A 57,671-nucleotide genomic window follows, 5' to 3' on the forward strand; every position below is an offset into this window, starting at 1 on the left:
GGTCGCGGACAGTGTGCCGCTCAGTTCGACCGTCAGCGTGTCATTACCGCTCACGCCGTCCAGCGTGCCGCTGACGGTGGTGAGGGCGCCGGTCTTCAAGCTGTCATCGCCCGTGCCGCCGGTCACGTTCTGCGCACTCGCGCCAAGCGTGAAGGTGTTGCTGCCGTTGGCCAGCACGTAGTTCTCCACTTCCGCCGCGCCGCTCGCAACGCCGGCCGCGTCGAGCGTCACGGTATTGCTGCCGAGCGCGCTGCCGACCAGGGCATTGTTGGCGATGCTGGTGGTGAGGTTGACGTTGTTGGCGAGATTGAGCGCGTCGATGTTGGTGAGCGTGGCCGTGACGGTCGCGTTCTGTTCGACGGTCAACGTGTCGTTGCCGGAGACGCCGTCCAGCGTGCCGCTGACGGTGCTCTGTGCGCCGCTCTTCAAGCTGTCGTCGCCCGTGCCACCGCTGACGTTCTGCGCGCTCGCGCCGAGCGTGAAGGTGTTGGCGCCGTTGGCGAGCACGTAGCTTTCGACTTCCGCCGCGCCACTCGCGACGCCGGCCGCGTCGAGCGTGACGGTATTGCTGCCGAGCGCAGTCGCAATCAGTGCATTGTTGGCGATGCTGGTGGTGAGGTTGACGTTGTTGGCGAGATTGACCGCGTCGATGTTGCCGAGGCTTGCCGACAGGGTCGCGCTCTGCTCCATGGTCAGCGTGTCGTTGCCGCTGCCGCCGTCCAAGGTGCCACTGACGGTGGTGAGCGCGCCGCTCGTCAAGGCGTCGTCGCCGCTGCCGCCGCTGACATTCTGCGCACTTGCGCCGAGGGTGAAGCTGTTGCTGCCGTTGGCCAGCACGTAGTTCTCGACCTCCGCCGCGCCGCTGGCGGTGCCGGCCGCCGACAGGGTCACGGTGTTGGTGCCGAGCGCCGCGGCCAGCAGCGCATTGTTGACGAGGCTGGTGGTGATGCTGACGTTGTTGGCGAGATCGATGGCCTCGACCGAGTTCAAGGTCGCCGCCGCGATGTTGGCGCCGGTGGTGTCGACCACCAGCTTGTCGTTGCCGACGCCCAGCGACAGGGTGCCGCTGACGGTCGCCAGCGCGCCGCTGTGCACGACATCGTCACCGCTGCCGCCCGTGACGTTCTGCGCCGCCGCGCCGAGCGTGAAACTGTTGGCGCCGTCGGCCAACACGTAGTTCTCGACCGCCGCCGCGCCGCTGGCCGTGCCCGCCTCCGCGAGCGTGACGGTGTTGGTGCCGGTGGCGGTGTTCAACAAGGCATTGTTGGCGATGCTGGTGGTGAGGTTGACGTTGTTGCCGAGATTGACCGCGTCGATGTTCGACAGCGTGGCGCTCAGGGTGGCGCTGGCGTCGACGTTGACGACGTCGTTGCCGCTGGCGCCGTTCAACACGCCCGACACGGTGACTTGCGCGCCGGTATTGAAGGCGTCGTCACCGCTGCCGCCGGTGACATTCTGTGCCGCTGCGCCCAGCGTGAAGGTGTTGCCGCCATCGGCGAGCTGGTAATTCTCGACCTCGGCCTGGCCGGTGGCGCTGCCGGCATCGCTCAAGGTCACGGTATTGGTACCGAGCGCGCCGGTGACGAGCGCGTTCTCGGCGATGGTCATGGTGGCGTCGACATTGTTGCCGAGCGTGACAGCTTCGACCGAAGTCAGGCCGAGGCCGCTGATGTCGGTGTCAGTGGTATCCACCACCAGCGTGTCGGCGCCGCCGCCGAGCGACAGGAGGCTGGTCAGCGAAGCGAGCGTGCCGGTATGCACGACGTCGTCGCCGCTGCCGCCGTCCACGGCCTGCGCGGCCGCGCCCAGGGTGAAGCTGTTGGCGCCATTGGCCAGCACGTATTTCTCGACGCTGGCCGCGCCGCTGGCGGTGCCGGCGTCGGACAGGGTCACGGTGTTGTCGCCCAGCGCGGCGTCGAGCAGCGCGTTTTGCGCCAGCGTGATGGTGGCGTCGACGTCGTTGGCCAAGGCCAGGTGTTCGACCGCGGTCAGGGTGGCGGCGCTCAGATCGGTGAGATCGGTGTCCAGCACCACGCTGTCATCACCGCCGTCGAGCGTGTAGGTACCGGTCAAGGCGGTGAATGCGCCGCTGTGCACCACGTCGTCGCCGCTACCACCGATCACCGACTGGCTGTCGCTGCCGAGCGTGAAGGTATTGCCGCCGTCGGCGAGGCGATAGGCCTCGATCTCGGCCGCGCCGGTCAGGGTGCCGGCGTCGAGCAGGGTCACGAAGTTGCTGCCCGCCGCGCTGCCGATCAGGGCGTTGTCGGCGATGATGGTGGTGAGGTCGACGTTGCTGGCGATGGCAATAGTGTCGATGTCGGTCAGCGTGGCGCTCAACTGCATGCTGCTCTGGATGTTGAGCACGTCGTTACCGCCGCCGCCAACCAGCGTGCCGGTGAGACTGGTGAGTGCATCGCTGTTGAACACGTCATCGCCGCTGCCGCCGCTGACGTTCTGCGCGCTCGCGCCGAGCGTGAAGTCGTTGCCGCCATCGGCAAGCTGATAGCTTTCGATGTCGACATTGCCGGTCACGGTGCCGGCATTGGTCAAGGTCACGCTGTTGACGCCCACCGCACTGGTGATGAGATTGTCGGTGTCGATGTCGGTGGTGACATCGACGCCGCTGGCCAGATGCACGGCATCGATGTTGAAGAGCGTGGCGGCGACCGTCGCGTCGCTTTCAATCAGCAGCACGTCATCGCCGCCGACACCCTCCAGGACACCTGTGACGCTGGCGAGCGTGCCGCTCTTGATGGAATCGTCGCCGCTGCCGCCGATCACGCTCTGCGCCGCCGCGCCCAGGGTAAAGGTGTTGGCGCCATCGGCGAGCCGGTAGATCTCGACCTCCGCCGCGCCGCTGGCGGTGCCCGCCGCGACCAATGTGACGGTGTTGACACCGGCGGCGCCGGCCACCAGCGCGTTCTGCGCGATGCTCATGCTGGCGTTGACGTCGGTGGCGAGCACCACGGATTCGACGGCGCTCAAGGTCATGGCGCTGATGTCGGTGGCGGTGATGTCGATGACCAGCGCGTCGCTACCGCCGCCCAGTGCGAGCGTGCCGGTGAGATTCGACAGGCCGTTGGTATGCACGGTGTCATTGCCGGTGCCGCCGGTGACGTTCTGCGCGCCCGCGCCGAGCGTGAAATCGTTGACGCCGTTGGCGAGACGGTAGCTCTCGACCTCGGCCGCGCCCTGCGCGGTGCCGGCCGCGGCGAGCGTCACGGTGTTGGTGCCGGCGGCGCTGTCGAGCAGCGCGTTCTGCGCGATCGACAGCGTGGCGTCGACGTTATTGGAAATCACCAGGTGTTCAACGCCGCTCAAGGTGGCGCCGGCAAGATGGGTATTGGTGGTGGTGACCACCACGCTGTCATCGCCCGCGCCCAGCGCGATGGCGGCCGTGACGGTGGTCAGGGCGCCGGTATTGACGGTGTCGTCGCCGCTGCCGGTGGTGACGGCGCGGGTCTGCGCGCCCAAGGTCACGGTGAGCGCGCCGTCGGCGCTCGCGCCGTCGAGATTTTCGAGATTCTTGTAGGTGCTGGCGCTGCTGACCTGGTCGGCGCCCGCCGCCACCGCGAAATTGATGGTCAGCGCGCCGGCGCCGGCGCCCACCTCGAGTTCGTCGATGCCGGCCCCGGCATCGACCGTGTCGGTGCCCGCGCCATACACGATGGTATCGGCGCCGGCACCGGTGGTGACGCGATCGTTGCCCGCGCCGGCATCGACGCGCACACCGCCGGTGGCGGTGGTGGCGGTGATGATGTCGGCGCCGCTGCCGCCGCTGATGCGCGTGGTGGTGGTGGCGCCGGTCACGGTCACGGCGCCGGTCGCGGCGCTGGCATCGAGGTTCTCGAACGCCTTGTAAAGGCCGGTCTCCGCCGACACGTTGTCGGCGGCGCTGGCGAAGTTGAAGGTCTTGGCGGTGCTGCCGGTGTACTGCAGGGTGTCGACGCCGGTGCCGCCATCGACCAGCGTGCCGGTGGCGCTCAGGGCGCGATACAGGAAGGTATCGCTGCTGCCTAGCAGCAGCACCTGGTCGCCGGCGGTCAGCGCGCCGTTGACGGTGTCGGCACCGTTGCCGGCATTGATGACGTCCTTGCCGGAACCAAGCGTGAAGGTGTCGGCGAAAGCCGAGCCGGTGACGGTGTTGATGCCGTTGCCGGCATTGACGGTCACACCCTGGGCGGCGGCGGCGACGTTGATGACGTCCGCGCCGGCGCCGGTGGTGACACGCGTGGTGCCGGCCACGCCGGTCACGGTCAATGCACCTGTCGCGGCGCTGCCATTGATGTTCTCGAAATTGGTGTACTTGCCGGCCAGTGCGCCGTTGTCGTCGCTGGCGGCGAAGTTGAAGGTCTGCGCGGCCGAGCCACGCACCACCAGGGTGTCGGAGCCCGCGCCGCCGTCGACCGTGACGGCGATGGCGGTGGTCGGCAGGTTGATGGTGTCGTCGCCGCCATCGAGCAGCACGCGGTCGCCCACGGTCAGGTTGCCGACGATGGTGTCGTTGCCACCGCCACCGCGGATATTGTCGGTGCCCGTGCTCAAGGTGATGGAGTCGTTGCCGGCGCCGCCGGTGATGGTGTTGTTGCCGGCGCCGGCCTTGATGCTGACGGCGCCGGTGGCGGCGGCGACATTGATGACGTCATTGCCGGCGCCGGTCGTCACCGCGGTGGTGGCGGCGACGCCGGTGAAAGTGAGCGCGCCGGTGGCGGTGCTGGCCGACAGGTTCTCGAAGCCGGTGAAATGGCTGTTGGTGGCAAGGTTGATGGTCGCCGCGCCGCCGGTGTGGAGCAGCGTATCGACATCCGCGCCGCCGCTCACCACGCCGCTCGCGCTGCTGGCGAAGGTCGCGGTGTCGTTGCCGATGCCGAGATCTATAGTGTCGCCGGCGCCGATGGCGCCGTTGACGCGGTCATTGCCCGCGCCGGTGCTGACACTGTCGGCGCCCGCGCCCAGGGTCACGGTGTCGAGACCGCTGCCGGTCGCGATCACGCTGCCGGCGGCATTGGCGGTGACGGTCAGGTTCTTGTCCCAGGCGCCCGCGTCGAGGTTCTCGAAATTCTGCCACGACGCCCCGGCCGGCGCGCCGGCACTGACCTGGTTGGCGTTGGCGGCGGCAAGGTTGATGGTCATGGCCGTGCTGGCGGCCGGTGCCGACAGCAGATCGGTGTCGAGCTTCAGCGTATCGCTGCCGCCGCCGGCGTTGACGCTCGCGACCACGTCGCGAAAGGCGACGGTGTCGGCGCCGCTGCCGGTGACTATCGAGGTGCTGGCCGCGGCCAGCGTGACGTCGAGATTGCCGCTGGCGGTGGCGGCGTCGAGGTTTTCGAAAGCACTGTAGGTGACGTCCGGCGAACCGCTGGTGACCTGCTGGCCGGCCTGCGAGAAATCGATGGTGAGGGCGTCGCCGCCGGTGACCCGGAGGGTGTCCGCGCCGGTGCCGGCGTCGACCGAGGCACTGCCGGCCAGGGTCTTGAACAGGAAGATTTCGCTGCTGCCGTCGCCGAGCGCCAGGGCATCGCCGTCCTGGAGTTGGTAGCTGAAGGTCTTGCTGCCCTCGAGCGTGCCTTCCGCGTTCTGCACCTGCACCTGCATGTCGAAGGTGCCGGCAAAGCCCGGGGCCGGCACGAAACCCAGGTGCGCCAGGGTCGGCGTCAGGCTCGCTTCGTCGCCCACCAGGCGATACTGGCCGCCGCCGAGATCCTCCAGCGGCAGGTTGTCGGTGGTGGCGGGCACGAATTCGAGCGTGCCGGCGGTCGGCGCGATGTCGAACACGATGGTGATGGTGCCAGTGCCGCCGGGCACCATGTCCGTGAGGTCCAGGAGCGCCGTGCGAAATTCTTCAGCGGCGTTCAGGTTCGAAAGTGTCGGCGTGGCCATGGCAAAACGTCTCCCATTAAATTGCGGGCAGCACAATGCCGCCGCGACTATTCCCTAGCCGGAATAGCGGCTGACATGAAGTGTGGGTTGAACAGTGCCTGGCGGCAGCCCCGAACGCGTGCGCACCCGCCTGCCCGATGAGGCACCCGGCATCGCGCGTCGCGACTCCGCCAGGCACGGGCCGGACCGCATCAACCGTGGCACAATAGCGGCAGTTGCCAGCCAGTATCGTCATGAGTCCGTCCGTGTACTCGATCAAGACTATGTGTGCGTGCGCGTTCGGCGCGGTGTGGCCATGAGCGGCGCGGCAGCGGCGGCCGCGAGCGGCCACCTGTTCGTGGTGTCGGCGCCGTCGGGCGGCGGCAAGACCTCGCTGGTGCGCGCGCTGCTGGAGCGCGCCGGCAACCTCAGGGTCTCGACCTCCCACACCACGCGCGCGCGGCGCGCCGGCGAGCGCGACGGCATCGACTACCACTTCGTCGACCAAACCGCCTTCCAGTCCATGGTCGAGGCCGGCGAGTTCCTCGAGCATGCGCGGGTGTTCGATCATTACTACGGCACCGCGCGCGCGCCGGTCGCCGAACGCCTCGGCGCCGGCGAGGACGTGATCCTGGAGATCGATTGGCAGGGGGCCCGCACCATCCGTGCCGCCATGGCCGCGACCATATCGATATTCATCCTCCCGCCGTCCATCGAAGAGCTGGAGCGGCGCCTGAACAACCGGGGAGACAAGCCTGAAAACATCGTGCGCCGCATGCGCGACGCGGTCAACGAAATGTCACATTTCGGCGAGTACGACTACCTCGTGATCAACGACGACTTCGAGCGCGCGGCCGCATCCCTGGTCTCGATCGTCAGCGCCTCGCGGCTGCGGCGCGAAGTGCAGGTGCAGCGCCATGCCGCCATGCTCGGCCGGCTCGTGGCGCCCTGAGGGTGGCTTTGTTATTATCGCCGGCCCAAGATTTTCATCCGCCCCAGGACTTGCCCCATGGCCCGCGTCACCGTCGAAGATTGCCTGTCCGCCGTCGATAACCGTTTTGACCTCGTACTGGTCGCCAGCCGCCGCGCTCGCCAGATCGCGATGGGCGCCCACCCGCTGGTCGACCCGGAGAATGACAAGCCCACGGTGGTGGCCCTGCGCGAAATCGCCGCGGGCCTCATGAACGCCGAGATCCTCGATGAAATCGACGCCAAGGAGCGTGCCGCCGAGGAATACGAGATGGCTGCCGAGTTCGCCGAACAGCAAGTTGCTGCACCCGACTCCGACAGCGATTTCTGACCCGCGCCGCCCGTCGTCCTCGACGCTCGGAACCATGGCGGGCGGCACATGAAGCACGGGCGCCCAGCCTCTGCCCGCCCGCTCGCGGCGCGGCCGGCGCCGCGCGAGGTCCGCCCATGAGCGCCCCCACCCTGCAGTTCGAAGCGCCGCCGCTGCGCATCGACGACCTGTGCCGGCGCATCCGCGCCTACCTCACGCCCGACCAGATCAAGGACGTGCGCCGCGCCTACCGCTTCGGCGCCGACGCCCACGAAGGCCAGACCCGCAAGAGCGGCGAGCCCTACATCCAGCATCCGCTGGCGGTGGCCGGCATCCTCGCCGACATGCACATGGATCACGAAACACTGATCGCGGCCATGCTGCACGACGTGATCGAGGATTCCCTGGTACCCAAGGAAGAGATCGCCGAACAGTTCGGCGGTGAAGTGGCGGACATCGTCGACGGGCTGTCCAAGCTCACCCAGATCGAATTCGAGTCCCACGCCGAGGCCCAGGCGCAGAACTTCCAGAAGATGTTGATGGCGATGGCCGACGACATCCGCGTCATCCTGGTCAAGCTCGCCGACCGCCTGCACAACATGCGCACCCTCGGCGCGCTCAGGCCCGACAAGCGTCGCCGCATCGCGCGCGAGACGCTCGACATCTACGCGCCCATCGCCCAGCGCCTCGGCATGAACGCCATACGTCTCGAACTCGAGGAACTCGGCTTCCAGGCGCTCTACCCGCAGCGCCACGACGTGCTGAAGCGCTTCATCCAGAAGATTCGTGGCAACCGTAGCGAAGTCGTCACCAAGATCAAGAACCGCATCAAGCGCCACCTGCGCCAGGAAGAACTGGTCGCGCACGTGGTGGGACGCGAGAAGCACCTGTACAGCATCTATCGCAAGATGCGTCAGAAGCACCTGCACCTGACCGAGGTGCACGACGTCTACGCGTTTCGCATCATCGTCGATTCGGTCGACACCTGTTATCGCACGCTGGGCGTGATCCACGGCCTGTACAAGCCGGTGCCGGGCACCTTCAAGGATTACATCGCGATCCCCAAGGCCAACGGCTACCAGTCCTTGCACACGGTGTTGTTCGGGCCTTTCGGCGTGCCGCTGGAAGTGCAGATCCGCACCAACGAGATGGATCACGTCGCCGAGGCCGGCATCGCCGCGCATTGGCTGTACAAGACCGGTGACAGCGCCGCCAAGAGCGCGCACAAGCGCGCCCGTGAATGGCTGCGCGGCGTCATCGAACTGCAGCGCCGCGCCGGCAATTCGCAGGAGTTCCTGGAGAACGTCAAGGTCGATCTGTTTCCCGACGAGGTCTACGTGTTCACGCCCAAGGGCGCGATCATGGAGATGCCGCGTGGCGCGACCGCCATCGACATGGCCTACGCCATTCATACCGACATCGGCAACAAGTGCGTGGGCTGTCGCATCAATCGGCGCCTGGTGCCGCTGCGCACGCGGCTCAAGACCGGCGACACGGTCGAGATCGTGACCGCGCCGGGCGCACGCCCAAATCCGGCCTGGCTCAATTTCGTAGTGACCGGCAAGGCACGTGCCAATATCCGTCACTTCCTGAAGAACCTGCACGAGGATGAGGCCAGCGTGCTCGGCAAGCGCATGTTGAACCGTGAACTCGAAAACTTCGCGAGTTCCATCGACACCCTCGACCCGGCGCGCGTGCGCGCCGCGCTGGCCAGCTTCAACCTGAAGAGCATGGAAGAACTGCTGGCCAACATCGGTCTCGGCGTGCGGCCCGCGCCGCTGGTGGCGCGCGCGCTGGTCAGCACCGTGGCCGAGGACAAGCTCGAGCGCCCGGCACGCCGCGGGGCGCCCGGCGACTCGCCGGGGCCGCTGCTCATCCACGGCACCGAGGGCATGGTGGTAAGTATTCCCAAGTGCTGTTACCCGATACCGGGCGACCCGATCATGGGCTTCATCACCGCCGGCCGCGGCATCGTCATACACCACCCATCGTGCAAGAACGTCATCGACTTCCGCAGCGCGCCGGACCGCTGGGTGGATGTCGAGTGGGCGCCGGATCTGGACCGCGAATTCAGCGTCGAAATCGTCATCGACGTGGTCAACCAGCGCGGCGTGCTGGCCACCATCGCGGCCGGCTGCGCCGATCAGAACGCCAACATCGAAGCCATCGAAATAGTCGAACGTGACGAACACTCCTCGACCATGCGGCTCACCATCGGCGTGCATCATCGCAAGCATCTCGCCGACGTGATCCGCGTGCTGCGTAACATCGACACCGTCGCGCGCGTGCATCGCAAGCGCGCCTGAAGCAGGAGTTCCTCCCATGACCAAGCAGGCCATCGTCACCAGCGATGCTCCGTCCGCCATCGGCACCTACTCGCAGGGCATCGTCAGCGGCGACAGCATCTACCTGTCGGGTCAGATCCCACTTGATCCGCACAGCGGCCAGATGATCGAGGGACCGATGCGCGCGCAGATCGAACGCGTGTTCGACAATCTCGCGGCGGTGGCCAAGGCCGCCGGCGCGACGCTCGACGATTGCGTGAAGCTCAACGTGTTCCTGACCGATCTTTCGCACTTCGCGCTGGTCAACGAAGTGATGGCCACCTACTTCACCCAGCCTTACCCGGCGCGCGCGGCGATCGGCGTGGCGGCGCTGCCGCGCGGCGCGGCGGTCGAAATGGACGCCATCCTCGCGCGCCCGCGCTGAGCATCGTGCGCCGCTGACGAGCACGCCCGGTGGCCAGCCCCCTCGCGCTGGATGAACCCGTCACGCGCTTGAACGGCGTCGGCGAGAAAGTCGCCGAGCATCTCGCCAGGCTGCGTATCGCGCGTATCGGCGACCTGCTTTTTCACCTGCCGCTGCGCTACCAGGACCGCACGCGCCTGACACCGATAGGCGCGCTGCGCCTGGGCCGTGAAGCGCAGGTCGAAGGCGTCGTCGAAGTGGCGCAGGTGGTGTTCGGCCGCCGTCGCGCGCTGGTGGTACGCATCGCCGATGGCAGTGGCGCCATCCACCTGCGCTTCTTTCATTTCAACAGCGCGCAACAGCAGCGCCTGGCAGTGGGGCGACGCGTGCGCTGCTTCGGCGAAGTGCGGCGCGGCCCGAACTCTTTCGAGATGGTGCACCCCGAATGCCTGGTGCTGGCCAACGACCAGCCGCTGGCGGTCGACGCCGAGCTGACGCCCATCTATCCGACCACCGAAGGCCTGCAGCAGAACCGCCTGCGCCATCTCACCAACCAGGCGCTGGCCCTGCTCGCGCATGCCGACGGCAACACCCATGAACTGTTGCCGCCGGAGATCCTGCGCAAGCTCGCGCTGCCGTCACTGCGCGAAGCGCTGGAGTTCGTGCACCGTCCGCCGCCGGATGCCGACGTCGACATGCTGGCCGAGTCCAGCCATCCCGCGCAGCGACGCCTGGTGTTCGAGGAACTGCTGGCCTACCAGTTGAGCTTGAAGCGACTGCGCGAACAGGCGCGCGATTTCGGCGCGCCGACGGTGCAGGCGCGGGCGCTCAAGGAACGTCTCATGGCCGGCTTCGGTTTCACCTTGACCGGCGCGCAGCAGCGCGTCATCGCCGAAGTGGAAGCCGATCTTGCGCGCGGCCTGCCGATGCTGCGCCTCCTGCAAGGCGACGTCGGCGCCGGCAAGACCGCGGTGGCGGCGGCCGTGGCGGCCGACATGCTCGAAGCCGGCTACCAGGTGGCCTTGATGGCGCCGACCGAACTGCTGGCCGAGCAACACGCGACGACCCTGCGCCGCTGGTTCGAACCCTTGGGCATCGAGTCGATGTTGCTCACCAGCCGCCTGACCAAGAGCCAGCGCAAGCCACTGTACGCGCGCCTGGAAAGCGCTGAACCGGCGCTTGCGGTCGGCACCCACGCCCTGTTCCAGCAGGATGTGCGCTATGGCCGCCTCGGCCTCATCATCGTCGACGAACAACACCGATTTGGTGTCGAGCAGCGCCTGGCCTTGCGTGACAAGGGCGCGCGCGACGGCTTTCGCCCGCACCAGTTGATCATGACCGCGACGCCGATCCCGCGCACGCTGGCCATGAGCGCCTACGCCGATCTCGATGTATCCATCCTCGATGAGCTGCCGCCGAGTCGCAAACCGGTACGCACCGTGGTGCTGGCCGAGAGCAAGCGTGCCGACATCGTCGCGCGCATCGCCGAGATGGTGCGCGAAGGACGGCAGGTGTACTGGGTGTGCCCCTTGATCGACGAATCCGATGTGCTGGAACACCAGGCCGCCACCGACACCGCGCAGCAGCTGGCGGCGGCGCTGCCGAATATCAGCGTCGGACTCGTGCACGGCCGCCTGCCGGACAAGGACAAGGATGCGCAGATGGCGGCCTTCGCGCGCGGCGAAACCGCCCTGCTGGTCGCCACCACCGTCATCGAGGTCGGCGTCGACGTGCCCAATGCCAGCCTCATGGTGATCGAGAACGCCGAGCGGCTCGGCCTTTCGCAGTTGCACCAGCTGCGCGGCCGCGTCGGCCGTGGCGCGCAGCACGCCGATTGCGTGTTGCTGTATAAACCGCCCTTGTCGCACATGGCGCGCAAACGCCTCGAGACCATGCGCGCCACCACCGATGGCTTCGTGATCGCCGATCGCGACCTCGAGCTGCGCGGTCCCGGCGAGCTGCTGGGCACACGTCAGACCGGCATCGCGCAATTTCGCATCGCCGATCTCGTGCGCGACGCGGCGCAGCTGCGCGATGTGCAGGCCACCGCCACCACCGTGCTCAACGACTACCCGCGGCTGGTCGACGCGCTGGTGCAACGCTGGCTCGCCGACAAAGTAGAATACGCCAACGTATGAGCAGCGTTCGTTCCCACGCCACCAAGCACGGCGCCGGCCCCGACTGGCGTCATCGCCTCGTGCAATACGCGCGGCTTGCGCGCCTGCATCGCCCGATAGGCATACTGTTGCTGCTGTGGCCGATGCTGTGGGCGCTGTGGATAGCGGCGGCCGGCGTGCCGCGTCTCGACGTGCTGGTGATTTTCGTGCTCGGCACGGTGGTGATGCGTTCCGCGGGCTGCGTGATCAACGACTACGCCGACCGCAATTTCGACGGCCACGTGGAACGCACGCGGGAACGGCCGCTGCCGACCGGCGCCGTCACGCCGCGCGAGGCCCTGCTGCTGTTCGCAGTGCTGTTGTGCATCGCGCTGGCGCTGGTGCTGGCGACCAATCGCGCGACGATACTGCTGTCCTTCGGCGGCGCGGCGCTCGCCATCACCTATCCTTTCGCCAAGCGCTACACCCATCTGCCGCAGGTGCATCTCGGCGCCGCGTTCGGCTGGGCCGTGCCGATGGCGTTCACCGCGCAAAGCGGCGCACTGTCGCCCCTTGCATGGCTTTTGTTCAGCACCGCGGTGTTGTGGGCGGTGATCTACGACACGCAGTACGCGATGGTCGATCGCGATGACGACCTGCGGCTCGGCATACGCTCTACCGCCATCCTGTTCGCCGACGCCGATCGCATCATCATCGGCGGTCTGCAATGCCTCATGTTGTCCAATCTCTATCTCATCGGCCGACGCGCCGAGCTCGGCTGGCCTTACGATGGCGCGCTGCTGGTCGCGGCGGCGCTGTTCGTCTATCAGCAATACCTCATTCGCGACCGCAGCCGCGCCGGCTGCTTCGCCGCCTTTCTCAACAACAACTGGGTCGGCGGCGTGGTATTCGTGGGCGTGTTGCTGTCCTATCCGCCGGCTTCGTCATGGTTCGATTGAGCTTGCGCTAATCCCGCACAACAGGTGCGTGTATGGCGCGCGGTGTTTGAATTTTCGTGCTTCGTCCGTGACAATTGCCCGGCGGGTCGAGGCGTCGACTTGCCGCGCAATAAACTCGAATACGGCATCACCACTTGGGGGGCACTCATCATGAATCCACTGGAAACCATACAGGGCACCGTCATTGCCGGCGTCGTGCTGGCCGTCATCCTGGCGTTCGCCGCCAAAGCCATCGCCGGCGCCTGAGCAAGGCCACGGCTGCTTAATCAATACGAACCCGGGAGCTCGAATCATGGCAATTATGATGATCGATCGCTGGCTGCATATCGTCGCCGGCGTGATGTGGATTGGCCTACTCTACTACTTCAATTTCGTGCAGGTGCCGGCCATGGCCGCCGCCAATGCCGACAAGGACGGTCCCGGGCCGGCCGCCATCGGCAAGTATGTCGCGCCGCGCGCGCTGTTCTGGTTCCGCTGGGCGGCGTTGGTGACCTGGCTGACGGGTGCGATCTTTCTCGCCACCGCGCCGCAGTACTCGCTGCACGGCGCTTTCTCCCTCGGCATCGGCGCGCATAATCCCAGCCTGACCGCCATCGGTTTCGGCTCCTGGCTTGGCACCATCATGCTGTTCAACGTGTGGATGCTGATCTGGCCGAACCAGAAAAAGATCCTGGGCATCGTGCAGGCCAGCGATGCCGAGAAGGCCACCGCGCGTCGCGTGGCCTTCCTCGCGTCCCGTACCAACACCATGCTGTCGATTCCGATGCTGATGTTCATGCAGGCAGGTGCGCACGGCATCCCGTTCTGAGGCGGGTTGTCATGTGATCGAAAGAGCCCGGCATTGCCGGGCTTTTTTGTGGGTGGCCAATCGGTGTGCGAATAAATTCGCACCTACCTCACCTGCTTCAGGCGCGTTGCCTTTACCCACCCAATCGCCTACTTTCGCTGCTTCATAAAGAAACAGATTGAAGAAGGAGGTCTCGATGGATATCGGCATCATCATGTTCCCGACGGATACGGCCATACAGCCCGTGCAACTGGCCAAGGCCTGCGAAGAACGCGGCTTTGAGTCCCTGTGGTTCCCCGAGCACAGCCACATTCCCACCAGCCGCGAGACACCCTGGGGCGGACGCGCCGGCGCGCCGCCGCTGCCGGAAGAATATTGGCGCACCCATGACCAGTTCGTCGCGTTTGCGGCCTGCGCGGCGGTCACCACCAAGCTGCGTCTCGGCACCGGTATCACGCTGGTCGCGCAGCGCGATCCGATCTGGCTGGCCAAGGAAGTGGCGAGTCTCGACATGATCTCCGGCGGCCGTTTCGAACTCGGCATCGGCTACGGCTGGTGCGTGGAAGAAATGCGCAATCACAAGCTCGACTTCAAGCAGCGCCGCGAGATCCTGCGCGACAACATCCTGTTGATGCGCGAGTTGTGGACCAAGGACGAAGCGAGCTACAAGGGCGGACACATCGATTTCGAGAAGAGCTGGGCCTATCCCAAGCCGACCCAGAAGCCCTACCCGCCGATCGTCATGGGCGGCGCGGCCGGCCCCAAGACCGCCGATCACATCGCCGAATTCTGCACCGGCTGGATGCCCATCGGCGGCATGTACGATTTCGACGGCGGCCTCAAGGAAGTCCATGCGGCCTGCAAGCGCCGCGGTCGCGACCCGTCCGAGATCACGCTCGGCATGTTCTTCGCGATGGCGCCGCAGGACGCCGATCCGCTGAAGGGCCTGGCCGACAAGGGCGTGACCCGTACCATCTTCCCGGTGCCGGCCGCCAAGGCCGACGTGGTGCTGCCGCTGCTCGACAAGTACGCCAAGTTCATCTGAGCCTGGCCGGGAGGCGGGCTTGCGCGGCCCGTCTCCCCACTTCCGGTCAGTTTTTCCACCGCGCGCGTTTCATCGGCTTCCTATTTAATCTACTATCCAGTTCAGTATCTCTAGGACTGGAGTCCCCCTATGCGCGCTTGCCTCGGCCCGTGGCCGGCACTCGCCTTCTGCCTCGCCCTCGGCGCCTGCAGCGCACCGCCGCCGCCCGTGAGCGGCCCGCGCCCGGTGGTGGTGGAAGCCCCGCGCCCCCTGCGCGGCCCGGCCGACGGCGACGCCTTGCCGGGCGCCATCCATGCCCGCACCGAGGCGGATCTTTCGTTCCGTGTGGCCGGCAAGGTCGCGGCGCGCAAGGTCGACATGGGCGCCCATGTCGAACGCGGCACCCTGCTGGCGGTGCTGGACCCGGTCGACGCCCGCCTCAATCTCGCCGCCGCGCGTTCGACCGTGGCCGCCGCCGAGGCCGACCTGTCGCTGGCGCGCGCCGAGGAACAGCGCTACCGCGATCTCCGTGCGCGTGCGTTCGTCGGCCAGTCCCAATTGGACCAACGCATCAACCTGACGCGCCTCGCCGAGGCCCGTCTCGACCAGGCCCAGAGCCAGTTCGATCTGGCCGCCAACCAATCGCGCTACACGCAGCTTACCGCCGACGCCGCGGGGGTCGTCACCCAGATCATGGCCGAGCCCGGCAACGTGGTCAGCGCCGGCCAGCCGGTGCTGCGTTTCGCCGCCGACGGTGAACGCGAGGTGCACGTGAACGTGCCCGAAGGCCGCATCGACGTACTGCGCGAGGCCGACAACATCGCCGTCGAAGTGCTGAGCAATCCGGGGCGCCATTACCGTGGCCGCGTGCGCGACATCGATCCCCAGGCCGACACCGCGACCCGCACCCATCTCGCGCGCGTCACCCTCATCGATGCCGATGAGCATGTGCAACTCGGCGCCACCGCCACCGTGCTGCTGAGCGCCGCGGCCGAGGCCCACAGCTTCCGCCTGCCCGCCACCGCGCTCGGCAGCATCGAGGCCAATCGTCCGGCCGTATGGCGCATACGCGATGCGGGTAAGGGCACGACCGTCGAAGCGGTACCGGTGGAAGTGCTGCGCTATCTCGACGGTGAAGTGCTGATCAGCGGCCCGCTGTCAGAGCAGGATCGCCTGGTCAGCGCCGGCGTGCACCGACTCGCCGCCGGCATGGCGGTGCAAGCCATCCCGCGCTCGGACAAGGCCGCGCTCTGACCTCTTCCGATGTCGGCTTTCAACCTGAGCGCATGGGCGCTGCGCAATCGCCCCCTGGTCACCTATTTCATGGTGCTGCTGGGCGCCATCGGCGTATGGTCGTATTTTCATCTCGGCCAATCGGAAGACCCGCCCTTCACGTTCCGCATCATGGTCGTACGCACCGCCTGGCCGGGCGCCAGCGCCGACGAAGTCGACCGACTCGTCACCGACAAGATCGAAGCCAAGCTGCAAGAGCTGTACGCGCTGGATTACCTGCGCTCCTATTCGCGACCCGGTGAATCGCAGATCTTCGTCATCTTTCGCGAGGATCTGCCGCCGGCCACCATGCCGGAAAACTATTACCAGGTACGCAAGAAGATCGGCGACATCCGCCACACCTTGCCCGCCGGCATCATCGGCCCGTCGTTCAACGACGAGTTCGCCGACACCTTCGGCAATATCTACGCGCTGATGGGCCGCGACTTCAGCTATGCGGAACTGAAGGACTACGCCGAACGCATCCGCGAACGCCTGCTGCGCATCCAGGACGTCGCCAAGGTGCAGTTCCTCGGCCTGCAGGAAGAACGCATCTTCATCGACGTCAGCAACAGCCGGCGCGCCAAGCTCGGCATTCCGCCGCGCCTGATCGCAGAGACCCTGGCCGCCCAGAACGAAGTGGTGAGCGGCGGCTCGCTCGACACCGCCACCGACAAGATTTTCGTGCGCGTCAGCGGCGCACTCAAAACCGTCGACGACGTGCGCAACCTGCCCATTCAATACGCCGGACGCACGTTCCGCATCGGCGACGTGGCCGAGGTCTATCGCGGCTACGAAGATCCGCCGGCGCCGCGCCTGCGCTTCAACGGCGAACCCGCCATCGGCATCGCGGTGTCGATGGAACAGGGCGGCGACATCATCCGTCTCGGCAAGCAACTGGATGCCGAGTTCGAAAAGCTCAATCACGACGTGCCATTGGGCATGAGTCTCGCGCGTCTTGCCGACCAGCCGCGCGCGGTCAGCGATTCGATCTCGGAATTCGTGCGGGCCCTGGCCGAGGCCGTGGTCATCGTGCTGGTGGTGTGCTTCGTATCGCTGGGGGTGAGGACCGGGCTGGTGGTGGCCTTGTCCATTCCGCTGGTCCTGGCCATGACTTTTGCCGCGATGTATTACTTCGACATCGGCCTGCACAAGACTTCGCTCGGCGCGCTGGTGATTGCGCTCGGCCTGCTGGTCGACGACGCCATCATCGCGGTTGAAATGATGGCGGTAAAACTCGAGGAAGGCTTTGACCGCGTGCAGGCCGCGAGCTTTGCCTACGCCACCACCGCTTTTCCGATGTTGTCCGGCACGCTGATCACCGCCGCCGGCTTCCTGCCGATTGCCACCGCCAAGAGCAGCACCGGCGAATACACGGTGGCGATATTCCAGGTGACCGTCATCGCGCTGCTGCTGTCGTGGGCCGCCGCGGTGCTGTTCGTGCCGTTGCTCGGCTACCTGCTGCTGCCGGAGAAAGGCCTGTCGGAAAACGGCGCGGTGCACGATGAGCACGCCGTCTACCACACGCGTTTCTACAACCGCGTGCGCGCCGTCGTACAGTTCTGCGTGCGTCACCGTTGGCTGACCATCACCGCCACCGTCGCCATTTTCGCGGCCAGCGTGGTGGTCTTCGGCAAGGTGCCGCAGCAGTTCTTTCCCGATTCGACACGGCTCGAACTGCTGGTGGATCTCAAGCTGCCGGAAGGCGCCTCGATCGCGCAGACCGACGCCGCGGCCCGGCGACTTGAAGAGGTATTGGGCAAGCTCGACGGCGTGGACAGCTACGCGGCCTACGTCGGCAGCGGCGCGCCGCGATTCATCCTGCCGCTGGACCAGCAATTGCCCGCGCAGAGCTTCAGCCAGTTCGTGTTGAACACCCATGACTTCGCCGCGCGCGAACGGGTCAGGAGCCACCTGCTCGAGATCTTCCCGACCCTGTTCCCGGATCTGCGCTGGCGAGTGAACCGTATCGAGAATGGCCCGCCGGTCGGCTACGTGCTGCAATACCGGGTGGCGGGCCCGGACCGTGCCGTGGCGCGCGTGCACGCCGACAAGGTCGCATCGCTGCTGCGCGCCAACCCCTACGCGGCCGGCGTGCACCTCGACACCGCCGAACAATCGAAGACCATACACGTCCAGATCGACCAGGACCGGGCGCGCGCGCTCGGCGTCAGCAGCGCCGACGTGGCGCGCATCCTCGACGCCTCCATCAATGGCCTGTCGCCGTCATCCTTCCGCGAGGACAACGATCTCATCGACATTGAATTGCGCGGCCCGCCGCGGGAGCGTCAGCGCCTGGAACTGATCGGGAGCCTCGCCGTGCCGACACAGGGGGGCGACAGCATTCCGCTGTCGCAGGTCGCCGACATCGACTACGGTTTCGAAGACGGCATCCTGTGGCGTCGCGACCGTATCCCGACCATCACGGTGCGCGCCGACATCTACTCCGCCATCCAGCCGCCGGAAGTGGTGGCCATGCTCGCGCCCGACATCAAGGCAATCGGCGACGCACTGCCGCGCGGCTACCGCCTCGAACTCGGCGGCACTGTCGACGAGGCCGGCAAGGGCCAGGGCAGCGTGATGGCCGGCATGCCGCTGTTCCTGCTGACGGTGCTGACGGTGCTGATGCTGCAGCTACGCAGCTTCTCACAGACCACCATGGTGGTCATGACCGCGCCGCTGGGCATCATCGGCGTGGCGCTGTTCCTGATGCTGTTCCGTCAGCCTTTTGGTTTCGTGGCCATGCTCGGCACCATCGCCCTGTTCGGCATGATCATGCGCAACAGCGTGATCCTCATCGACCAGATCCGTCAGGACCTCGAACACGGCCGCCCGCCTTTCGAAGCCGTGGTGGAAGCCACGGTACGGCGCTTCCGCCCGATCGTACTCACCGCCCTGGCGGCGGTGCTGGCCATGATCCCCTTGTCGCGCAGCGTGTTCTTCGGGCCGATGGCAGTGGCGATCATGGGCGGGTTGATCGCGGCAACGGTGATGACCTTGTTGTTCTTGCCGGCCTTGTACGCGGCGTGGTTTCGGGTGCCACGGGGGGTAGGTAGGTTAGGATTTCACGGAATCTACCCACCCAGAGAAGTTCTGCTGATACTGGGTCCAATCCGAATTTCAAAATTTACTTCGCAGCCAAAGCTCCCATTCACCTGGACACCTTGTCTTGCTCGGTCTTGCGAAAGCCGCGAAAAGCCCTGAACGTCGTCGACTTGAAATCCTCACAATCGAGTCCCCATGCATTGTCAGTTGTGTGATTCCCATCGACTGAAAACCAGGTAAACGTTGCCCAATCGTGGCGAGCATCGGGCAGATTGAATCTCCATTCGAATTCGGCTGTCCCGATTCGGCTTTCGATTCTCGAGAATCCTGAAATTCGAACACCTCGCCCCAGATCTCCTGAAGCTCCTGATTCTCGAATCCACCTTCATTTTCCTCCTGAGTACGAAGATTCGGCATCCAAATTTCTTTCGGCAGGCGAAATTCTCGGTATTCAACCGACTCGCTTGGGCCCGCATCGATTTAGCGAAATCTGGCCGAAAAAACACGAAGTCGGCGAGCGGCATCTTTCAAATCAAGGTCGACTCAAGCGCATTCAGGCGTTCGCCATAGCGTTCTGAACCGCCGCAAAACTCAGAAGAACACCAATCAAACCCATATGTTTTAAAACTCTACTCATATATTTTATGGACCGCAACATTTGCAAATTTCCCTTGCCGCCAGGTAAACTTGGAGATCGAGCCTTTCGATCATTCTCGCAGTCGACTTTCGAAACCTAATCCGTATTACATGGTCCTGATATGCGGGCGCCCGCAGGCATCGACCGGTGAGCTCCTTCGTGAACTATTGTGTCGAAAAAATCCCTTGCCTGTTCGCATCACTCAGGCATCCAGGTACTTTATTAAGTCTCCGTGTTCACGCAAACGTCGTCCTAGACTCGAAAATTTGACCGCGCGAAGTCTCTGTTACCGGTGTCTGCCACGACAACCGGCGCAGGTGGGCACCATTTCGCGTTCTGGCTTGGAAGCCTCCGCTTGTCCGGGTCTGGAAGCGGCTTGCCAGTAAGATTTTTCGTTGCGTATTCGAGAGCCACATCGATATCACATTGAGTCAATCCGTAGGGATCCGCGGAATTGACCGGGTTGCCGCCTACATAAGCGTAGGGATTCAAGCCACCCGCAAGCCCAATCGGATCACTCTCAATATACCGCCCGGACTTCGCGTCGTAATCGCGAAAGCCATTGCTCACGTACGGCGTTTCCCTCACCTGCCCCGCGAACAGCCCACCTATCTGGGGTGCTTCCCGTATCCCATCGCCGTCCGGGTCCGTCACGGCTGTCGAATCCTGGCCAAAGGCATCGCCCGCTATCCAGGCCCAGGTCAGCGCGCCGCTGGCGCCGGTCATGTAGAGGGGCTGATTTACCTGGTTGACGTGGATGTAGTTGACGCGCACGGACGACTGCGACGGGATCACCACCACCTCGGCGATGGGGCGCCCGTCCAGCCACACATAGTTCTGGTAGATGATTTTGCCCGCTTCGCTGCGCGACACCACCGACATCAGTTCGCCGTCCTGACCGTACAGGTAGATGTCCGGCGAGCGGACGCCGCTGTTACTGGTTCTCATGGCTCGCTGGCCGAGGCCGTTGTAGACCGCATCCAAAATGCCGTAACCGGAGACGGTGGTGGTGCGTTGCACGCGTCCCGCATCGTTGTAGGTCAAGACCAGGCCGGATGGCGTAGTCACGGTTCCGCTGCCCGACGTGACCAGCGCGCGTACCTCACGGGTCATGTTGCCAGCCGCGTCGTAGTCATCGGCGCGCGGGGCGCTGCCATGGATCCTGTTGGAGGTCGATTCGACGGTAAATCGTTCCGTACGAATCGATGTGCCGCCGAGGCTGCTGACCTGGTAGTCGGTGCGATTGCCGTTGGCGTCGTAGCCATAGGTTCTGCGCTCGTTGCGCAGCGTGCTGTCTTCCGCCACCAGGCGGTCTCCTGCGTCGTAGCTGAAGCTCCTGACGTCACTGCGCAGGGCGCCCGACCCGGCATGCGCGCCTTCGATGCGCAGCAGGTTGTTGGCTGCGTCGTACAGGGGGTAGCGGTAGCTCGGCAGGTTCGCGGCGGAGCTGTTGATGGCCGCAAGGCGGCCCGCTTGGTAGTAGTCCCGCGATTCGACGAGGCCGTTGCCGAAACGCAGTCGCGAGATACCGCCCAAGGCGTGATAGCCGATCTCCGAGGCGATGGGGAGGGTCGCGCCGGCACGGGTCGCCGCCACGGCGACGACGCGCCCTGAGCTGTCGCGCGTCACATCGACTACCACCGAACCGGGATACCGGACCTGCGTGACGAAGCCGCCGCCACCAACTTCGAAGTTGAGTTCGAAGCTGCCCTTGGGGCTGGCCAACAGGCGCCGACGCAGATGGCCTCGCGCGTCGTAGTCCATGGTGGTCAGGCCACTCGCGTCGCGCATGCTGGTCAGGCGACCCATGCCGTTACGCGCAGGCGGGCCTTCGTCATAGCCGTAAATGACATCCGCGTCGTTGGGGTAGTCGATTTTCGTCAGACGATTGAGCGCGTCGAACTGGTAGCCGATCGCGATATCGATGCCGGGTTTCTGTTGATAGACGTGGCGAACTCGATTGCCGGCGGCATCGTATTCGTCGCGGCTGCGGCCGGCATCGGGGCTGACGGTCTCGAGTGCATTACCCAGGCCGTCGCGGCTGTAGGTGGTGACGAGTCCGCGCGGGTCGGTGACGGCGACGACCTGGTCCTGATGGTCGTACTGCGTGCGGGTGACAGCGCCGAGATTGTCGGTGCTCGCCGTTTCTCGACCCAGGCTGTCGTACTCGCGTTGCGCGCTGAGCCCCCCACCGCGCGGGTCGCCGATGGTTTGCAGGCGTCCATTGTCATCGTAAGCAAACGTGGTGGTCTGGCCGGCGCCCCCTATCAGTTGCTCGAGCTGGTTTTGGCGGTTGTAAATACGAGCCTGCCGCGAGACCGTCGCGCCCGCGCTGTCGAGGTAGCGCTCCTCGATACGATTGCCAAGGGCATCGAGGCTGTATTCAACCGTGGTGCCGGTGCCGTTCGTCACACGCACCAGTCGCTGCGCGGCGTCGTAGCCGTAGTGTTGCGTGGAGCCATCGGCGAACGCCGTGGCGATGAGCAGCCCGCGCGCATCGTATTCCATGCGCGTCTCCGCACCGTCCACCGTGCGCGACAGCAAGTGGCCGCGCGCATCGTATTGGAAGCGTGTCTCGACACCGTTGGCATCCACTTCCGTCAATGCCCGCCCCTCGGCATCGTGCGCGGTATAACGCGTCACATGTCCGAGCGCGTTGGTGACGCTCACGAGATTGCCGGTGACGGCGTCGTAGTCATAGCGGGTGACGTCCAGCACGTCGCTGCGCGGGCCGTCGACGCTCTTCAACAGGCCGCTGCGCGGATCGTTGGCGTCTTCTTCACCGAAGTATTCGTAGGTTGTGACACGCGCGGCGCCGCCGGCGAGCAGTTCTTCCTCGGTCTGACGCTTCAACTGGGCGCCCCAGTAATCATTGCGGGTACGTGATACGAGGCGACCGGCGCCATCGGCAACGCTGACCGTGGCGGGCAGGCGCAAATTCGCCAGCCAGGTGGTGGTGGTGACACGCTGTTCGGCGCCGATGCCCTCGCTCTTGCGCAACAACAGGCCACCCGCGTCGTAGTCGAAATCCGTCACGTTGCCGGCGTGATCGGTGACGAGGTTGCGTTGGCCATTGCCGTCGTAGGTGGTGGAGGCCAAGGGCCCGGCGCCGCAGAAATTGCAGTCGCCACCGCTCACGGCCGAGATCAGGCCCACGCCCGATTCGACCTGGGTGTTGTAGCTGCGCGTGTGGCCAAACGCGTCGGTGATGGCGGTGTAGGCGGCTTGGTAGTCGAACGCCACGCGTTGCACGCCGCCGGCGTGCTCGCTGGAAAGGGCACGGCCGAGCTTGTCGTAATCCCAGTGGGCAAACACCGCACCGCTTTCGTCGACGATATCGGTCAGGCCCTTGGGCCAATCCGGATCGTCGTAACGATAGACCCGCACGGGGTTGTTGGCGCGGCTTGCCACGTCATCGACATGGTCGTCGAGATCGGGATAGGTGACGCTGGTGAGATGGCCGAGGCGATCGTATTCATAGCTGTAGCGCCGCCCTGACGCATCGGTCATGGTACGCAGGCGGCCGGCGGCGTCATGCACGAAGCCCAAGGTCCGGCCGAAGCGTCCCTGCACCGCCGACAGCAGTCGACGCTGGTCGTAGACCAGGGTCTCGCGCCGCCCGCTGCGCGGGTCATGACGGTTGCTGAGCAACAGGTGCGTGATGGTGCCCCGCGACGCGCTGCGCGAGACCGCCAATTCAAAGCGCTCGCGCACGTCGTCACCATCGGTGTATTCAAAGACATTGGCGCCGGGCAAGGCGCGAAAGCTGCCGACGGTGAGCGCGTCCGCGCCGAACACCGCCTTGCCGACCGGCCGATTGAACACCAGCACGCGGCCGTCGGCACGCGTGAGGCGTGCCGATTGGTCGCCGTTCCTCGCGGTGGTGACGGTCAGGCTTGTGCTATAGGAATGACGCCAGCCCAGCCCCATGTCGTGGTGAGCGGTCAACAGGCTGTTGTAGTAGCGCACGAAGGCCAGTTCGCCGTGCACGGTGCCGCCATAGTCCGACTCACGCTGGTACTTGTTGCCGGTGACGGTATTGACCGGGTTCGAACCGTTGGCCAGCGCCGGGCAGTCACCGCCGAGGTTGGCGCCCGGGTTGAGACCGCCCACCACTTCACAACTCTGCCCACCGCTCGAACGACCGAGCAAGTCCTCGAACACCAGCTTGCGGTCGGTGTCGCACAGGCCCTTGGCGGGCTCGTAGGTGACACGGAACGTCGCGACGGCACGGCGCAGGAACGCATCGACTTCGCCCTGGCCGCTGCATCCCGACGCGCCTTGGCAGTAGACACGTTCGCACAGGCCCTTGATCAGCGGCCCGGGCGTGCGCATCACGCCCTCGGCCGGCTCGTAGACCAGCCCGGCGTGGGACGAGATGGAAAAGCCGGTGCGGAACGCAGCGCCGTCGCCGACCGAACAGTTGCGCGGGGAAGCGCCGAATTGGGACAAGGACTCGGTGTACAGACGGGTGTCGATTTCGCCGTCGCGGTCCGGATCGGGATCGAACTCGACCGTCATGCCGGGCAGGGCCTCGACCAGGCCGGTGCTGAACATGCGTTGCGCCTTGTCGAGCAGCGGCCCATGGCTGACGGCGTACTGGTCCGCGGCGATGAAGGCTTCGCCGGGCGACGGGTAGTAGCCCCACAGCATGATGTTCGAAGACGGCGGCGTGTCCTGGTTGGTCACACGCGCGGCCCACGCTTCCGAGGGCAGGGTGTTGCCCGGGATTGCCCCCTCGGCGCGCATCGCTCCCACTGTTGCGGCCATCATCGCCACCGTCGTCATGCTCCTGCCGTACGCGCGCCAAAACGCCGCGACGCACGCAAACATCCTTGTCTGCATTGCTCGTTCCCTCGGTCAGCCAAACGCTCAGGCCCGCGTTGGCGTGCCGATCCCAGGCAAGCGCCATCGCGAGAAGTGGGGCGGCGATCCTTGCCGGCCCACGGCCGTGACGCATCGGGTGATACGGCGGCCGGAACACAGGCTAGGCGGGGGCGCGCGGCGATGCACGCCGCAACCGGGTTGAAAAGTAGAGCTGCGGTTGGGAAATTTTCCCGAGCGCCGGCGTGGCGCGTCAGCGTGCGAGCGCGGCGCTGCGTTGCGGCTCGGCAAGCCCGTAGCCGCGCGCGCGTTTTTCGGCGTCGGCTTTCTCGGCGCTGCTGAGCGCGGGCGCGATCGAGGCCAGGTTGGCGGCGGCCAGGCCCTGCTCGCGACTGGCGGCGAACGTGAACAACGCATAGGCCTCGACGGCGTCCTTGCGCACGCCGCGACCCACGGCATTGAGGTAGCCGAGATTGAGCGCGGCTTCGGCGCTGCCCTGCGCCAACGCCTGCCGGTACCATTGCACGGCGCGACCGAGATCCTGCGGCCAGTTGACGCCGGCCTCGTAGAGCATGGCGAGACTCAACTGCGCCGGCAGCGAGCCGGCCTCGGCGGCGCGTTCGTACAGCACGCGCGCCATGTCGGTATTGGCGCCGATGCCCTGGCCGAGTCGATACAGACGCGCAAGGTTGTAGGTCGCCGGCACGTAGCCCAGCGCCGAGGCACGTTGATAGGCGGCCACCGCTTCTTTCCAGGACTGCTCGCGGCCACGGCCGCGCTCGTACATGCGGCCGATGGCGAAAATCGCCTGTTCGGCGTTCTGCTCGGCGGCACGGTGAAACCACGCGTAGGCGTCGTTATCGCTGCGCGCGACGCCGCGCCCGTGGTAGTACATGCGGCCGAGTTGCAGTTGCGCCTCCACGTCGCCGTGTTCCGCGTAGGCTTCGAGGCGCCGCACGGCGTCCGCCACGCCATGCTGGGCGGCGCGCCCGAACCAGCGCCGCGCCTCGGCCTTGTCCTTCTTGTTGCTGGCGCGCTCATCGAAGGCCTGGGCCAGGCGCAGCTCCGCCGGGCCGTGGCCCTGCTCGGCGCTCTTGTGATACCAGTCGAGCGCCTGGCCGGGATCGCGCGTCACGCCTTCACCACGCTCGTACATGCCGGCCAGGATGAACTGCACGCGCGCGTCGCCCTACGCCGCCAGCGCGCCGAAACTGTTGAGCGCCTGTTCGCGACGACCGTCGGCCAGGGCGCGCTCGGCGTCCTCGTAGTCGCCCGCCTGTGCAACGGCCGCGCACAAGCCCAGTACAATCGCCAGCCAGCCTTGCCGTATCCGCCTTTTCATACCCGCAATAGCGGCCGCGGGCGGCGCCCCCTCCACCGTCACGCAGCCGGGATCCCACATGCTTCTCAAATTGTTCGACTCGATGCCGCCGACCGCCTGGCGCGCCGTGGCGTGGCTGGCGGTGGGAGTGGTGCTGTGGCTGTCCTTGACGACGGTGTCGATAGCGGCCGAACTCGACGTCTGGAACGCCGACAAACTGGTGCACATCGCCATGTACGGCAGCCTCATGCTGTGCTTCAGCCGCGGCTATGCGCGCCCGCTGTGGCCGCGTATCGCGGTGGGGCTCGGCCTGCTCGGCGCCGGCATCGAATACCTGCAGAGCCTGACGCCCGACCGCAGCGCCTCGCTGCTCGACGAAATCGCCAACCTGCTCGGCATCTCGATTATGCTTTGGCTGCTGCGACGCGCCCCCCGCCGCGCGCCGCCGAATGCCGCCAGCCAAGCGTGAAACCTTAAGACATGAACACACCCCATCCCGACAGCCGGCCGCTGGCCGGTATGCGCGTCATCGAAGCCGGCCAGCTGCTGGCCGGACCGTTCACCGGCACCATCCTCGGCTACTTCGGCGCCGAGGTGATCAAGGTCGAGCCGCCCGACGGCGGCGACCCGATACGCGGCTGGCGCGAGATGCGCAACGGCACCTCGCTGTGGTGGGCGAGCCTGGCACGCAACAAGAAATGCGTGACGCTGGATCTGCGCACCGAGCGCGGCCGCGCGCTGCTCGCCGACCTGGCAGCGCGCGCCGACGTGTTCGTCGAGAACTTCCGTCCCGGCATCATGGAGAAATGGGGCCTGGGACCCGACGCGCTCAAGGCGCGCAATCCGGGCCTCATCTACACGCGCATCTCCGGTTACGGCCAGACCGGCCCCAATGCGCCCAAGGCCGGCTTCGCCTCGGTGTGCGAGGCCTACGGCGGTTTCCGCTACGTGAACGGCTTTCCGGACCAGCCACCGGTGCGCCCCAATCTGTCCATGGGTGACACCCTGGCCGGCATCCACGCGGCACTGGGCGTACTGCTCGCCTACATCGGCCGCCACAAGGACGGCCTCGGCCAGGTCGTCGACGTCGCGATCTTCGAAGCCATCTTCAATCTCATGGAAGGCGTGATCCCGGAATACGACGGCAACGGCGTGATCCGACAGCCCTCGGGCTCGACCCTGACCGGCATCGTGCCGTCCAACACCTATCGCTGCGCCGACGGCAAGCTCATCGTGATCGGCGCCAACACCAACCCGATGTTCAAACGCCTGGTCGAGGCCATGGGCAAAGCGGGCATGGCCAGCGACCCGCGCCTCGCCGACAACGCCGGCCGCGTACGTCACCAGGACGAAGTGGATGGCGCCGTGCAGCAGTGGGCGAGCTCGATGAACGCCGCCGAGGCGCTGGCCATCCTCGACGAGGCCGGCGTCGCCGCCGGGCCCATCTACGATGCGCGCGACATGTTCGAAGACCCCCACTACCGCGCGCGCGGCCTGTTCCAGGAAGTCACCATCGACGGCCAGCCGCTCAATATCCCGGCCATCGTGCCGCTGCTCGAACGCACGCCCGGCAAGACCGACTGGCCGGGGCCCGGGCTCGGCGCCTACAACGACGCGGTCTACGGCGAGCTGCTGGGGCTGGACGCCGAGGCCATCGCTGAACTCAAGACGGCGGGTGTGATTTGACGGCAGACGACGCCGCCGGTCGGCTGTTCGTCTACGGCACGCTCATGTCGCCGGCCGTGCTCGGCGCGGTGTGCGGCCGAGACTTGCCGCGCGCCGCCGGCACGCTCGCCGGCTATGCGCGCTATCGGCTGCGACGCCGCGTCTATCCCGCCATCGTCGGCGAGCCCGGCGCCTCGACCAGCGGCCTGTTGTGCGAGGGTCTCGACGAACTCCTGTGGCAGCGCCTCGATGCTTGGGAGAGTCCGCTGTATCGCCGCGAGCGCGTGCTGGTGCGCGATGCCGGCGGCGGCGCGCGCGCTGCGCACACCTACGTGCTGGCGCCCGCCCATCACCGCGAACTCGAAAGGCGCGCCTGGTCGGCCGAGGAATTCGAACGTCTGCACCTAGCCGCCTATCTCGCGCGCTGGACCGGCGCCGCGTCGTGATCTTCAGCATCGGCCACAGCAATCTCGCGCCGGCGGCCTTCCTCGAGCGCCTGCGCGCCTTCGACATCGCGCTGGTGGTGGACGTGCGCCGTCAGCCACGCTCGCGCCGTCACCCGCATTTCGAACGCGGCGCGCTGGCCGATTATCTCGGCGCCGCCGGTATCGAGTACCAGTGGTGGGGCGAGACCTTGGGCGGGCGTCGCACGCCGCGCGCCGATACGCCCAACATCGCGCTCGATGACCCGGCCCTGCGCGGCTATGCCGATCACATGCTGAGCCCGCCGTTCCGCGACGCCTGCGCGGCGCTCGTCACGCTGGCGCGGGCGCGGCGCTGCGCGGTCATGTGCGCCGAAGCCGATTATCGCCACTGCCATCGCCAGCTGCTGGCCGATCATCTGCAGCGCGCGGGCCTGGCGGTCACGCACATCGTCGATGCCGGCCGTGGCGAGCCGCATATTTTCCACGCCGCGCTCGGCGACGCCCGCGAGCCGGCGGTTTACAATAGGCGGGCCCAGGGCGACCTGTTCGCCTGACGCCTCTTGACCGCATCACACACTTGACCTTGGGGGATCTCATGGCTCTTCGCGACCACATCATGGCGCTCGACATTCCTTTGCCCACGCGCGAGGAACTGCCCGAGGATTTGCAGAAGTATTTTTCAGTCTGCGACAAGAAACTCGGCATGGTGCCCAACGTGCTGGCGGCCTACAGCCACGATGCCGAGCAGCTGCGCACGTTCTCGCGTTTCTACAATGCGCTGATGTTCGGCGAGTCGGGGCTCTCCCATCTCGAGCGCGAAATGATCGCGGTGGTGGTGTCCTCGCAGAACCATTGCTTCTACTGCCTGACCGCCCACGGCGCGGCGGTGCGCGAGTATTCCGGCGACCCGGCGCTCGGCGAATTGATGGTGATGAATTTCCGCGCCGCCGAACTCTCGCCGCGCCACGGCGCGATGCTGCATTTCGCCGCCAAGCTCACCCTACACTGCGACGAAATCGACGAGCCCGACCGCCAGGCGCTGCGCGATGTCGGCTTCAGCGAGAAGGACATCTGGGACATCGCCAACGTCGCGGCCTTCTATAACATGACCAACCGCGTGGCGAGCGCCGTCGATATGCAACCGAACAAGGAATATCACGGCAAGCATCGCGTTGCCGCCCCCAAGTCCTGAGACCAAGCGCCTCCCATTCGGAATTTCCTCGGCATGAAGTTTCTACGCGCCACCGCGCTGGCGGTGGCTTGCGTCCTCCTCACTGTCCCGCCGCTGGCGGCGGCCGCCGCCAGCGGTCTGCCCGACGCCGTGCAGAAGGTCATGACGCGCCACAAGATCCCGGCCAGCGCCGTCAGCATCGAGGTGCAGGCGGTCGACGAGAACACCCCGCGTCTCGCGCTGAACGTCGATACGCTGCGCAACCCGGCGTCGACCGCCAAGGTCGTCACCACCTGGGCCGCGCTCGACATGTTCGGGCCGACCTACACGCTGCCGACCCGCATCTTCACCCATGGCCAGATCAGCGGTGAGACCTTGAAGGGCGACCTGGTCATCAAGGGCTATGGCGACCCGTTTCTCGTGATCGAGGATTTCTGGGCGCTGGTCGGCCAGATCCGCCGCTCCGGCATCCGTCACATCGAAGGTGACATCATCATCGACGACAGCGAGTTCATGGTCGAGGAAGACGACCCGGCGGCCTTCGACGGCAAGGGCGATGCGCTGTACAACGTGCTGCCCAGCGCCATGATGGTGAACTTCAAGTCCATCGATTTCGTGTTCGACGCCAATCCCGCCACCGGCAAGGTCGACATCACCACGGTGCCGGAGCTCGCCAATCTCGACATCGTCAACCACGTCAAGCTCACCAACGGGCCGTGCAAGGGCAACAGCCTGACCGCCGCGCTGCATCCGGTCGCCGCGGGCGCGGCGATGGGCACCGAGCAGATCGAGTTCGGCGGCCAGATGCCGGCGCGCTGCGATCGCTTCCAGACCTCGCGCGCAATCATGACGCCGCCCGCCTATACCTATGGCGCCTTCAAGGCCCTGTGGTTGCAGTGGGGCGGTACGCTCAAGGGCGGCTTCCGCGTCGAGGCCAAGCCGCCCAAGGCGCGCGCGCTGTTGACCTGGCAATCGCGACCGCTGGCGGAAATCATTCGTCCGCTCAACAAGTGGAGCAACAACCTCATGGCGCGCATGTTGTTGTTCACCATCGGCGCCAAGGACAACGCGCGCCCGGTGACGCGGGCACAGGGTGAAGCGACGCTGCTCAAGCACTTGCAGTCGCGCGGGCTCGACGTCACCGGCATCGTGATCGACAACGGCTCGGGCTTGTCGCGCACCACGCGCGTGTCGTCGCGCTTCATGACCGCGCTGCTGCGCCAGGCCTGGCATGCACCGCACATGCCGGAGTTCATGGCGTCGCTGTCGATCGCCGGCGTGGATGGCACCATGCGGCGACGCTTCCGCACCGGCGCCGAGCGCGGCCGCATGCATCTGAAGACCGGCAGTCTGCAGAATGTCTCGGCGGTGGCGGGCTACGTGCACGCCCAGAACGGCAAGACCTACGCGGTCAACGTGATGGTCAATTACGCCAACGCCAACTACGGCATCGGCACGGAGCTGCAGAACGCGCTGTTGTCGTGGGTCTACAAGCAGCCGTAGGCGATTGTCGCGTACGGTAGGTGCGAATTCATTCGCACACTGCTCTCAATGTCAGGCTGAAGCCTGACCCACAAAGGCGTGTGGGTCGGCTTCGCCCGACATGGTGACAGTGTGCGAATGAATTCGCACCTACACGGAATGCGCTGCGAGTGCTTCGTCCATGCGCGCCAGCACTTCGTCGAGCAGCGCGCGCGAGGTGGCGAAGTTGAGCCGCACGAAGCCCTCGCCCTCCTCGCCGAATGCGCGCCCGTCACTCAAGGCCACGCGCGCCCGCTTCAAGAAGAATTCCTGTGCATTGCCGGGCAAGCCGAGGCCGCGCATGTCCAGCCACGCTAGGTAAGTGGCCTGCGGCGGAAAATGCCGCACCGCCGGCCAGTGCTCGCGAACATGGGCGGCGACGTGATCGCGATTGGCGCGAAGATACGCGACCACTTCGTCCAGCCACGGCTGGCCGGCCGTCCACGCGGCCTCGACGGCGGCGATGGCCAGCGTGTTGGTGCCGCCGCGCGTGTGGGCCGGCAGGCGCTGGAAGCGCTCGCGCAGCGCACTCGAACCGAAATGCGCGAACGCCATGCACAGCCCGGCGATATTGAACGCCTTGCTGGCCGACATCAGGGTCACGGTGCGCGCGGCGACCTCGGGCGAGAGCGACGCGATGGGGATGTGACGCTCGCCGTTCAACATGAGCTCGGCATGGATCTCGTCGGAGATGATGATGAGATCGTGGCGCACGGCCAGTGCCGCCAGCCTGGACAATTCATCACGGGTGAAGGCCCGGCCGCTGGGATTGTGCGGACTGCACAGCATCAGCACCCGCGTGCCGCCATCGACCGCCGCCTCCAGCGCGTCGAAATCTATCGCGTAGCCTGTCGCCGTCGCCACCAGCGGACTCAGCACCGCGCGCCTGCCGGTCTCCGCCGCCGCGTGCAGGAACGGCGGGTAGATGGGGGTCTGGATCAACACGCCGTCGCCCGCCGCGCTCAAGGTCTCGAGCCCGACATACAGACCCTGCACCACGTCGCTCAGCACCACCACTTCGGCCGGATCGATATGCCAGCCGAAGCGTTCCGCGACCCGCGCCGCGAACAAGGCCGGCAAGCGGGTGCGCGCCGGCGCCAGCGGGTAACCGAGATCGTTGTTGGCGACGCGCTCGGCGAGCGCCGCGCGGATCGGCTCGGCGACTTCGAAATCCATGTCCGCCACCCACGCCGGCAGCACCTCGGCCGGGTACAGGGACCACTTCTGGCCGCGTCGCAGACGCAATTTCGATTCGCTCAATTGATCGACGCTCATGGCATTCCCGTGATCCCGAATTGCTGTAGGTGCGAATTTATTCGCACTTGCAGCGTCTGGTAAAGGCGCGCGTTGCGACGGTTAATGTGCGAATGAATTCGCACCTACAATGGGACGGAACGATTCGCGGAGAACGCCATGCCCCAACTCATCACCGGCCACAGCCGCGGCCTCGGCGCGGCCCTGACGCGGCGTGCGCTGGCGCGCGGCGAGACGGTCTACGGCGTCAGCCGCGGCCGCTATTCGCCGCGGCCCGGCGCGCTGCACGAGCTGGCCTTGGACCTTGCGCATCTCGACGGCATCGCACCAGCACTGACGCGCTTCGTGCCGGCCGAAGTGATGCTCGACGAGGTATGGCTGAACGCCGGTGTCCTCGGCCGCATCGCCAACCTGCGCGAGCTGGCGCAGGCCGACATCAACCGCGTGATGGATATCAACGTGTGGGCCAACAAGGCCATCATCGACTGGCTGGCCGCGCGCGCTCATGCACCGCGCCGCGTCGTGATGATCTCCTCCGGGGCCGGCGTGGTCGGCAACCATGGCTGGGGCGGCTACGCGTTGTCCAAGGCCACGCTCAACATGCTTGCGCAACTCTACGCGCATGAATTGCCCGGCACGCAGCTGCTGGCGCTGGCGCCGGGGCTGATCGACACCGACATGCAGAGCGCGTTGCGCGAGGTGGACGTCGCACGCTTCCCTTCGATCAAGCGCCTGCATGATGCCCACGGCAGCGCCGACATGCCCGATGCCGACACCGTCGCGGCGCGCATCGAGGCCGCCCGGCCAAGGCTCGCGACGCTGGCGAGCGGCAGCTTCGTCGACCTGCGCCGGCTTTGAGGGCGCCAAGCGTCGCTCAGATGGCCGCGCTCAGGCGTTTGAGCTCGTTGTTGAGGATGCGATCGTTGTCGCTGTAGTCCACCGGGCAGTCAATGAGGTGCACGCCCTCGGCCGCCAGGCACGCGGCCAGCAAGGGGCCGAGTTCGGCGGCGCTCGCCACGCGATGGCCATGGCCGCCGTAGCTCTCGACGTAGCGCACGAAATCGGGATTGCCATAGGTCAGCCCCCAATCCTCGAAGCCCATGTTGGCCTGCTTCCAGCGGATCATGCCGTAGGCATCGTCGCGCAGGATCAGCACCGTGAGGTTCATCTTCAGGCGCACCGCGGTCTCGAGTTCCTGGCTGTTCATCATGAAGCCGCCGTCGCCGCAGATGGCCATGATCTTGCGCTCGGGATGCACCAGGCGCGCGGCCATGGCCGACGGCAGACCGGCGCCCATGGTGGCAAGGGCATTGTCGAGCAGCACCGAATTGGGCACGTGCGCCTTGTAGTTGCGCGCGAACCAGATTTTGTACACGCCGTTGTCGAGCGCGATGATGCCGTCGGACGGCATGGCGTTGCGCACCTCGGCGACCAGTCGCTGCGGGTAGACGGGAAAGCGCGCGTCATCGGCGCCCTCGGCGCAATGCGCATCGCCGGCGCGGCGGATGGCGTCGATGCGGGTGAAATCCCAGTGCGGCTGCGGCGCGATGGTCTGCTTCATCTGCCAGATGGCGTTGGCGATGTCGCCCACCACTTCGATCTGCGGGAAATACACCGGGTCGACTTCGGCCGAGCGGAAATTGACGTGAATGACCTCGGGGCCGCCGTGCTTCATGAAGAACGGTGGCTTTTCGATCACGTCGTGGCCGACGTTGACGATGACGTCGGCGCTCTCGATGGCGCGGTGCACGAAGTCACCGGCCGACAAGGCGGCGTTGCCGACGAACTGCGCATGACGCTCGTCGATCACGCCCTTGCCGAGCTGGGTGGTGACGAACGGCATGCCGGTGTGTTCGATGAACTGCTGGAGCATGCGCGAGGTGATCTTGCGATTGGCGCCGGCGCCCACGATCAGCACCGGCGTGCGTGCCTTCTCGAGTCGATGCACGGCGGCGCGGATGGCCTTGTCCTCCGGGATCGCGCGACGCACCATGCTGCGCGCGATCGGCACGGTGTCGGTTTCTTCCTCGGCGATGTCTTCGGGAAATTCGAGATGCACCGCGCCTGGTTTTTCTTCCTCTGCGAGGCGGAACGATTCACGCACCCGTGAAGCGATGTTGTCGGCCGAGGCTATTTGGTGGGTGTACTTGGTGATGGGCCGCATCATGTCGACCACGTCGATGATCTGGAAGCGCCCCTGCTTGGACGATTTGATCGGCTTCTGGCCGGTGATCATCATCATCGGCATGCCGCCCAGCTGCGCATAGGCGGCGGCGGTCACGAAGTTGGTCGCGCCCGGTCCGAGCGTCGCCAGGCATACACCGGCATGGCCGGTGAGGCGTCCGTAGGTGGCGGCCATGAAACCGGCCGCCTGTTCGTGACGGGTCAGAATGAGGCGAATCTGCGTGGAGCGCGACAGCGCGTCGAGAAACGCGAGGTTCTCTTCGCCGGGAATGCCGAAGATGTACTTCACGCCCTCGCGCTCCAGGGCTTGGACAAACAATTCGGCAGCGTTCATGGCGTCCCCGCAAGATGATGGATGACTGGCGTCGCGCGTCGATGATGCGCGGCGCTGCGGCTTCTATCGGCCCGCGCCGCGCGAACTGTGGCGGCCGATCTCAGGCGCGCTCATCGACAGGGAAATCGGCGAAGGTATCGCGCACCCGCGCCACCGTCAGCAGCGCCGAGGCCGCCGCGACATCGGCGCCCATGCGCAGCGCCAACCAGGCGCCATGCGGGTGCGGCAGGCACAGGCTGAAATTGGCGACAAGCGCGATGAGCAACAGCCAGCGACCGTGGCGCCACGTACCGCGGGTCAGCGCGCCCGCCGCCGGTCGGCGCCGCGCGGCGGCCACCAATACCGCCACGGCCGGCAGCGTGGCGAGCAGCGCGGGCGCTTCGACCAGGCGCGCCACGTAGGCAAACTCGTTGCCGCTTTGCGGCAGGTGGCCGAGTGCCAGCAGGACCAGCGGGTGCACGGCCCACGCCATCACCAGCCACAGCACCGCCGGCACGCGCAGCGCGAAATGCTCGTCGTAAGCGTCGGGATGGTAGGCGAGACCGCGTACGCGGCGAGCGTCGTTCACGTCGCAAGGCATCCACGTCAGGGCCGTTCGACCACCTTGATCGGCGCGCCGCGCCCGATGCCCAGCGTCTCGGCGGCGTTCTGCTCGGCGCAGGCGATTTCCAGCACGCCGAAGGAATTGATGAGCCCGAGCAGGGCGCCGGGCCGTGCATCGCCATAGGTGCGCAACAAGGGCATCTCGTGGCCACCCGCCTGCACCAACGGCCGCTTGAAGGCTTCGATGTCGGCGCGTTCGATATTGGAGATGAGATTGCCGAAGTGATCGGTGGTGATGACCACGCCCGTCAACTGCGCGCCGCGTCGCTCGGCGGGCTCGATGATCGAGGGTACGTAATCGGAGGTCGGCTTGCCGAGCGCACCGCTGTCGAGTTCGCCGGCCGCGAGCCTGGCGGCGAGCGGCGCGAACACGTCGCGGCCGTGGAAAGTCGCACTGATGTCGCCGAGGGCATGGGCCTCGATGAGTTCGTCGCGCAGGCGAAACACCGTCGCGGCGGTTTTCTCGATGACCTCGGCCAGCAGGCCGTTGTCGGGCGCGAGGAAGGCGTGGCCGTCGCCGAGCGCCAAGAGCACGCTCCGGTCGGTGCCGACGCCCGGATCGACCACCGCCAGGTGCACCGTGCCGCTCGGGAAGTAGTGGTAGGATCGCGCAATCCAGAAGCCGGCTTCGGCCGGCCAGTGCACATAGGCTTCATGGGTGAGATCGATGATGCGGGCCGCCGGAAAGCGGCTCACGATCACGCCCTTCATGGTGCCGACGAACGGTCCACGATGGCCGAAGTCGGTGGTCACGGTGACGACGCCGCTCGGCTTGAAATGCTTGCTCATGTCTCCCCCATCGCGGCCCACGCGCCGCCGCTTCATTGTCACGGCAGGCGCGGCCGGGGCGCAATCGCGCCATGAGCACTGACTTGCGGCGTGACGACTGGGACTTGATCGCCTGCCCGGTGTGCGGCGGCGAGCAGTTCCGTCACCTGTTCGACAAAGGCGGCGAACCGTTCGTGCGCTGCACGGGCTGCGCGCTGACGCTCATCAATCCACGCCCGCCGTTCGCGCACATACGCGAGCACTACGACGCCGCCTACAGCGCCGGCTACACGCGCAAGGCCGAAGCAAAGATCATTCGTGCGCGCAAACGCGTGGCACGCATCGGCCGCGACAGTGGTCGCTGGCTGGATGTCGGCTGCTCGGCCGGCTTCGTGGTGAAGGCCGCCACCGAGGCCGGCTTCGAAGCCTGGGGCGTCGACATCGAAGCCGATGGCATCGCCTATGGCCGCGACACCCTCGGCCTGTCGCGCCTCGCCTGCGGCGTGCTCGAGGATCAGCATTATCCCGATGCACACTTCGACGTGATCTCGGCCTACGACGTCATCGAGCACGTGCCGGATCTCAACCGCTTCGTGGCCGAGCTGGCGCGCATACTCGCGCCCGGCGGCGTGATCGACATCGGCACCCCGGACATCGGCCATTGGCGCGTGCCGCGCGAGCTCGCGACATGGAACGAACTCAAACCTTCCGAACACCTGTACTACTTCAACCGCAAGACGCTGGACCGGCTGCTCGCCGCCCACGGCCTGCGCATCGTACGTAAGCGACTGGCGCTGAAGCCGGGCTTGAAAGTGCTGGTGGCGCGCGCCTGACGGCAACGGCGCCGTTGGCGGCGCGGTCGCCGCCTGTAGCACAATGCCGAGCATCCCAAGCCGGCCCCCGCCATGACCCATCCCGTCGCCGTCCCGCTGTGGCTGCTGCTCGTGCTGCTGGCCGCCGGTGCCTGGCTGTTGGCCGAACGCGTGTTGGTGCCGAGCGTGCGCTGGCTGTTTCGACGCAAGGTCAACCAGGCCATCGAACAGATGAATCGCCGCCTGCGCCTGGAGCTGCCGCCCTTCAAGTTGAACCGTCGCCAGGTGCTGATCGACCGCCTGACCTACGACCCGCAGGTGCTGGAAGTGGCGCAAGCCTGGGCCGCGCAGCAGGGCGTGCCACCGGCCGTCGCCATCGAACGCGTGCGCCGCTACGCGACCGAGATCTGTCCGTCCTTCAATGCCTACATGTATTTCCGCATCGGCAGCGCGCTGGCGCGCGCGCTGGTGCGCATGCTGTACCGGGTGCGCGTGGCCTACGCCGACAAGCAGGCGTTTCTCGGCATCGCGCCGCGTTCGAGCCTGGTGTTCGTCATCAATCATCGTTCCAACATGGACTACGTGCTGGCGTCGTACATGGTGGTGCGTCACGCCGCGCTGAGTTACGCGGTGGGCGAATGGGCACGCGTGTGGCCGGTGCAGCAGTTGATCCGCTCGATGGGCGCGTATTTCGTGCGGCGCAATTCCGGCGATGAACTCTATCGTAAGGTGCTGGCGCGCTACGTGCAGATGGCCATCGAGGGCGGCATCGTGCAGGCGGTGTTTCCCGAAGGCGGATTGAGTCGCGACGGCCACCTGCGGCCGCCCAAGCTCGGCCTCATCGACTACATGGTGCGCAACTTCGACGCGCAAGCCGAGCGCGACGTGGTGTTCATTCCGGTCGGCGTCAACTACGACCGTGTGCTGGAGGATCGCAGTTTGTTGTTGTCGGCCGACGACAGCGTCACCGCGCCCGGCGCGCTCACCGCGACGCGCAACACGCTGGCCTTCATCGGCCGCAACCTCGCGCTGCGCTTACGCAACGAATGGCGGCGCTTCGGTCACGCCGCCGTGCAGTTCGGACGGCCGTTGTCCTTGCGCGACTACTGCGCGCAGGGCGGCGTCGACTTCCGCGCCGGCGACGCCGCGCAGCGTCACGCCAAGGTCGCCGTGCTCGCGGAACAGCTGATGGCCGAGGTGGCCGCCAACATCCCGGTGCTGTCGGTGCCGCTCATCGCCCTGACCCTGCTCGCCGCGCCCACACGCCGCTACACCGCGCTCGAACTCAAGGCCGCGCTGCAGGAGCGGCTCGACAGCCTGCGCCGCGACGGCAATCGCTATCTGATGCACGACGCCGCCAGCAGCCAGGCCATCGACAACGGACTGGCGATGATGGAAGTCCGGCGCCTGGTGCTGGTGGAAGATGGGCTGTATCGCCTGAACGGCGCCGAGCAGGCGCTGGTCGCCTATTACGCACGTTCCATCACACACTTGTTTGCCGGCTCGACGACGCCATCGCCGCCCGTGGCATGGCAGAATCAGGCGCCATGACGACTGCCACTACCACGGCGCGACTGCGCCCCGAGCCCAATCGCACGCCGCCCCGCGGCACGGTGCCGATCCGCGCCTTCCTGTTCGATACCTATGGCACGGTGTGCGACTTCTTCCAGCCCATGAAACGCGCGCTGACGGCGCTGGCCGAGCGCCAGGGCGTGGAGCGCGATACCGCCACGCTGGCGGTCGCGTGGCGCAACGCCTACATGAAGTCGGTCGGCCGTCACGTCATGGAGGGTCGTCCGTTCCGGCCGCTGTTCGACATGCAGCGCGAAGACCTCGCGGAACTGGTCGGGCGGCATTTCCCCGCGCGTTTGAGCGCGCAGGAACTCGATGAACTGACCAGCACCTGGCGGCGTCTCGAGCCGTGGCCCGATGCGGTGCCGGGCCTCACCGCCCTCAAGGCCCACGCGCTGGTCGCGCCGCTCAGCAACGGCAACTTCGACGACATGGCGGCGCTCGCGCGTCATGCCGGACTGCCGTGGGACGTGATCCTGGGCTCGTCCCTCGCGCGCCAGTACAAGCCGCATCCCGATGTGTACCTGCACGCGGCGCGTGCCCTCAATCTCGAGCCTGCGCAGTGCTGCATGGTGGCCGCTCACCAGTTCGACCTGCATTTCGCCGCCGGCCATGGCATGCAGACCGCGTTCGTGATGCGGCCGCTGGAGTTCGGCGGCGCGATACGGCCGGCGGTGCCGGAACCCGGCGTCGACTATTCCTACGCGGCGGAGATGCACGCCGAGCACGACTGGACCTACGTCGCCACGGATCTCCTGCACCTCGCCGCCCAGCACGCGGCGCAGTGCACCAGCGCGCGGTAAAGCATCGATGGCGCGACGCGAAGATTCCGTGGCCATGACCGCCCTGCGCATTGCCGGCCAGGTGCTGCGCGAGCGCATTCGTCCGCAGATGGCGACGCGCGCCGAGGATGTGCCGAGTTCGGTGGCGGTGCTGACTCCCGCCTGGTGGACGGCGGTGTTGTGCGCCGGCCATCCCGGCGCCCAGGTGCTCGGGTTCGACGTCATGGGCGAATCGGCCGGCACCCATCAACGGCATCGCTTCCTGTTGCGCTACAACGAGGCGGGCCACATCGCGCGCCTGCCGATGGCGGTATTCACCAAGACCCTGCCCAATGTCCTGACGCGCATGATCGGCGGCTACAACGGCACGGCACGCGCCGAAGGACGTTTCTACCGGGAGATTCGCCCGGCGCTCGCCATCGAAGCGCCGCACGGCTATCACACCGCCTTCGATCGCGACACGCTGGCCGGCATCAACGTGCTGGAAGACATTGCCACCACGCGCGGCGCGCGCTTCTGCGATGCCGACACCTATGTCTCGCGCGAGATGGCCGAAAGCATGGTCGACCTGCTCGCGCAATTGCATGCCCACGCCTACGACAGCGCGCGGCTCGACAACGAGTGGCGCTGGCTGGCCAATTTCGCCGACTGGTTCGAGATCGGCGCGCGCAAGATGGCCACCGAGCACTACACGCGCAAGGCCATGCTGCGCATGCGCGAACGCGTACCGGCGCGGCTCATGAAGCGCCTCGACGAGATCTGGCCGGCGACGGTCGCCGCCAGCGCCATCCATCGCCAGGGCCCGCGCGGCCTGCTGCATTCGGACGTGCACATCGGCAACTGGTATCGCAACCTGCGCGGACGCATGGGCCTGTTCGACTGGCAGTGCGTGGCGCAGGGCCATTGGTCGCGCGACATCGCCTACGCGCTGTCGGCGGCCTTGACGGTCGAAGACCGCCGCGCCTGGGAGCGCGCGCTGCTGGCGCGCTATCTCGAGATCCTCTGCAACACCGCCGGCGTCTACATCGACACCGATTTCGCCTGGAAGCATTACCGCGCGCAGATGCTGCACGCGCTGTGGATGTGGACCATCACCTTGTGCCACTCACGCTGGCTGCCGGCCATGCAGCCCGCGGCGGTGTCGGTGGAAATGATCGAACGCATCGCCACCGCCGTCGACGATCTCGACAGTCTCGACGCGGCGACGCGCGGCTGAGTCCATCCAGCCGCGCATGGCCAGGGCGCCGGCTCAGCCGGCGCTGGCGAGTGGCTCGGCCGCCGCGGCGGACTGCCAGCGATTCAAACGCAGCAACTGCCCGGGCGTGGCCTGGGTGCAGACACCGTCCTTGAAGGTCACCACGCCGTTCACCAGGATCCAGCGATAGCCCTCGGCGCGCTGGATGCGTCGCCACTCGTTGGCGGGAAAGTCGTAGGCCACTTCGTAGTCCACTTCCGGCACGCGCTTGAGGTTCTCGAAGTCGTAGACCACGATGTCGGCCGGCGCGCCTTCGCGCAGGAAACCGCTGTCGAGGAAACCCGCGGCCTGCGCCGGCAGGTAGCTCAGGCGGTAGTGCGCCTGTTCGAGCGTCAGTTCGCCGGTCTCGCGCACCAGCCAGGTGATCATGTCGGTGGTGAAGGAACCGCCGGTGAAGAACTTGGTATGCGCGCCACCGTCGGAGATGCCCGGCATGATGTGCTGGTTGCGCACCAGCTCGCCGACCTTCTTGTGATCGGTGCTCGACAACTCGTTGGTGCGGAACAGCACTTTCAGGGAACCGGCGATGCCGATGTCGAGCATGGCCTCGATGTGATGCTTGCCCTCCGCCGCCGCAATCTCGCCGAGCGTGCGTCCGCAGTAGTGTGCGAGCTCCGGATGATCGGGGGTCTCCTGCACGATGAGACCGCTGATGGGGCCACCGACGCCGGTGGTCACCAGGATCTCTTCATCGGCAATCAGGCGGCCACGCATGTCGGCGCTGCGCATCTTGTCGATGCGCTCGGCGATGCTGCCTTGCGTCAGTTCATTCCAGGCCGGGCTCGAATCGTAGAGATTCCAGTGCTCGAGCGTGAACTGGTAGGCGGCGCGCACCGTGACCGCCTGGCCATAGATGCGCTTACCGTCGGCGAAGCATTCGTCCAGCCATTTCAGGGCGGCGTGATGGGCGGTTTCATAGCCGGGCGCATCCATGGCGATGATGGCGTTGTACAGCACCGGGCGGCCCGAGCGGCGCGCGATCTCCTCGACGAACTTGCTGTCCTTGGGATCGTTGGTCTTGAGCGGCTCGCCGGTGGTGGCGTTGATCATCTCGATGAAGCCCTCGCCGCGATCGGCCAGCACGTCAGCGAGCGCGAGCAGGGTTTCGTCGGGCATGACGTCGGTCGGCATGGGCGTGCCGTCGTAATCGGCCTGCATGGAATTCTTGCCGAAGCGCTGGCAGCTCCAGCCCATCATGCCGGCGTCCATGGCTTCGTGCACCACGCGCTTGATTTCGCCCATCTCGTCGGCGCTGGGCATGCGCCCGGCCTTGGCCGCTTCGAGGCCCATCACGTGCACCAGCACCGGGTTGAGCGGCACGTAGCTCAACAGGTTGACGCCCTTGGGAATGCGCTCGAGGTGATCCATCCACTCCGGCAAGGTCTCCCAATCCCAATCGAGCCCCATGCCTTCGACCATCGATTCGTAGGGGATCTGCTCGGTACGCGTCATCATGCGCAGCAGCCGTTCGCGCACTTCGGGGCGCGCCGGCGCGAAGCCGAAGCCGCAGTTGCCGATGGCGACGGAAGTCACGCCGTGCCAGCCGGAGATGGTGCAGTACGGGTCCCAATGCACCTGGGCATCGTAATGGGTATGCAGGTCGACGAAGCCCGGCGCAACGATGAGACCGCTGGCGTCGATGACTTCGCGTGCCTGGCTTGCATCGATGCGGCCAATCTTGGCGATGCGGCCGTGGCGGATGGCGATGTCGCCGTGGAAGCGTGGCAGACCGGTACCATCGATGATGGTGCCGTTCTTGATGACGGTATCGTATTGGTTCATGAGCTCTCCCCTTGTGAATGACAGGCGCACGCTGGAGCGTGTCTGGCCTTAGGGCCCTGGTCAAAATTATCTCGACATTCGGCCGCGCCTGGCTGGCCGCTGCGGCGTTGCGATTCTTGGCAATAGCACGCTATTACCTGCGAATCGCGCCTTGCCGCGACCACCCAGTCGCACCCTCGGTGTTGACGAGATAATTTTGACCAGGGCCCTTACTTGATTATGGGAATCGCTGGTCTAGCCTTTGTGCATGACGCGCCAAACTTTATCCATTTGACGCCACGCCGTGGCCCTGCACGACGCCGTCATCATTTCCGGGGCGCTGGTCGGCGCGCGTGAACTGATCGTCGAGTGTGGTCAGGACCCGCTGGCGCTCGCCAGCCGCGCGCAACTCCATGCGCGCGCCTTCGACGAACCGGACCTGTTCGTACGCGCGGCGGCAATGGTGGATTTCCTGGAACTCGCGGCCCGCGCCTGCCAGGCGCCCGACTTCGCCCTGCGTCATGCGCAGCGTCTGCCGCTCGGCATCCTCGGCCAGGGCTGGATGATCATGCGCGCCGCCGACTCGGTGGGCGCGGCCCTGCGCGACTTCGCCGCGCTTTACGGCATCTACACCGATGCCGGCAGCCTCGCCATGCACAAGGACGGCAACGATGCGTGGCTGCGCTACGACTTCCTGCCGATCGGACGCTGGGGCGAGCGCCAGATCATCCACCTCACCCTGGGCTGCATCCGCCTGTTCGTGGCAGCGAGCCTGGCGCGCCCCGCCTGGCACCCACCGCGTGTGCTGTTGCGCGACGTGCCTCATGACCCGCGGCCCTACGTGGAATTCTTCGGCCATGGCGTGCGCTTCGGCCAGGACCGCGACGCGCTGCTGGTCGACGGGCGCACCTTGAAGGCGGCCATGGGCTCGGGCGCGGTGCGCGCACGCGTGCATCGCAGCCTGCTGCGTCAATCGGCCAGTCCGTCGCGCGCAGTGGTGGCGCAGGTCAAAGCCCTGCTCGGCACCTTGCTGCGGCACGACGAACACCGCGGCATGCAGGCCATGGGCGCGGCCTTGGGCATGGCTTCACGCACGCTGCAAAGGCGCCTGACCGAAGCCGGCACCAGTTACCGCGAGTTGACCGATGATGTGCGCAGCGACCTGGCCCTGCGCCATGTCCAACGCAGCGATCTCAGCTTCGGACAGGTGGCCAACCTGCTCGGCTACGACAGCCAGGCGGCCTTCAGCCGTGCATTCCGGCGCTGGCATGGTGTGACGCCGCGCGAAGCGCGGCGGCCGCAGATGAAGTGTCAGACTGAAGTCTGACCCACAGGAATTCAATGAGCGCTTTGATGGTGGGTCAGAGTCGAGCGTGCCCCACAGAAATTCGATGCGCGCTTTGCTCGTGGGTCAGACTTCAGTCTGACTTTCACAGTCATGCCTTCCCACTCACGCCAGCCCCAGCACCGCCTTGCCGCGCGCGAGGTAATCGATGCGATCATCGATGCCGTTGAAGCCACCGTTGATGCGCCGCGTGATGCCGCGCACGTCGTCGGCGTCGGCGAGCTTGTTCAGATCGCGCGTCTGCCAGAACCAGCAGGCGACATCCACCGCCGCGTAGGGATCGCTCGCGAGCTTGTCCGGCTTGGCGAGATAATCGACGCCACTGGCCTTGCTGTAGGCGGCGTAATTGGCGCGGCCGGTGAGTTGGATGAGACCGCGGCCCTTGTAGCGCGGCCCGTCGCCGGCCTGGGTGTTGCCGAGATCGACGCGCCCTTCGTAGGCACGCCCATCGGCCAGCTCCTCGGCGTAACGGAAGGCGCCGGATTCATGCGCGAGCTGGGCGATGAAATGCGCGATGCGCAGCGGCGTGGTGATGGCGTACTTGCGCATGCCCGCCACCAGCGGTTCGAAGTAGAGATCGATGCGCTTGGGCGTCGCCTGCGGCATCACCACCGCCAGCTTTTCCTTACTCGGCCCGGCCGGCAGCCCGGCCAGCAAGGCCTTGATGGTGGCATCGGCCGGAACCACCATCAGATCCGAGGACGGCAGCTTCATGACTTCGGTTTCGAAACGCGCCAGGGTCTTCAAGGTACCGGGGCCGATGCGGCCATCGGGTTTCAACGCGGCGGGCTTGGGATCGGCGAAGCGCGGCAGGTTGAGGTTCAACAGGATCTGCACGATGGTGACATCCACCAAATCGTTGCGGCCGCTCTGGCCGACGCTGCTCTTGATGCACATGGCGTCCCCTTCCCTTGTTTGTCACCCGTGGTGGCGCATGGCCGTCATCACGGCGCTTCGATGGTATAGCGCTCGAGGTCGACCTGTCGCGCGCCGGCGGGGTCGAGCTTGAGCGTCGGCGGTGGCTGGTAGCTGCCGCGCCGGCCGGGCTCCACCACGCTGTCGGCCTCGAGGCGCGCATTCACCGAATGATGGATGGCCGAGCCGCGCGCGATGGGTCGGTCGACTTCGATTTGCGAACGCGCGATGTCGTGGATGGCGCCGCCGAAACGTTCGACCAGCGCGCCCAGCGCCAGCAGCTTGTGCTTCTGGCCGCCGCCCGGCGCCAGGAATTCACCCAGGGAATCGCGCCGCAGCGCAGTGGCGTCGGGCGCGGCGCGTTGAAAGAGCGCGCCGTCGACGCTGAGACCCTGCTGCGCGGCGGCGCGCGCCATCCAGGTCAGGGCGATGTCCGACAACCCGGTATCGGCATAGCCGCCGCCGACATTGGAATGGGCGCCGGCGAACCACACCTGCTTGACGCCGCTGCCGGCTTGGTTGATGCGCGGCGGCAGGCCGCGCGCATCGGTCCACAGCGTGGGCAGGAAGGGTTCGCGTCGCTCGTCGATGGCCAGCGCATGACAGGCCGCGTTGACGCGGGGACTCAATTCGGTGTCGAGAAAGCCGAACCACTCCTCGCGCAGTTTCGAATCGATGCCGCGCAACGCCGGGATCACCAGCTTGTCCGGCAGGCCCAGCGCACCGACCGTATCCCACACGCCGATGAAATGAATGTCGGCGTCGTGACAGTTGCGCGCCTTGAACAGCGCGATGTCGTCGCGGTTACGCACGTCGTAGCCATGTTTGTAGAGCGCGAAGACCTTGTCGGTCGCATCGGGCAGCAGGTTGGGATCCTGGGTGGTGGTGAGCACGTCGGCCAGGCGCGGTTCGATGGCCAGCCGCCTGTGATCGACATCCTTGCGCAGCACGCCACAGCGCAACACCATGCCGGCCAGGCTGCGCGCCGAGTAGGCGCCGCGTGAAAAGCCGAAGATGAAGATCTGGTCGCCCGCGTCGTAGACCCGGATCAAGGCGCGATAGGCGTCCTTGATCTGGTTGAACAGGCCCCAGCCGAAAGCGCCGCCGCTGATTTTCTCGAAGGGCCGCGTGCCGACCCCGGCGAAGTAGCGGTCGACCTGCGCGGGCGAGTTGACGAGCGCCTTGTAGAGCTTGAGGACATTGGTTTCGACCTCCACGCCGTGGTCGGTCTGGCCCTCTTCGTTCCAGGTTCCGTCCAGGCACAACACGATGCGCTTCGCCATTGCCAACCATCCTTACGCGTGTCCAAAGCATGCTGCGCGGCGCGCCGAGCGAGGGCGCGTATCGTCATGCAGCGTGGCGCGAATTTGCCATCGGCCACGCGCCTGCTGCAACCAAGCTTGCGGTGAATATTCACATGCTCACGCCGAGAGGCGCGCAACGTCGTGCCGTAGGTGCGAATTCATTCGCACATTCAAGCGCAACCACGCACCATCGATGTGCGAATGACTTCCCACCTACGCATCGATGCGGTAGTCCGCCTGTTGCTTGGCGAAGGCGATGAAGTAATCGAGCGACGCGGGATTTTGCATGGCATCGCGACTGACCGCCTTGCCGAGCTCGTAGCCCATGAGGATCTTGCGCACCGGCACTTCGAGTTTCTTGCCGGTCAGGGTGTAGGGTATGGCGTCGACGGCGTAGATCCTGTCCGGCACGTGACGCGGCGAGCAGGCGGTGGCCAGCGCGTCGTTGATGCGTTTGACCAGCGCCTCGTCCAGCGTCACGCCGGCCGCCAGGCGCACGAACATCGGCATGAAGAAACGCCCGCCCGGCAGGTCGAGATTGACGATGAGGCTGTCCTCGACGCCCTCCACGCGTTCGACGGTGCGATAGATCTCGGCGGTGCCGATGCGCACGCCGTAACGGTTGAGGGTGGAATCGGAGCGGCCCTGGATGAAGCAGCCGCCGCGGCGGTTGATTTCCAGGAAATCGCCGTGGCGCCAGCAGCCGGGGAACTCGCGGAAATAGGAATCGAGGTAGCGGCGGTTGTCCGCATCGTTCCAGAAATAGAGCGGCATGGTCGGCATCGGCTGCACCACCACCAGTTCGCCTACTTCGTCCAGCACCGACTGGCCGAACTCGTTGAAGGCATGCACGTCGACGCCGAGGCCACGCACCTGGATCTCGCCCGCATACACCGGCGTCAGCACGCTGCCGGTGACGAAGCCCGCGGCGATGTCGGTGCCGCCGCTCTGCGAGGTCACCCACAGGTCACGACGCACGTTGTCGTACAGCCACTGCATGGATTCGGGCGTGACCGGCGAGCCGGACAGGAGAATGCCTTCCAGTGCGTCCCAGGCATCGATGTCGCTGGGCTTGACGCCGCTCTTCTGCATGAGACCGACATAGGTCGGACTGGCGCCGAACAGCGTGGCGCGCGCCGCGGCGGCGATGCGCCACAGCACGTCTACCTGCGGCGCGGCCGGGTGGCCGTCGTACAACACCGCCGTCGCACCCACCGCCAGGCAGCCGACCATCACGTTCCACATGATCCAGCCCGAGGTGGTGTAGAAGAACAGCACTGAGCCAGGCTTAAGATCGCAGTGCAGGCCGAGGCCCTTGTGCAGCTCGACCGTGATGCCGCCATGGCCGTGCACGATGGCCTTGGGCAGGCCGGTGGTACCCGACGAATAGACTATCCACAGCGGATGATCAGCCGGCACCTGTTCACACACCAAGGGCTCGGCGGGCGTGCTGTCCATCAGCGTCTGCCAGTCGAGCGCGCCAGCCGGCAAGCTCGCCCGCGGATCGAGATAGCGAACCATCACCACCTGGCGCAGCGACGGCAGGGCCGCGACTATTTCTTCCACTTCGCCGCGCCGATCGTAGGGCTTGCCGTTGTAGAGATATCCGTCGGCGCAGACCAGCACGGTCGGCTCTACCTGCGCGAATCTGTCGAGCACACTCGGCACGCCGAAATCGGTCGAACAGCACGACCACACCGCGCCGAGACTGGCGGCGGCCAGGAAGGCCACCATGGTGTGGGGAATATTGGGCATGAAAGCCACCACGCGATCGCCCGGCTTGACGCCGAAACCACGCAGCGCGGTGGCGAAGCGCGCGACCTGCGCGGCCAGCTCGTCCCACGTCAGCTCGGTGAGCGGAATGTGCTCGGCGGCGTACTTGATCGCCGCCTCGCCGGGCCGCGCGTGACGCATCACGTGTTCGACGAAATTCAAACGCGCGCCGGGAAACCACTCGGCGCCCGGCATGTCGCGTTTGCCCAGCACCTTTGTGAAGGGCTGCGAGGTCTTGATGGCGTAGAAGTCCCACACCGCCGCCCAGAACTGCTCGATGTCGGCCACCGACCATGCGCGCAGGCTTTCGTAGTCGCCAACATGCACGTCGCGCTCGGCGGCCAGCCAGCGCATGAAGCGCGTCAGTTCCGCGCGTTCGACGCGCGCCGCGTCCGGGGTCCAGAGTAGGTCGCCTTGTTGCACCATGATTTGCTTCCTCGTCTTGGTCGCGCGTGTTCAGCGCGCGGCCACGGTGGCGAGCCGCGTGCGCAGCGCCGCGACCTCGGCTTCCAGTTCGGCGATACGCCGGTCCTTGGGGTTGCCGAGCATCACGCCCTGTACGGCGTCCGGCGCCATGACGATGGGCGCCGCGCCCGGCGCGTTGGCCAGGATGGGACCGGCGTTGTCGCCCCACGCGCCGAAGAACGGCAGCGCCGCGTCGGGCGCGGGCTTGACCCACTCGGCGCAGAACTCGTCGAAAGGCCGACCGCGCGCGATGCGCGCCTGGCGCAGTTCCGCGCGCCGCGCCGCGGTCGCCGCTTCATCGACCAGGCGCGTGTGTTCGTCGAACACCACTGCGTAGACCTCGCGCGCCACGGCCGGCGTCAGGATCGCATCCTCGATGTCCTGCATCACCAGCGCCGGTTCGCGTTCGAGCACGTCGCCATAGCCACCGCCCGCGCCCTGGCAGATCATGTAGACCTCGCCCTCGGCACAGATCTCGAACGGCATGCCGGCGTCCTGCATCACGTAGCGACCACCGGGTATGGCCTGTTCGTTCATGAGTTCGACCATGCTGAAACGGATGCGCTCGGGCGCGTCGCGCATGGTGTCGAACACGTTGACGTCCTTGATCTTGGCGAGCGGATAGGCCGGGCAGGCATAGCCGCCGAACAGGCCGTAGGCCGAGGGATGCTTGGCGCCGCACTGGCCGGTCATGAAACCGAACTGGTCGGAACCCTTGACCGTCACTATCTGCTCGTAGCCGAGGCCGCCGCGGTGTTTGCCGAAGCCCATGCGATCGACGGTGAGCTTCTGCGCCACCAGGCGCACGAACGGCAGTTCCTCTTCGGCCAGTTCGAATTCGCCGGTGTCGGCGAAGGAACCGAAAGTCGGCGACATGGCATGTTCGCCGTCGTTGTCCTCGCGGCCGCCGGCGCCATTGCCGTTGATGTCGGCGCAGAAGTTGCCGGTCACTTCGATGTGCTGGGTGAGCCCGCCGTAGACGAAGGTCGCCGGCTGGTTGTAATGGCTGGCGTTGATGGCGGTGTAGCGCGTCGGCATGCAGTACAGGAACTTCGCCATCACCAGGCTCGGCGTCGACAGCGCGCGGAACAGCGGCAACAGGCTCATGGCGTTCGGCGCGTCGTCGGATGGATCGAGCAGCGAATTGCGATTGGTGATGATGTCTATCGGACTGAAGGCGCCCTGGTTGGCCGGCAGGTCCGGCCAGATATAGAGCACCACGTTCGACAGCAGCGAGGCTTTCAGGGAACCCAAGGCGGCGTTGATGGAGCGATTGCGCAGCTCCGGGCAGGCGCCGCGAAAGTCGAAGCTCATGGCGTCGCCCTTGACGGTGATGGCGATGGGCCACTTGGCCAGCACGTGCTCGCGGAGCGAGGTGTCGATATAGGTGTTGATGCGGCACACGCCGTCGGGCATGGCCTCGATGCGACGCTTGACCTCGGCCTCGGTGTCTTCCAGCGTGCGGCGCAGGGTCGCCACCACGTAATCGCAACCGAATTCCTCGATGATGGCGAGCATGCGTTCGCGCAGACGCACGCAGGCCTGCAGCTTGACCTTCATGTCGAAGAATTGCAGCTTGGGATCGCGCACCGAGTTCTGCAGGAAAGTGACCAAGTCGCGCTTCAATTCGAAATTCTCGGCGCACTTGAACGGGCACATCTTCAAGCCCTCGTCGAATTTCGATTCGGCGATGGCCGGCATGCCGCCCGGTTCGATGGCGCCATTCTCACCCTCGTGGATGGTCGAGGCTATCCAGCACACCACTTCGCCATCGTGGAACACCGGCATGATCATCGACTGGTCGGTGTTGTGGATGTTGCCGTAGCGCGCGTCGTTGTGGATGAAGGCATCGCCGTCGCGCACGCCCACCGAGGCGTCGTGCATCCAGTACTTGCGCACGAACTGCACCGGGTAGTGCGACACGGCGGCGAAGCCGACGATGCCGTGCGGCCCCATCTGCGTCAGATCGCCCGAGGCCGTGAACAGCGCCGACACCAGGTCGCCCCACTTGGCGCCGGGCGCGACGCCGGTCTGCTCGACCATGGTGAACACTTCGTCTAGCGCCGAATTGAAGCGCCCGCGCACCAGGTTGATGATGTTGTCGTCAAGCGCCGCGTTCAGCACGCGCTCTTCCACGGCGCTGCGCGGCGCGAGCTTGTGATTGCGCATGATGTCCGGGTCCGGTGCGTAGAACAGGCGGTTCTCGTTCAGGAACTCGTCGAGCAGGCGCTGCTCTTCCTGGTTGAGAGTGGCGCCCGAGGCGGCGTGCTGGTGATGATCTTTCATGTTGATGTGCTCGTGGGGTCAGCCGCCGGTCAACCACGCCGCGCCTTGTTCGGCGGCATGGAAATTCCAGCCCGGTTCGACGAGATAGGTGGTGGCCGAGGTGGTGACGATGGCCGGCCCATCGATGCTGCTGCCGGGTTCGAGCGCGCGCTCGTCGTAGAGGCGCGTGGCGAGCGGCGCATCGACACCGATGAAATGACAGTCACGCGTACCCAGGCACTCGACCGCCAGGCGTTGCGGCGGCGGCATGATGCGACCGAGCGGCACCTTGGCACGCTCGACGAAGGACGACACGCGCACCGTGTTGATGCGCACGCCGGCCTCGGAGGCCTGCGAACCGGCGCCGAAGCGTTCGCCGTAGCGACGGTGAAACGCCGCGATCAGCGCCAGCACGTCGTTGACGCTGGCGAAACGTTCGATGTCGAAATTGACCGCGGTCTCGGCGCGCTGGTTGCCGTAACGCATGTCGAATTCGAGCCGGTAGCGGATGTCTTCCACCGCCACGCCCTGGCGCGTGAGGTCTTCGCGACCGCGGCGCTTGAGATCCTCGATGGTGGCATTGAGCGGCCCGTAGTCGGTCAGCACCTTCTTCAACACGGTGTGGAACACCACGGTGTAGATGGACTGCTCGTGGATGTGCAGCTGGTCGACATTGCCGGCGCCGAGCGCCGAGAACACCGAGGAGAACGGCGGCACCAGCACGCGTTTCACGCCCAAGGCGCTGGCAATGCCGCAGGCATGCAGGGGGCCGTTGCCACCGTAGGCCAGCATGGTGAATTCCGACGGCGAGTAGCCGCGTGCGCGCAGCTCCGTGGCGATGCCGTTGGCCATGGTGTGATCGACCGTGTGCTTGATGATGCGCGAGGCCGACACCACGTCGCCGCCGAGCGTGGCACCGAAAGCGTCGTGCATGGCTCGCTCGGCACGACGGGTATTGAGCTTGATGCGGCCGCGCGCGTAGTTGTCCGGGTCGAGATAACCGAGCAGCAGGTCGGCGTCGGTGACGGTCGCGTCGCGGCCGCCGCGGCCATAGCAGGCCGGCCCCGGATTCGAGCCCGCCGACTCGGGCCCGATCTTGACGCGCTTCAGCAGCGCGTCGTAGGAGGCTATCGAGCCGCCGCCCGCGCCGAGCGTGACGAGGTGCACCATCGGCACGCTCACCAGCCAGCGGTCGATGACGGGATTGAAGTCGTAATGGCGCTCACCATCGGCGGTGACGATGCCGATGTCGAAACTGGTGCCGCCCATGTCGGTGGCGATGACATTGCCGAGGCCGCCGGCCACCGACAGGTGCTCCGACGCCGCGATGCCCGCCACCGGCCCGGAATGCACGGTCTCGAGGGCATCGGTGGAATTCAACTGCGCCATGCCGCCCGAGTTGTGGTTGATGAGCATCGGCTTGGCGTAGCCGTTGGCGCGCAGGCTCATCTCCAGTGCGCCGAGGCCGTGGTACATGACGTTGTGCAGGAAGCCGTCGACGATGGCCGACATCGAGCGCGTGTATTCACCCTTGCGCCCCGCTACCTGGTGCGCCAGCAACACCGGCACCGCGCCGAGGAAATGGCCGGGGTATTCCTCCAGGAACAATTCGCGCACGCGCAGTTCGTGCAGCGGGTTGACGACGCTGTTGGTGAGCGACACCACCAGGGTTTCGGCGCCCTCGTCGACCAACGCGCGCAGCTGCGCGCGCACGTCGTCGTCATCGACCGCCATCAGCACCGCGCCGTTGTAACCAATGCGTTCGCGCACCGCGCGGATGAGCGGTGTCGGCACCAGCGGATCGGGACGCCGCGCGCGCGGCACGTCGTGCTGCCGTTCGAACGACAAGCCATCGCCGTGGCCGCGGGCGCGCGACAGCGGCACGGTGCTGTCGAAGCCGGCCGTGACCAACAGGCCGATGCGCGGCCCGCGCCGCTCGATGAGCGCGTTGGTGCCGAGGGTGGTGGCATAGCGCACCGAATCGACCCGCGACAACAGCTCACGCTTGCTGATGCCGAGCTCGGCGACCGCGAGCTCCAGCGCTTCGTTGAAACCGGTGGCGAGGTTGTGATGGGTGGTGAGCGCCTTGGCCTGCACGTGGCGCCCGGCCCAGGCCACGAAGCAGTCGGTGAAGGTGCCGCCGATGTCGACCGACACGCGATTCATGTCACCGCTCATGCTCAAGCCTCCCGGCCGTGCACGTGACGCGCGCGGCGCTGCGGGCGTTGCAGGCTTTCCGGCGACGGCAGGCTGCCACCGTGGGCGGCGGCCCATGCCGCGGCCTTCGCCTTCAGCGAATCGATGTCGAGTTCGATGTCGCGGATCGGTGGATGGCCCGGCACGGTGTACTCGGTTTCCACCAGCGTGCCGCAGCCCGGACAGTAATACTCGAGCAAGGCGGTATAGGCCGGGTCCGGTGAGAAGGTATAGGCGTACTTGTCGGGGTCGATGAGGGGACGATGGACTTCACGCGGATCGCGGTCATGCACCAACAAACCGCGCTTGTAGTTGTCACGCGCATTGCCGAGGTCGCGCGCGCAGCGTCGACACTGCCAGCGTTCGTTGACCAGGTCGATAAGGAGATACTCGGTGATACAGATTTTCATCGCGTCGTCCTGGCGGCAATCAACAGGCGGCCGTCCGCGCGACAACGGCGGAGTCGACCAGGCAAAGTAGAGTGGTCACGCCTGCGCGACGCGACCGGCGTCGAGTATAACAACTAAGAAAAGAACGAATGCTTGCGGACGATCAAGCAGCGCGTGCGCTTTCGTCCATCATCGCTTGCACGTTCGTTCAAGATGCGCGTGCTGCAACGCGCCTTGAACATCGACGCGCGCGCCGTTGCACGCACGTTCAAGCAATCATGACGTGTACCATGCGCCCTCGCGCTTGTCGGCGAAGCTGGCCAGGCCCTCGGTCGCTTCGGCACTGCGCCGCTTGGTCGCGTGCTCGTCGACCAGCCGCGCGAACAGCGCATCGTCGATCGTGGCGTGGGCGCAGCGCAGCGCCGACAGCTTGCTCAAGGCCTGCGCCTCCGGCGCGACTTTCAACAACGCATCGATGATGGGCGCGGCGCAGGCGTCGAGCTGGCCGGTGTCGCACACCTCGTGCACGAGCCCCAAGGCCTCGGCACGGCGCGCATCGAAGCGCTCGCCCGACAACGCATAGCGCCGCACGTTGCGCAGCCCCATGGCCGCCACCAGCTGCGGGAAGATGATGGTCGCCGCCATGCCCCAGCGCGCCTCGCTGATGGCGAACATGGCGTCGCGCTCGGCGATGACGATGTCGCAGGATGCGACGATGCCAGTGCCGCCGCCGACGCAGAAGCCGTGCACCAGGGCCAGCGTCGGCTTGGGCATTTCATTGAGGCTGCGCATCGCTTCGGCGGTGGCGGTCGAAGCGGCGTGGTTGGTGGCGGCGTCCATCGCAGCCACCTGGCGCAACCACTTGAGATCGGCGCCGGCCTGGAAGTGCGCGCCGTTGCCGCGTACCACCATCACCCGCACCCGCGGATCGGCGGCCAACGCGGCACAGGTCTCGATGAGGCCCTCGAGCAGGTCGGCGTTGTAGGCGTTGTTGAGCGCGGGGCGGTTCAAGGTCACGGTGGCGACGCCGCGGGCGTCGAGGCCGGAGAGCACGGCGGGCTCGCTCATGGTGAAGTCTCCTGTTCGGGCGTTGCGACGATGATAAACGCGGAAGACGTCCGCGTCGGCGCAGCCCGATCATGGCCTGACATCGGGTCTGCGCGCATCGATTGCATTCGTGCATTGAAAAGGCCCGCGCGGCACGTTTGAATGGCGCACGAATTCACTCCGACAGGGCTGCGTCATCAACATCATGTCTTCGCTCTCCCACGCCCTCAAGCTCCATGGCGACGGCCGGCTCGATGAAGCGCGGCAGGCGTATCTCGATATCCTGGCGCATGCGCCCGACGCCGATGGCGCCCTGCATTATCTCGGCATCCTCGAGCATCAATGCGGGCGCAGCGAGAGCGGGCTGGACCTCCTGGCGCGGGCCCTCGATCTCGCGCCGCCCCAGGCCGACAGGCTCAACGATCTCGGCAACGTGCTGACCGAACTCGAGCGCCTGGAGGAAGCCGTCGCGGCATTCGCGGTGGCCGCCGAGCTCGCGCCCGGCGACGCCAATTACAGCAACAACCTCGGCGCGGTGTTGATGCGCCTCGAGCGGCTGCCCGAGGCGCTGGCGGCGTTCCAGCAGGCGCTTGCCGGCGATCCGGCGTTCGTGCCGGCGCTGAACAATCTCGGCGATCTCTACAGTCGCCGGCGCCAGGCCGACGAAGCGGCGGAATATTACTGTCGCGCCTATGTCACGGGCCCCCTGCACGACAAGCCCAAGCGCATGCTCGGCATCGCCTACTACACCTTGAACCGCATCGAGGAAGCGGCGGCGATCTATCGCGCCTGGGTGGCCGAGGAGCCGCACAATCCCATCGCGCGCCACCTGCTGGCGGCGTGTTCGGGCGAAGATGTACCGGGGCGCGCCGAGGATGCGTTCGTCGAAGCCGTGTTCGATGAATACGCCGACAATTTCGACAGTAAGCTGGTCAAGAGCCTCGGCTACCGCGGCCCCGAATACATCGCTGCCGCGCTCGAACGCCACCTGCCGGGCGCGCGCGGTTTGCGCGTGCTGGACGGCGGCTGCGGCACCGGCCTGTGCGGACCGGTGTTGGCGCCCTGCGCGGGCCACCTGGCCGGCATCGACCTGTCGGCCAACATGCTGGCGCGTGCCGCCGAGCGCGGGCATTACCACGCGCTCGAGAAAGCCGAACTCGGCGCGTGGCTGTCGTCGCACGGCGCTGCCTACGATCTCATCGTCATCGCCGACGTGCTGATCTACTTCGGCGCGCTGGCCGAAGTGTTCGCCGCCGCCGCCCACGCGCTGACGCCGGGCGGACTGATGATATTCACCTTGGAGATCCACGCCGGCGGCAAGCAGTCGCCGCCTTTCGTAATCAAGCCCAGCGGCCGCTACGGCCACGCGCCGGGCTATGTCGAAGAGACCTTGGCGGCCCAGGGTTTCGAGTTGCTCACCAGTCACGCGGTGGTGCTGCGCGAGGAATTCACGCAGCCGGTGGCGGGCCTGGTGGTCAGCGCGCGGCGCGCGGGCGGCAGTGACGCGGCGGATTGAGGCACGCGCCGCGTCGCGCGCAGCGCGGCTATCGTTTCAATCCGCGTCGGCTTGCGGCGCGCCTTCCTCGCACAGCGCGCGAAAGCCCGCCGCCAGGAACGGGATCATGCGCGCATGGATGGCGTCGAGATCGGTGGCCTTGAAGCGTCCGCCCGACAGTGAATCGACACGGCCGGTCTCGGCGAACGTGACGGTCATGGCGCCGAGCAGGAAATAGAACCCCCAGTACAAGTCTTCCTCGCGGGCCTTGGGAAACAGGCGCAGGATGCGTTCGATGAAGACCTTGGCCACCGGGTCGAACTCGGTGGCGATGATGTCCGGCTGCCAGCGCGGTGAATTGGTGATCTGCGCGATGACCCGCGCGTAGTTCTTCCAGCCCGGCCCGCCGCGCATGCTGCGTTCGAGGAACGGCGCGGTGAAAGCGTGGATCAACTGTTCGATGCTGGCGCTGTCATCGAGCTCGGCGAGCAGCGCGAAGCGTTGCGCGTTCAAGGCCTCGGCACGGCGCCGCACCACCGCGCGGAACAATTCGAGCTTGGGCCCGAAGTGGTAGTTGGCGAGCGCCAGTTCCACGCCCGCCTCGCGCGTGATGTGGCGCAGCGACACGCCGTCGTAACCCGAGTCGGCGAACAGCTTCTCGGCCGCGTCGAGGATGCGTTCGGGCGTGCCGGGTTGAGTCTTGTCGACGGTCTTGCGGGGTTTGCTTGCCAAGATGCGGAGGGATGGTTTAGTTTTGAACGCTCGTTCAATTATTAATGGATTCGGGGGGCCGGACAAGCTGCGCCGCCCGCTCAGCCAGGGGAGACAGCTTTGAGTTCCTACCTTTGCGGCCTCGATATCGGAGGTACGTTCACCGATTGCGTGCTGATGGATGAAAGCGGCCAGATCACCATCGCCAAGGCGCCGTCCACGCCGTCGAATTTCGCCGAAGGCGTGATCGAGGCCATCTCGCGCGCCGCCGCCAAGATTGGCAAGGACCTGCCGCAGCTGCTCGACGCCATCAGCGTGCTGGCCCACGGTACCACGGTCGGCACCAATACCATCATCCAGCGCCGCGGCGCCAAGGTCGGATTGATCACCACCAAGGGTCACAACGACGTGATCCACATCATGCGCGGCTCGCGCGGCCTGGCCGGGCAGGATATCAAACTCATCGTGCACATACCCGAGAGTTCCAAGCCCGAGCCGCTGATCCCCAAGCGCCTCATTCGCGGCGTGTCGGAACGCGTCGACTGCTTCGGCAAGGTGGTGGTGGAGCTCAACGAGGACGAAGCGCGCCAGGCCATCATCGAACTGCGCGACGCCGGCTGTGAAGCGCTGGCCATCTGCACGCTGTGGTCCTTCCTCGAACCCAAACACGAGAAGCGCATCAAGGAGCTCGCGCAGGAACTGGCGCCCGAGCTCTACGTCACCTGCTCTTCCGAACTCGCGCCCAAGTGGGGTGAATACGAGCGCACCACGGCGGTGGCCCTGAATGCCTACATCGGCCCGGTCACGGTCGGCTATGTCACGCGTCTCGACAAGCAACTGAAGGCCACGGGCTTGAAGCCGCCGCTGCAGATCACGCAGTGCGCCGGCGGCACCATCACCGTGCGCAAGGCGCAGGAAGCGCCGCTGCTGACCCTGGACTCGGGCCCCGTCGCCGGCGTCACCGGCTCGGTGTTCCTCGGCACACTGATGGAAACGCCGAACATCATCACCACCGATCTCGGCGGTACCTCCTTCGACGTTGGCGTGATTCACAACGCCAAGCCCATCGTCACCTACAAGAGCCTCGTGCATCAGTACGAATACTTCCTGCCCAAGGTCGACGTGCACACGCTCGGCACCGGCGGCGGCAGCAAGGTCAGGGTCGACAAGGCCACGCGTTCCTTGCGCGTCGGTCCCGACAGCGCCGGCGCCGATCCCGGCCCGGTGTGTTATGGCAAGGGCGGCACCGTGCCGACCACCACCGACGCCGATCTGGTGCTCGGCTATCTCGACCCGGACAACTACGCCGGCGGCACCATGAAGCTCGACTACGCGGCCGCCGCCGCCGCGCTCAAGAAACTCGCCGATGAAATCGGCATGGGCCTCTACGAATTCGCGAGCGGCGTGGCGACCATCGCCGAATTCCAAATGGCGGATCTCATCCGCAAGATGACCGTCACCAAGGGCCTCGACCCGCGCGAATTCGTGGTTTACGCCTTCGGCGGCGCGGGCCCGGTGCACATGGGCGTGGCGGCACGCGAATTGGGCGTGGCCAAGGTCATCGTGCCGCAGGGTGATACCGCCGCGGTGTGGTGCGCATTCGGTGCGGCCTCGGCCGACATCCTGCATGTCGATGAGCAGGTCAGCATCATGTCTTCGCCGTTTGATCTCGCCAAAGTGAATGCCATGCTGGCCGGCCTGCACGAGAAAGGTCGCGAGCACCTGCTCGAGGACGGCGTCGATGCCACGCGCCACCAGTTCCGTTTCTCCATCGACATGCGTCATCGCGGCCAGATCAACGAAGTGGAAGTGGACCTCGATGGCGGCGTGCTGGACCAGGCCGGTCTCGAGCAGCTACGCGAGCG

At 66.3% G+C, this 57,671-nt stretch carries 43 protein-coding genes (2 of these 43 cut by a window edge); 25 read left to right on the top strand and 18 right to left on the bottom strand.

Annotation, left to right across the window (positions count from 1 at the left end):
• Positions 1 to 5,883: the 5' portion of a calcium-binding protein gene (locus IPM80_08115; GenBank protein ID MBK8958390.1), read on the bottom strand. The gene continues 4,344 nt to the left of window position 1, outside the view; only the first 5,883 of its 10,227 coding nucleotides appear in the window; its start codon is at positions 5,881 to 5,883; its stop codon lies beyond the left edge, outside the window.
• Between the two features lie 295 nt (positions 5,884 to 6,178).
• Between IPM80_08115 and gmk the strand changes: the two genes are divergently transcribed.
• The 8 genes from gmk (at position 6,179) to IPM80_08155 (ending at position 13,692) form a co-directional block, all read left to right on the top strand.
• Positions 6,179 to 6,814 carry a guanylate kinase gene (gene gmk, locus IPM80_08120; protein ID MBK8958391.1) on the top strand — a complete coding sequence of 212 codons (636 nt, stop codon included), beginning with the start codon at positions 6,179 to 6,181 and terminating at the stop codon, positions 6,812 to 6,814.
• Between the two features lie 57 nt (positions 6,815 to 6,871).
• Positions 6,872 to 7,162, top strand: a complete 291-nt coding sequence (gene rpoZ / locus IPM80_08125) for a DNA-directed RNA polymerase subunit omega (GenBank protein MBK8958392.1) — start codon at positions 6,872 to 6,874, stop codon at positions 7,160 to 7,162.
• 116 nt (positions 7,163 to 7,278) lie between these two features.
• The gene (locus IPM80_08130; protein MBK8958393.1) at positions 7,279 to 9,447 is read left to right on the top strand and encodes a bifunctional (p)ppGpp synthetase/guanosine-3',5'-bis(diphosphate) 3'-pyrophosphohydrolase; all 2,169 of its coding nucleotides are present in this window, start codon (positions 7,279 to 7,281) and stop codon (positions 9,445 to 9,447) included.
• 16 nt (positions 9,448 to 9,463) lie between these two features.
• A complete protein-coding gene (locus IPM80_08135) occupies positions 9,464 to 9,850 on the top strand; it encodes a RidA family protein (GenBank protein ID MBK8958394.1) in 387 nt (128 codons plus the stop codon).
• 47 nt (positions 9,851 to 9,897) lie between these two features.
• The gene (gene recG / locus IPM80_08140; GenBank protein ID MBK8958395.1) at positions 9,898 to 11,967 is read left to right on the top strand and encodes an ATP-dependent DNA helicase RecG; all 2,070 of its coding nucleotides are present in this window, start codon (positions 9,898 to 9,900) and stop codon (positions 11,965 to 11,967) included.
• A complete protein-coding gene (gene ubiA, locus IPM80_08145) occupies positions 11,964 to 12,884 on the top strand; it encodes a 4-hydroxybenzoate octaprenyltransferase (GenBank protein ID MBK8958396.1) in 921 nt (306 codons plus the stop codon). Before recG ends, ubiA begins: the two co-directional genes overlap by 4 nt.
• Before the next feature lie 99 nt (positions 12,885 to 12,983).
• Entirely contained in the window at positions 12,984 to 13,130 is a 147-nt protein-coding gene (locus IPM80_08150) for a hypothetical protein (GenBank protein MBK8958397.1), read from the top strand.
• A 46-nt stretch (positions 13,131 to 13,176) separates the two neighbouring features.
• Positions 13,177 to 13,692: a urate hydroxylase PuuD gene (locus tag IPM80_08155; GenBank protein MBK8958398.1), complete on the top strand. Its 516-nt coding sequence runs from the start codon at positions 13,177 to 13,179 to the stop codon at positions 13,690 to 13,692.
• A gap of 9 nt (positions 13,693 to 13,701) precedes the next feature.
• Here IPM80_08155 and IPM80_08160 read toward each other — a convergent pair whose 3' ends face one another.
• Entirely contained in the window at positions 13,702 to 13,881 is a 180-nt protein-coding gene (locus IPM80_08160; GenBank protein ID MBK8958399.1) for a hypothetical protein, read from the bottom strand.
• On the opposite strand from IPM80_08160, the gene IPM80_08165 reads away from it, so the two are divergent.
• From IPM80_08165 to IPM80_08175, 3 genes are all read left to right on the top strand, one after another.
• Complete coding sequence (locus IPM80_08165; GenBank protein MBK8958400.1) at positions 13,868 to 14,716, top strand: TIGR03619 family F420-dependent LLM class oxidoreductase; 849 nt, start codon at positions 13,868 to 13,870, stop codon at positions 14,714 to 14,716. The two genes, IPM80_08160 and IPM80_08165, sit on opposite strands and share 14 nt — an antisense overlap.
• A gap of 129 nt (positions 14,717 to 14,845) precedes the next feature.
• Positions 14,846 to 15,949, top strand: a complete 1,104-nt coding sequence (locus IPM80_08170; protein MBK8958401.1) for an efflux RND transporter periplasmic adaptor subunit — start codon at positions 14,846 to 14,848, stop codon at positions 15,947 to 15,949.
• Positions 15,950 to 15,958: 9 nt separating this feature from the next.
• A complete protein-coding gene (locus IPM80_08175) occupies positions 15,959 to 19,171 on the top strand; it encodes an efflux RND transporter permease subunit (GenBank protein ID MBK8958402.1) in 3,213 nt (1,070 codons plus the stop codon).
• A gap of 730 nt (positions 19,172 to 19,901) precedes the next feature.
• Here the strand turns inward: IPM80_08175 and IPM80_08180 are convergent.
• From IPM80_08180 to IPM80_08190, 3 genes are all read right to left on the bottom strand, one after another.
• Positions 19,902 to 24,422, bottom strand: coding sequence for an RHS repeat protein (locus IPM80_08180; GenBank protein ID MBK8958403.1), 4,521 nt, complete (start codon positions 24,420 to 24,422; stop codon positions 19,902 to 19,904).
• A gap of 304 nt (positions 24,423 to 24,726) precedes the next feature.
• Positions 24,727 to 25,650: a sel1 repeat family protein gene (locus IPM80_08185; GenBank protein MBK8958404.1), complete on the bottom strand. Its 924-nt coding sequence runs from the start codon at positions 25,648 to 25,650 to the stop codon at positions 24,727 to 24,729.
• 12 nt (positions 25,651 to 25,662) lie between these two features.
• Positions 25,663 to 25,815 carry a hypothetical protein gene (locus IPM80_08190; GenBank protein ID MBK8958405.1) on the bottom strand — a complete coding sequence of 51 codons (153 nt, stop codon included), beginning with the start codon at positions 25,813 to 25,815 and terminating at the stop codon, positions 25,663 to 25,665.
• A 58-nt stretch (positions 25,816 to 25,873) separates the two neighbouring features.
• On the opposite strand from IPM80_08190, the gene IPM80_08195 reads away from it, so the two are divergent.
• Genes IPM80_08195 through dacB form a run of 6 tightly spaced genes read left to right on the top strand, consistent with a single transcriptional unit; the run spans position 25,874 to position 30,558 of the window.
• Positions 25,874 to 26,263, top strand: a complete 390-nt coding sequence (locus IPM80_08195) for a hypothetical protein (GenBank protein MBK8958406.1) — start codon at positions 25,874 to 25,876, stop codon at positions 26,261 to 26,263.
• 11 nt (positions 26,264 to 26,274) lie between these two features.
• Positions 26,275 to 27,480, top strand: a complete 1,206-nt coding sequence (locus tag IPM80_08200) for a CoA transferase (protein ID MBK8958407.1) — start codon at positions 26,275 to 26,277, stop codon at positions 27,478 to 27,480.
• Entirely contained in the window at positions 27,477 to 27,905 is a 429-nt protein-coding gene (locus tag IPM80_08205; GenBank protein MBK8958408.1) for a gamma-glutamylcyclotransferase, read from the top strand. Before IPM80_08200 ends, IPM80_08205 begins: the two co-directional genes overlap by 4 nt.
• Positions 27,902 to 28,438 (top strand): DUF488 domain-containing protein, encoded by a 537-nt coding sequence (locus IPM80_08210; GenBank protein ID MBK8958409.1) that lies wholly within the window; start codon positions 27,902 to 27,904, stop codon positions 28,436 to 28,438. Before IPM80_08205 ends, IPM80_08210 begins: the two co-directional genes overlap by 4 nt.
• A 41-nt stretch (positions 28,439 to 28,479) precedes the next feature.
• Complete coding sequence (locus IPM80_08215) at positions 28,480 to 29,076, top strand: peroxidase-related enzyme (GenBank protein MBK8958410.1); 597 nt, start codon at positions 28,480 to 28,482, stop codon at positions 29,074 to 29,076.
• 33 nt (positions 29,077 to 29,109) lie between these two features.
• Entirely contained in the window at positions 29,110 to 30,558 is a 1,449-nt protein-coding gene (dacB, locus tag IPM80_08220) for a D-alanyl-D-alanine carboxypeptidase/D-alanyl-D-alanine-endopeptidase (protein MBK8958411.1), read from the top strand.
• Between the two features lie 129 nt (positions 30,559 to 30,687).
• Here dacB and IPM80_08225 read toward each other — a convergent pair whose 3' ends face one another.
• A complete protein-coding gene (locus tag IPM80_08225; protein ID MBK8958412.1) occupies positions 30,688 to 31,851 on the bottom strand; it encodes a pyridoxal phosphate-dependent aminotransferase in 1,164 nt (387 codons plus the stop codon).
• Positions 31,852 to 31,989: 138 nt separating this feature from the next.
• Here IPM80_08225 and IPM80_08230 point away from each other — a divergent pair, with 138 nt between their 5' ends.
• Positions 31,990 to 32,688 carry an SDR family NAD(P)-dependent oxidoreductase gene (locus IPM80_08230; protein ID MBK8958413.1) on the top strand — a complete coding sequence of 233 codons (699 nt, stop codon included), beginning with the start codon at positions 31,990 to 31,992 and terminating at the stop codon, positions 32,686 to 32,688.
• Positions 32,689 to 32,704: 16 nt separating this feature from the next.
• On the opposite strand, the gene IPM80_08235 is transcribed toward IPM80_08230, so the two are convergent.
• The 3 genes from IPM80_08235 to IPM80_08245 form a co-directional block, all read right to left on the bottom strand.
• A complete protein-coding gene (locus tag IPM80_08235; protein ID MBK8958414.1) occupies positions 32,705 to 34,348 on the bottom strand; it encodes an acetolactate synthase large subunit in 1,644 nt (547 codons plus the stop codon).
• A 100-nt stretch (positions 34,349 to 34,448) separates the two neighbouring features.
• Complete coding sequence (locus tag IPM80_08240; GenBank protein ID MBK8958415.1) at positions 34,449 to 34,916, bottom strand: DUF2919 family protein; 468 nt, start codon at positions 34,914 to 34,916, stop codon at positions 34,449 to 34,451.
• 17 nt (positions 34,917 to 34,933) lie between these two features.
• A complete protein-coding gene (locus tag IPM80_08245) occupies positions 34,934 to 35,740 on the bottom strand; it encodes an SAM-dependent chlorinase/fluorinase (protein ID MBK8958416.1) in 807 nt (268 codons plus the stop codon).
• 71 nt (positions 35,741 to 35,811) lie between these two features.
• Here IPM80_08245 and IPM80_08250 point away from each other — a divergent pair, with 71 nt between their 5' ends.
• The 4 genes from IPM80_08250 to IPM80_08265 all read left to right on the top strand — a co-directional run bounded on the left by IPM80_08250 (position 35,812) and on the right by IPM80_08265 (position 40,101).
• Positions 35,812 to 36,552, top strand: a complete 741-nt coding sequence (locus tag IPM80_08250) for a class I SAM-dependent methyltransferase (GenBank protein ID MBK8958417.1) — start codon at positions 35,812 to 35,814, stop codon at positions 36,550 to 36,552.
• A 72-nt stretch (positions 36,553 to 36,624) separates the two neighbouring features.
• Positions 36,625 to 38,082: a 1-acyl-sn-glycerol-3-phosphate acyltransferase gene (locus IPM80_08255; GenBank protein ID MBK8958418.1), complete on the top strand. Its 1,458-nt coding sequence runs from the start codon at positions 36,625 to 36,627 to the stop codon at positions 38,080 to 38,082.
• Positions 38,079 to 38,906: a haloacid dehalogenase type II gene (locus IPM80_08260; GenBank protein MBK8958419.1), complete on the top strand. Its 828-nt coding sequence runs from the start codon at positions 38,079 to 38,081 to the stop codon at positions 38,904 to 38,906. Before IPM80_08255 ends, IPM80_08260 begins: the two co-directional genes overlap by 4 nt.
• Positions 38,907 to 38,934: 28 nt before the next feature.
• Positions 38,935 to 40,101: an aminoglycoside phosphotransferase family protein gene (locus IPM80_08265; protein ID MBK8958420.1), complete on the top strand. Its 1,167-nt coding sequence runs from the start codon at positions 38,935 to 38,937 to the stop codon at positions 40,099 to 40,101.
• A gap of 33 nt (positions 40,102 to 40,134) precedes the next feature.
• Here IPM80_08265 and IPM80_08270 read toward each other — a convergent pair whose 3' ends face one another.
• Positions 40,135 to 41,922 (bottom strand): amidohydrolase family protein, encoded by a 1,788-nt coding sequence (locus tag IPM80_08270; GenBank protein MBK8958421.1) that lies wholly within the window; start codon positions 41,920 to 41,922, stop codon positions 40,135 to 40,137.
• A 283-nt stretch (positions 41,923 to 42,205) separates the two neighbouring features.
• On the opposite strand from IPM80_08270, the gene IPM80_08275 reads away from it, so the two are divergent.
• Complete coding sequence (locus tag IPM80_08275; protein MBK8958422.1) at positions 42,206 to 43,228, top strand: AraC family transcriptional regulator ligand-binding domain-containing protein; 1,023 nt, start codon at positions 42,206 to 42,208, stop codon at positions 43,226 to 43,228.
• Positions 43,229 to 43,351: 123 nt separating this feature from the next.
• Here IPM80_08275 and IPM80_08280 read toward each other — a convergent pair whose 3' ends face one another.
• The 7 genes from IPM80_08280 to IPM80_08310 form a co-directional block, all read right to left on the bottom strand.
• A complete protein-coding gene (locus tag IPM80_08280; GenBank protein ID MBK8958423.1) occupies positions 43,352 to 44,143 on the bottom strand; it encodes a glycoside hydrolase family 19 protein in 792 nt (263 codons plus the stop codon).
• A gap of 47 nt (positions 44,144 to 44,190) precedes the next feature.
• Positions 44,191 to 45,444, bottom strand: a complete 1,254-nt coding sequence (locus IPM80_08285; protein ID MBK8958424.1) for a DUF2235 domain-containing protein — start codon at positions 45,442 to 45,444, stop codon at positions 44,191 to 44,193.
• Between the two features lie 234 nt (positions 45,445 to 45,678).
• Positions 45,679 to 47,664, bottom strand: a complete 1,986-nt coding sequence (locus tag IPM80_08290) for an acetoacetate--CoA ligase (GenBank protein ID MBK8958425.1) — start codon at positions 47,662 to 47,664, stop codon at positions 45,679 to 45,681.
• 30 nt (positions 47,665 to 47,694) lie between these two features.
• Positions 47,695 to 49,989: a hydantoinase B/oxoprolinase family protein gene (locus tag IPM80_08295; protein MBK8958426.1), complete on the bottom strand. Its 2,295-nt coding sequence runs from the start codon at positions 49,987 to 49,989 to the stop codon at positions 47,695 to 47,697.
• An 18-nt stretch (positions 49,990 to 50,007) separates the two neighbouring features.
• Positions 50,008 to 52,134, bottom strand: a complete 2,127-nt coding sequence (locus IPM80_08300; GenBank protein MBK8958427.1) for a hydantoinase/oxoprolinase family protein — start codon at positions 52,132 to 52,134, stop codon at positions 50,008 to 50,010.
• Between the two features lie 14 nt (positions 52,135 to 52,148).
• On the bottom strand, positions 52,149 to 52,574 hold the full coding sequence (locus IPM80_08305; protein MBK8958428.1) for an acetone carboxylase subunit gamma: 426 nt from the start codon (positions 52,572 to 52,574) through the stop codon (positions 52,149 to 52,151).
• 255 nt (positions 52,575 to 52,829) lie between these two features.
• Entirely contained in the window at positions 52,830 to 53,621 is a 792-nt protein-coding gene (locus tag IPM80_08310; protein MBK8958429.1) for an enoyl-CoA hydratase/isomerase family protein, read from the bottom strand.
• A gap of 184 nt (positions 53,622 to 53,805) precedes the next feature.
• Between IPM80_08310 and IPM80_08315 the strand changes: the two genes are divergently transcribed.
• Positions 53,806 to 55,116 carry a tetratricopeptide repeat protein gene (locus IPM80_08315; protein MBK8958430.1) on the top strand — a complete coding sequence of 437 codons (1,311 nt, stop codon included), beginning with the start codon at positions 53,806 to 53,808 and terminating at the stop codon, positions 55,114 to 55,116.
• Positions 55,117 to 55,152: 36 nt separating this feature from the next.
• Here IPM80_08315 and IPM80_08320 read toward each other — a convergent pair whose 3' ends face one another.
• Entirely contained in the window at positions 55,153 to 55,827 is a 675-nt protein-coding gene (locus tag IPM80_08320; protein ID MBK8958431.1) for a TetR family transcriptional regulator, read from the bottom strand.
• A gap of 99 nt (positions 55,828 to 55,926) precedes the next feature.
• On the opposite strand from IPM80_08320, the gene IPM80_08325 reads away from it, so the two are divergent.
• On the top strand, positions 55,927 to 57,671 hold the 5' portion of the coding sequence (locus IPM80_08325) for a hydantoinase/oxoprolinase family protein (protein MBK8958432.1). The gene runs 364 nt beyond the window's last position; 1,745 of the gene's 2,109 nt are visible here — the first part of the coding sequence; its start codon is at positions 55,927 to 55,929; its stop codon lies off the right edge, out of view.

It is taken from the genome of Pseudomonadota bacterium, assembly GCA_016719885.1.
Lineage (GTDB): Bacteria > Pseudomonadota > Gammaproteobacteria.

What these genes read in the sequence shown, in the direction of transcription:
- IPM80_08155 (MBK8958398.1), top strand. Translation starts at nt 13,177, where the DNA reads ATGGCAATTATGATGATCGATCGCTGGCTGCATATCGTCGCCGGCGTG.
- IPM80_08300 (MBK8958427.1), bottom strand. Translation starts at nt 52,134, where the DNA reads ATGAATCGCGTGTCGGTCGACATCGGCGGCACCTTCACCGACTGCTTC.
- IPM80_08305 (MBK8958428.1), bottom strand. Translation starts at nt 52,574, where the DNA reads ATGAAAATCTGTATCACCGAGTATCTCCTTATCGACCTGGTCAACGAA.
- IPM80_08135 (MBK8958394.1), top strand. Translation starts at nt 9,464, where the DNA reads ATGACCAAGCAGGCCATCGTCACCAGCGATGCTCCGTCCGCCATCGGC.
- IPM80_08230 (MBK8958413.1), top strand. Translation starts at nt 31,990, where the DNA reads ATGCCCCAACTCATCACCGGCCACAGCCGCGGCCTCGGCGCGGCCCTG.
- IPM80_08255 (MBK8958418.1), top strand. Translation starts at nt 36,625, where the DNA reads ATGACCCATCCCGTCGCCGTCCCGCTGTGGCTGCTGCTCGTGCTGCTG.
- IPM80_08175 (MBK8958402.1), top strand. Translation starts at nt 15,959, where the DNA reads ATGTCGGCTTTCAACCTGAGCGCATGGGCGCTGCGCAATCGCCCCCTG.
- IPM80_08245 (MBK8958416.1), bottom strand. Translation starts at nt 35,740, where the DNA reads ATGAGCAAGCATTTCAAGCCGAGCGGCGTCGTCACCGTGACCACCGAC.
- IPM80_08310 (MBK8958429.1), bottom strand. Translation starts at nt 53,621, where the DNA reads ATGAGCGAGCCCGCCGTGCTCTCCGGCCTCGACGCCCGCGGCGTCGCC.
- IPM80_08285 (MBK8958424.1), bottom strand. Translation starts at nt 45,444, where the DNA reads ATGGCGAAGCGCATCGTGTTGTGCCTGGACGGAACCTGGAACGAAGAG.
- IPM80_08180 (MBK8958403.1), bottom strand. Translation starts at nt 24,422, where the DNA reads ATGATGGCCGCAACAGTGGGAGCGATGCGCGCCGAGGGGGCAATCCCG.
- IPM80_08195 (MBK8958406.1), top strand. Translation starts at nt 25,874, where the DNA reads ATGCTTCTCAAATTGTTCGACTCGATGCCGCCGACCGCCTGGCGCGCC.
- IPM80_08270 (MBK8958421.1), bottom strand. Translation starts at nt 41,922, where the DNA reads ATGAACCAATACGATACCGTCATCAAGAACGGCACCATCATCGATGGT.
- IPM80_08190 (MBK8958405.1), bottom strand. Translation starts at nt 25,815, where the DNA reads ATGAAAAGGCGGATACGGCAAGGCTGGCTGGCGATTGTACTGGGCTTG.
- IPM80_08315 (MBK8958430.1), top strand. Translation starts at nt 53,806, where the DNA reads ATGTCTTCGCTCTCCCACGCCCTCAAGCTCCATGGCGACGGCCGGCTC.
- IPM80_08280 (MBK8958423.1), bottom strand. Translation starts at nt 44,143, where the DNA reads ATGTGCATCAAGAGCAGCGTCGGCCAGAGCGGCCGCAACGATTTGGTG.
- IPM80_08235 (MBK8958414.1), bottom strand. Translation starts at nt 34,348, where the DNA reads ATGAACGCTGCCGAATTGTTTGTCCAAGCCCTGGAGCGCGAGGGCGTG.
- IPM80_08130 (MBK8958393.1), top strand. Translation starts at nt 7,279, where the DNA reads ATGAGCGCCCCCACCCTGCAGTTCGAAGCGCCGCCGCTGCGCATCGAC.
- dacB (MBK8958411.1), top strand. Translation starts at nt 29,110, where the DNA reads ATGAAGTTTCTACGCGCCACCGCGCTGGCGGTGGCTTGCGTCCTCCTC.
- IPM80_08165 (MBK8958400.1), top strand. Translation starts at nt 13,868, where the DNA reads ATGGATATCGGCATCATCATGTTCCCGACGGATACGGCCATACAGCCC.
- IPM80_08260 (MBK8958419.1), top strand. Translation starts at nt 38,079, where the DNA reads ATGACGACTGCCACTACCACGGCGCGACTGCGCCCCGAGCCCAATCGC.
- IPM80_08250 (MBK8958417.1), top strand. Translation starts at nt 35,812, where the DNA reads ATGAGCACTGACTTGCGGCGTGACGACTGGGACTTGATCGCCTGCCCG.
- IPM80_08215 (MBK8958410.1), top strand. Translation starts at nt 28,480, where the DNA reads ATGGCTCTTCGCGACCACATCATGGCGCTCGACATTCCTTTGCCCACG.
- IPM80_08295 (MBK8958426.1), bottom strand. Translation starts at nt 49,989, where the DNA reads ATGAAAGATCATCACCAGCACGCCGCCTCGGGCGCCACTCTCAACCAG.
- IPM80_08290 (MBK8958425.1), bottom strand. Translation starts at nt 47,664, where the DNA reads ATGGTGCAACAAGGCGACCTACTCTGGACCCCGGACGCGGCGCGCGTC.
- IPM80_08160 (MBK8958399.1), bottom strand. Translation starts at nt 13,881, where the DNA reads ATGCCGATATCCATCGAGACCTCCTTCTTCAATCTGTTTCTTTATGAA.
- IPM80_08200 (MBK8958407.1), top strand. Translation starts at nt 26,275, where the DNA reads ATGAACACACCCCATCCCGACAGCCGGCCGCTGGCCGGTATGCGCGTC.
- rpoZ (MBK8958392.1), top strand. Translation starts at nt 6,872, where the DNA reads ATGGCCCGCGTCACCGTCGAAGATTGCCTGTCCGCCGTCGATAACCGT.
- IPM80_08170 (MBK8958401.1), top strand. Translation starts at nt 14,846, where the DNA reads ATGCGCGCTTGCCTCGGCCCGTGGCCGGCACTCGCCTTCTGCCTCGCC.
- gmk (MBK8958391.1), top strand. Translation starts at nt 6,179, where the DNA reads ATGAGCGGCGCGGCAGCGGCGGCCGCGAGCGGCCACCTGTTCGTGGTG.
- ubiA (MBK8958396.1), top strand. Translation starts at nt 11,964, where the DNA reads ATGAGCAGCGTTCGTTCCCACGCCACCAAGCACGGCGCCGGCCCCGAC.
- IPM80_08225 (MBK8958412.1), bottom strand. Translation starts at nt 31,851, where the DNA reads ATGAGCGTCGATCAATTGAGCGAATCGAAATTGCGTCTGCGACGCGGC.